General features: G+C 68.7%; 57 protein-coding genes and 1 pseudogene (2 of these 58 cut by a window edge). 35 read left to right on the top strand and 23 right to left on the bottom strand.

Translation table 11 applies throughout. The features are described 5' to 3' along the window. The 6 genes from AMYAL_RS0145295 to AMYAL_RS0145265 all read right to left on the bottom strand — a co-directional run. A protein-coding gene (locus AMYAL_RS0145295; RefSeq protein ID WP_020637942.1) for a formylglycine-generating enzyme family protein crosses the window boundary here: on the bottom strand, window positions 1-466 show its 5' portion. It extends 92 nt beyond the left edge of the window; only the first 466 of its 558 coding nucleotides appear in the window; it begins with the start codon at window positions 464-466; its stop codon lies beyond the left edge, outside the window. Window positions 467-469: 3 nt separating this feature from the next. Next, window positions 470-1,249 (bottom strand): reverse transcriptase domain-containing protein, encoded by a 780-nt coding sequence (locus tag AMYAL_RS0145290; protein ID WP_026467992.1) that lies wholly within the window; start codon window positions 1,247-1,249, stop codon window positions 470-472. 214 nt (window positions 1,250-1,463) lie between these two features. Then, window positions 1,464-2,171, bottom strand: coding sequence for a 7-cyano-7-deazaguanine synthase QueC (gene queC / locus AMYAL_RS0145285; RefSeq protein ID WP_020637940.1), 708 nt, complete (start codon window positions 2,169-2,171; stop codon window positions 1,464-1,466). Continuing rightward, window positions 2,171-2,653 carry a hypothetical protein gene (locus tag AMYAL_RS0145280; protein WP_020637939.1) on the bottom strand — a complete coding sequence of 161 codons (483 nt, stop codon included), beginning with the start codon at window positions 2,651-2,653 and terminating at the stop codon, window positions 2,171-2,173. The genes queC and AMYAL_RS0145280 overlap by 1 nt, the downstream gene beginning before the upstream one ends. Window positions 2,654-2,801: 148 nt before the next feature. Then, on the bottom strand, window positions 2,802-3,062 hold the full coding sequence (locus tag AMYAL_RS0145275) for a hypothetical protein (RefSeq protein ID WP_143267921.1): 261 nt from the start codon (window positions 3,060-3,062) through the stop codon (window positions 2,802-2,804). Window positions 3,063-4,062: 1,000 nt separating this feature from the next. Then, on the bottom strand, window positions 4,063-4,305 hold the full coding sequence (locus AMYAL_RS0145265) for a hypothetical protein (protein ID WP_020637936.1): 243 nt from the start codon (window positions 4,303-4,305) through the stop codon (window positions 4,063-4,065). A gap of 385 nt (window positions 4,306-4,690) precedes the next feature. Here AMYAL_RS0145265 and AMYAL_RS48175 point away from each other — a divergent pair, with 385 nt between their 5' ends. Next, a complete protein-coding gene (locus tag AMYAL_RS48175) occupies window positions 4,691-6,019 on the top strand; it encodes a helix-turn-helix domain-containing protein (RefSeq protein WP_167336204.1) in 1,329 nt (442 codons plus the stop codon). Beyond that, entirely contained in the window at window positions 6,016-6,570 is a 555-nt protein-coding gene (locus AMYAL_RS0145255; protein ID WP_051137625.1) for an NUDIX domain-containing protein, read from the top strand. The genes AMYAL_RS48175 and AMYAL_RS0145255 overlap by 4 nt, the downstream gene beginning before the upstream one ends. 46 nt (window positions 6,571-6,616) lie before the next feature. Here the strand turns inward: AMYAL_RS0145255 and AMYAL_RS0145250 are convergent, their stop codons facing one another. The 4 genes from AMYAL_RS0145250 to AMYAL_RS47645 form a co-directional block, all read right to left on the bottom strand. Further along, window positions 6,617-7,789 carry an FAD-dependent monooxygenase gene (locus AMYAL_RS0145250; RefSeq protein WP_020637933.1) on the bottom strand — a complete coding sequence of 391 codons (1,173 nt, stop codon included), beginning with the start codon at window positions 7,787-7,789 and terminating at the stop codon, window positions 6,617-6,619. Next, complete coding sequence (locus AMYAL_RS47650) at window positions 7,786-8,895, bottom strand: MAB_1171c family putative transporter (RefSeq protein ID WP_020637932.1); 1,110 nt, start codon at window positions 8,893-8,895, stop codon at window positions 7,786-7,788. Before AMYAL_RS47650 ends, AMYAL_RS0145250 begins: the two co-directional genes overlap by 4 nt. Then, window positions 8,892-9,437, bottom strand: coding sequence for a hypothetical protein (locus tag AMYAL_RS0145240; RefSeq protein ID WP_026467989.1), 546 nt, complete (start codon window positions 9,435-9,437; stop codon window positions 8,892-8,894). Before AMYAL_RS0145240 ends, AMYAL_RS47650 begins: the two co-directional genes overlap by 4 nt. A gap of 65 nt (window positions 9,438-9,502) precedes the next feature. Then, complete coding sequence (locus AMYAL_RS47645; RefSeq protein WP_020637930.1) at window positions 9,503-9,979, bottom strand: hypothetical protein; 477 nt, start codon at window positions 9,977-9,979, stop codon at window positions 9,503-9,505. A 300-nt stretch (window positions 9,980-10,279) separates the two neighbouring features. Between AMYAL_RS47645 and AMYAL_RS0145230 the strand changes: the two genes are divergently transcribed. Both AMYAL_RS0145230 and AMYAL_RS50745 read left to right on the top strand, forming a co-directional pair. Next, complete coding sequence (locus tag AMYAL_RS0145230; RefSeq protein ID WP_020637929.1) at window positions 10,280-12,580, top strand: helix-turn-helix domain-containing protein; 2,301 nt, start codon at window positions 10,280-10,282, stop codon at window positions 12,578-12,580. 394 nt (window positions 12,581-12,974) lie between these two features. Continuing rightward, on the top strand, window positions 12,975-13,334 hold the full coding sequence (locus AMYAL_RS50745; RefSeq protein ID WP_245193368.1) for a DUF6355 family natural product biosynthesis protein: 360 nt from the start codon (window positions 12,975-12,977) through the stop codon (window positions 13,332-13,334). A 359-nt stretch (window positions 13,335-13,693) separates the two neighbouring features. Here the strand turns inward: AMYAL_RS50745 and AMYAL_RS0145220 are convergent, their stop codons facing one another. Beyond that, complete coding sequence (locus AMYAL_RS0145220) at window positions 13,694-14,341, bottom strand: prepilin peptidase (RefSeq protein ID WP_020637927.1); 648 nt, start codon at window positions 14,339-14,341, stop codon at window positions 13,694-13,696. A 221-nt stretch (window positions 14,342-14,562) separates the two neighbouring features. Between AMYAL_RS0145220 and AMYAL_RS0145215 the strand changes: the two genes are divergently transcribed. Beyond that, complete coding sequence (locus AMYAL_RS0145215) at window positions 14,563-15,138, top strand: hypothetical protein (protein WP_051137624.1); 576 nt, start codon at window positions 14,563-14,565, stop codon at window positions 15,136-15,138. Window positions 15,139-15,646: 508 nt separating this feature from the next. Here AMYAL_RS0145215 and AMYAL_RS49765 read toward each other — a convergent pair. Then, window positions 15,647-15,922, bottom strand: coding sequence for a hypothetical protein (locus AMYAL_RS49765; RefSeq protein ID WP_020637925.1), 276 nt, complete (start codon window positions 15,920-15,922; stop codon window positions 15,647-15,649). Between the two features lie 353 nt (window positions 15,923-16,275). Between AMYAL_RS49765 and AMYAL_RS0145200 the strand changes: the two genes are divergently transcribed. From AMYAL_RS0145200 to AMYAL_RS0145155, 9 genes are read left to right on the top strand one after another with little or no spacing between them, the layout of a single operon-like run. Beyond that, window positions 16,276-16,983 (top strand): SAF domain-containing protein, encoded by a 708-nt coding sequence (locus AMYAL_RS0145200; protein ID WP_143267920.1) that lies wholly within the window; start codon window positions 16,276-16,278, stop codon window positions 16,981-16,983. Window positions 16,984-17,021: 38 nt separating this feature from the next. After that, window positions 17,022-17,906, top strand: a complete 885-nt coding sequence (locus AMYAL_RS0145195) for a CpaE/TadZ family protein (protein WP_245193367.1) — start codon at window positions 17,022-17,024, stop codon at window positions 17,904-17,906. Beyond that, complete coding sequence (locus AMYAL_RS0145190) at window positions 17,903-19,267, top strand: TadA family conjugal transfer-associated ATPase (RefSeq protein WP_020637921.1); 1,365 nt, start codon at window positions 17,903-17,905, stop codon at window positions 19,265-19,267. The genes AMYAL_RS0145195 and AMYAL_RS0145190 overlap by 4 nt, the downstream gene beginning before the upstream one ends. Further along, entirely contained in the window at window positions 19,264-20,193 is a 930-nt protein-coding gene (locus AMYAL_RS0145185) for a type II secretion system F family protein (protein WP_039796146.1), read from the top strand. Before AMYAL_RS0145190 ends, AMYAL_RS0145185 begins: the two co-directional genes overlap by 4 nt. Beyond that, the gene (locus AMYAL_RS0145180; RefSeq protein WP_020637919.1) at window positions 20,190-21,083 is read left to right on the top strand and encodes a type II secretion system F family protein; all 894 of its coding nucleotides are present in this window, start codon (window positions 20,190-20,192) and stop codon (window positions 21,081-21,083) included. Before AMYAL_RS0145185 ends, AMYAL_RS0145180 begins: the two co-directional genes overlap by 4 nt. A 53-nt stretch (window positions 21,084-21,136) precedes the next feature. Further along, complete coding sequence (locus AMYAL_RS0145175) at window positions 21,137-21,334, top strand: hypothetical protein (protein ID WP_020637918.1); 198 nt, start codon at window positions 21,137-21,139, stop codon at window positions 21,332-21,334. Window positions 21,335-21,336: 2 nt separating this feature from the next. After that, window positions 21,337-21,789 (top strand): TadE/TadG family type IV pilus assembly protein, encoded by a 453-nt coding sequence (locus tag AMYAL_RS47640; protein ID WP_020637917.1) that lies wholly within the window; start codon window positions 21,337-21,339, stop codon window positions 21,787-21,789. Between the two features lie 52 nt (window positions 21,790-21,841). Further along, window positions 21,842-22,774: a hypothetical protein gene (locus AMYAL_RS0145160; protein WP_020637916.1), complete on the top strand. Its 933-nt coding sequence runs from the start codon at window positions 21,842-21,844 to the stop codon at window positions 22,772-22,774. A 2-nt stretch (window positions 22,775-22,776) separates the two neighbouring features. Then, window positions 22,777-23,232 carry a TadE/TadG family type IV pilus assembly protein gene (locus tag AMYAL_RS0145155; RefSeq protein ID WP_039795087.1) on the top strand — a complete coding sequence of 152 codons (456 nt, stop codon included), beginning with the start codon at window positions 22,777-22,779 and terminating at the stop codon, window positions 23,230-23,232. Between the two features lie 8 nt (window positions 23,233-23,240). Here AMYAL_RS0145155 and AMYAL_RS0145150 read toward each other — a convergent pair. After that, window positions 23,241-23,699: pseudogene (locus AMYAL_RS0145150) on the bottom strand (hypothetical protein); the annotation flags it as partial. Between the two features lie 91 nt (window positions 23,700-23,790). On the opposite strand from AMYAL_RS0145150, the gene AMYAL_RS0145145 reads away from it, so the two are divergent. The 18 genes from AMYAL_RS0145145 (at window position 23,791) to AMYAL_RS47625 (ending at window position 39,289) form a co-directional block, all read left to right on the top strand. Next, window positions 23,791-24,237: a pilus assembly protein TadG-related protein gene (locus AMYAL_RS0145145; protein ID WP_020637913.1), complete on the top strand. Its 447-nt coding sequence runs from the start codon at window positions 23,791-23,793 to the stop codon at window positions 24,235-24,237. A 34-nt stretch (window positions 24,238-24,271) separates the two neighbouring features. Beyond that, window positions 24,272-24,697, top strand: coding sequence for a hypothetical protein (locus AMYAL_RS0145140; protein WP_020637912.1), 426 nt, complete (start codon window positions 24,272-24,274; stop codon window positions 24,695-24,697). Beyond that, on the top strand, window positions 24,697-27,546 hold the full coding sequence (locus AMYAL_RS0145135; RefSeq protein WP_039795085.1) for a BTAD domain-containing putative transcriptional regulator: 2,850 nt from the start codon (window positions 24,697-24,699) through the stop codon (window positions 27,544-27,546). Before AMYAL_RS0145140 ends, AMYAL_RS0145135 begins: the two co-directional genes overlap by 1 nt. 920 nt (window positions 27,547-28,466) lie before the next feature. After that, the gene (locus AMYAL_RS49760; RefSeq protein WP_157358239.1) at window positions 28,467-28,682 is read left to right on the top strand and encodes a hypothetical protein; all 216 of its coding nucleotides are present in this window, start codon (window positions 28,467-28,469) and stop codon (window positions 28,680-28,682) included. Then, window positions 28,679-28,972: a hypothetical protein gene (locus AMYAL_RS49755; protein WP_020637910.1), complete on the top strand. Its 294-nt coding sequence runs from the start codon at window positions 28,679-28,681 to the stop codon at window positions 28,970-28,972. The genes AMYAL_RS49760 and AMYAL_RS49755 overlap by 4 nt, the downstream gene beginning before the upstream one ends. Before the next feature lie 50 nt (window positions 28,973-29,022). Continuing rightward, window positions 29,023-29,349, top strand: coding sequence for a hypothetical protein (locus AMYAL_RS0145120; protein WP_143267911.1), 327 nt, complete (start codon window positions 29,023-29,025; stop codon window positions 29,347-29,349). Window positions 29,350-29,425: 76 nt separating this feature from the next. After that, entirely contained in the window at window positions 29,426-30,607 is a 1,182-nt protein-coding gene (locus AMYAL_RS0145115; RefSeq protein ID WP_020637908.1) for an AAA family ATPase, read from the top strand. A gap of 50 nt (window positions 30,608-30,657) precedes the next feature. Next, a complete protein-coding gene (locus AMYAL_RS0145110) occupies window positions 30,658-32,415 on the top strand; it encodes a hypothetical protein (protein ID WP_020637907.1) in 1,758 nt (585 codons plus the stop codon). An 88-nt stretch (window positions 32,416-32,503) separates the two neighbouring features. Then, entirely contained in the window at window positions 32,504-32,758 is a 255-nt protein-coding gene (locus AMYAL_RS0145105; protein ID WP_020637906.1) for a hypothetical protein, read from the top strand. Between the two features lie 549 nt (window positions 32,759-33,307). Further along, complete coding sequence (locus tag AMYAL_RS0145100) at window positions 33,308-33,949, top strand: hypothetical protein (RefSeq protein ID WP_020637905.1); 642 nt, start codon at window positions 33,308-33,310, stop codon at window positions 33,947-33,949. After that, a complete protein-coding gene (locus AMYAL_RS0145095) occupies window positions 33,946-34,863 on the top strand; it encodes a hypothetical protein (RefSeq protein WP_020637904.1) in 918 nt (305 codons plus the stop codon). Before AMYAL_RS0145100 ends, AMYAL_RS0145095 begins: the two co-directional genes overlap by 4 nt. 38 nt (window positions 34,864-34,901) lie before the next feature. Then, window positions 34,902-35,375 (top strand): hypothetical protein, encoded by a 474-nt coding sequence (locus AMYAL_RS0145090; protein WP_020637903.1) that lies wholly within the window; start codon window positions 34,902-34,904, stop codon window positions 35,373-35,375. A 296-nt stretch (window positions 35,376-35,671) separates the two neighbouring features. Continuing rightward, entirely contained in the window at window positions 35,672-36,160 is a 489-nt protein-coding gene (locus AMYAL_RS0145085) for a hypothetical protein (protein ID WP_020637902.1), read from the top strand. Further along, complete coding sequence (locus AMYAL_RS50740) at window positions 36,157-36,450, top strand: hypothetical protein (RefSeq protein WP_020637901.1); 294 nt, start codon at window positions 36,157-36,159, stop codon at window positions 36,448-36,450. Before AMYAL_RS0145085 ends, AMYAL_RS50740 begins: the two co-directional genes overlap by 4 nt. Further along, complete coding sequence (locus AMYAL_RS50735; protein WP_020637900.1) at window positions 36,410-36,937, top strand: hypothetical protein; 528 nt, start codon at window positions 36,410-36,412, stop codon at window positions 36,935-36,937. Before AMYAL_RS50740 ends, AMYAL_RS50735 begins: the two co-directional genes overlap by 41 nt. A gap of 72 nt (window positions 36,938-37,009) precedes the next feature. After that, the gene (locus tag AMYAL_RS0145070; protein ID WP_020637899.1) at window positions 37,010-37,357 is read left to right on the top strand and encodes a hypothetical protein; all 348 of its coding nucleotides are present in this window, start codon (window positions 37,010-37,012) and stop codon (window positions 37,355-37,357) included. Beyond that, window positions 37,354-37,710, top strand: a complete 357-nt coding sequence (locus tag AMYAL_RS47630) for a hypothetical protein (protein ID WP_051137622.1) — start codon at window positions 37,354-37,356, stop codon at window positions 37,708-37,710. The genes AMYAL_RS0145070 and AMYAL_RS47630 overlap by 4 nt, the downstream gene beginning before the upstream one ends. A 328-nt stretch (window positions 37,711-38,038) precedes the next feature. Further along, window positions 38,039-39,289, top strand: coding sequence for a DNA/RNA helicase domain-containing protein (locus AMYAL_RS47625; protein WP_020637898.1), 1,251 nt, complete (start codon window positions 38,039-38,041; stop codon window positions 39,287-39,289). 284 nt (window positions 39,290-39,573) lie between these two features. On the opposite strand, the gene AMYAL_RS0145060 is transcribed toward AMYAL_RS47625, so the two are convergent. Next, window positions 39,574-40,485: a hypothetical protein gene (locus AMYAL_RS0145060; RefSeq protein WP_020637897.1), complete on the bottom strand. Its 912-nt coding sequence runs from the start codon at window positions 40,483-40,485 to the stop codon at window positions 39,574-39,576. Window positions 40,486-41,289: 804 nt separating this feature from the next. Between AMYAL_RS0145060 and AMYAL_RS0145055 the strand changes: the two genes are divergently transcribed. From AMYAL_RS0145055 to AMYAL_RS51185, 3 genes are all read left to right on the top strand, one after another. Then, window positions 41,290-41,799 carry a hypothetical protein gene (locus AMYAL_RS0145055; protein ID WP_020637896.1) on the top strand — a complete coding sequence of 170 codons (510 nt, stop codon included), beginning with the start codon at window positions 41,290-41,292 and terminating at the stop codon, window positions 41,797-41,799. An 834-nt stretch (window positions 41,800-42,633) separates the two neighbouring features. Further along, entirely contained in the window at window positions 42,634-43,056 is a 423-nt protein-coding gene (locus AMYAL_RS0145050) for a beta/gamma crystallin family protein (RefSeq protein ID WP_025584751.1), read from the top strand. A gap of 317 nt (window positions 43,057-43,373) precedes the next feature. After that, a complete protein-coding gene (locus AMYAL_RS51185; protein WP_425332231.1) occupies window positions 43,374-43,697 on the top strand; it encodes a DUF6355 family natural product biosynthesis protein in 324 nt (107 codons plus the stop codon). Window positions 43,698-43,839: 142 nt separating this feature from the next. On the opposite strand, the gene AMYAL_RS0145045 is transcribed toward AMYAL_RS51185, so the two are convergent. From AMYAL_RS0145045 to AMYAL_RS0145000, 9 genes are all read right to left on the bottom strand, one after another. Continuing rightward, a complete protein-coding gene (locus AMYAL_RS0145045; protein WP_020637894.1) occupies window positions 43,840-44,328 on the bottom strand; it encodes a hypothetical protein in 489 nt (162 codons plus the stop codon). Window positions 44,329-44,534: 206 nt separating this feature from the next. Next, entirely contained in the window at window positions 44,535-45,590 is a 1,056-nt protein-coding gene (locus tag AMYAL_RS0145035) for a hypothetical protein (RefSeq protein ID WP_020637892.1), read from the bottom strand. Window positions 45,591-45,596: 6 nt separating this feature from the next. Continuing rightward, entirely contained in the window at window positions 45,597-46,196 is a 600-nt protein-coding gene (locus tag AMYAL_RS47620) for a hypothetical protein (RefSeq protein ID WP_143267912.1), read from the bottom strand. Between the two features lie 323 nt (window positions 46,197-46,519). Further along, window positions 46,520-47,494, bottom strand: coding sequence for a C40 family peptidase (locus AMYAL_RS0145025; protein ID WP_020637890.1), 975 nt, complete (start codon window positions 47,492-47,494; stop codon window positions 46,520-46,522). A 59-nt stretch (window positions 47,495-47,553) separates the two neighbouring features. After that, window positions 47,554-48,621 carry a replication-relaxation family protein gene (locus AMYAL_RS0145020; RefSeq protein ID WP_026467987.1) on the bottom strand — a complete coding sequence of 356 codons (1,068 nt, stop codon included), beginning with the start codon at window positions 48,619-48,621 and terminating at the stop codon, window positions 47,554-47,556. 130 nt (window positions 48,622-48,751) lie between these two features. Next, entirely contained in the window at window positions 48,752-51,313 is a 2,562-nt protein-coding gene (locus tag AMYAL_RS0145015) for a type IV secretory system conjugative DNA transfer family protein (protein WP_026467986.1), read from the bottom strand. 65 nt (window positions 51,314-51,378) lie between these two features. Beyond that, on the bottom strand, window positions 51,379-53,355 hold the full coding sequence (locus AMYAL_RS0145010) for a VirB4 family type IV secretion system protein (RefSeq protein WP_020637887.1): 1,977 nt from the start codon (window positions 53,353-53,355) through the stop codon (window positions 51,379-51,381). A gap of 7 nt (window positions 53,356-53,362) precedes the next feature. Next, on the bottom strand, window positions 53,363-54,652 hold the full coding sequence (locus tag AMYAL_RS0145005) for a PrgI family protein (RefSeq protein WP_026467985.1): 1,290 nt from the start codon (window positions 54,650-54,652) through the stop codon (window positions 53,363-53,365). A gap of 13 nt (window positions 54,653-54,665) precedes the next feature. Then, window positions 54,666-56,110, bottom strand: partial view of a TrbL/VirB6 family protein gene (locus tag AMYAL_RS0145000; RefSeq protein WP_245193365.1) — the 3' portion only. The gene runs 649 nt beyond the window's last position; only the last 1,445 of its 2,094 coding nucleotides appear in the window; its start codon lies beyond the right edge, outside the window; the stop codon is at window positions 54,666-54,668.

Below are 56,110 nucleotides of genomic sequence, written 5' to 3'. Positions count from 1 at the left end.
ACGAGGCGAAGGAGCCGCCTCGGATGACGACGCCGTCGCTCATCGCGGTGCTGGCGGTCCATTCCCAGACGTTGCCCGCGACGTCGAGAATGCCTTCGGGTGTGGCTCCGGCGGGATGAGTGTCGACCGGGGTGACCGTGTCGTGCAGGGAGTCCCGCAGGTTCGCGAACGCCGGTTGCCAGGGTGCGGCACCCCACGGCCAGCGTCGGCGCCCGGCTCCGGCAGCCATCCACTCCCACTCCACCGAGCACGGCAACCGGCCGCCCAGGCGACCGGCGATCTGGATCGCCTCGGCGTGACTGATCTCGGTGACGGGATACCGCCCCCCGAGACCAGCCTGGTCGCTCGGCAGGTGCCCGTAGGCGAGCGGGGTACGCGTCCACAACAGGGTCGGGACCTTGACCGGGCGCCCGGTGTCCCCGTATGCGCAGATCCCGCCGGTGACCTTGATCCATTCCAGATGCATGTCTCAGCCGCCGATCAGGAACAGGTCTTCGACATTGGCGTCATTCCTGATGCGGCTCTTGCGCTCGTTGGGACGTAACCGAAGCCGCAGGAGCGCGTCGCTAATGGTGTCGAAGGCCCCGTGCGCTTCCTCACAGGTCGGGGCAAAAGCGGCATAGTTGTCGGCGAAACGGACGACCCGAAGCTGCGGAAGTTGTGTGTCCACTTGGGACAAACGAAGGTTGATCAGCAGGGGCGCCAGACCTGAGCCCGCCGCGATCGGACTCGGCATCGCGGCGAGCGCCGTACGCAAGCGGGCCAGGAAAGTGCCGTCGTGGATGTGCTCGGCATGCCAGTCGATGACCTCGTCGATCGTCGCGCCCTCGGACACCGACGCGACATCGAGATCGGCGATCCAACGGAAGCCTGCCTGATGATGCACGGCGGCCTGCCGCAACGCGGTGATGCGATTTCGGCGTGGGCGGAATCCCGAGACCCAGTCGCGGAAGGCGCTCGCTTCCAGCACCGGCTCCAACGCGATGCGCAGCGCGCGGTGCACCAGACGGTCCCGTACAGTGGGGATGAAGGTGTGCATCTGTTTGCCGGTATAGGTGGGCAGCTGCACCTCCCGGACCGGTTCGGGCCGCCAGGTGCCCTCGGCGAGCTCGAGGGCCAGTTGCGGCAGCATCACGTGGGCCTCGCTGCGTAGTCGCCCCCAGGTCATGCCGTCGGCACCGGGGGTGGAGGCCCGCCTGCCGCACTGACGTAACGCGCGGCGCAGACGCGGCTCGGACAGCAGCGGCATCAGTGAGTGCGATTGCGGCCCGGCAGCCGGGGATGCTGGCGCGGTTGCGTCCGGGTGCGCTACCGTGCTGGGTGCTTGGGCGGCAGGAACGATCCCCTCGCCACGCTGTACCGGCTCGCTACCCGACACGCGCGAGCTGTGGCGCCGGGAACGACGGCCCCGCCCAGGCCCTGCCGGTGATCCGAACTCCGCGTCCGCCATCGTCGTCATCTCCTCACGCGCTGCCGTAGGTGGTGGGGTCCGGGATGCCGTTCTGCTGGAACGCCTCCTTGCGTTCGGTGCAGGTCCCGCACGTGCCGCAGTGCGTCGTTCCGCCCCGGTAGCACGACCACGTTTTCTCGAACGGCACGCGGAATGCCGCGCCGATCCGGACGATGTCGGTCTTGCTTTGGGTGATAAACGGGGCGAGAATCTCGAAATCGTCGTCCAGAAGTCCGTCGTTGGCGACGCGGGCAGACCAGGCGTACCGCTTGACGAACTCCGGGCGGCAGTCCGGGTAGACGGTGTGGTCACCGGCGTGTGCGCCGAACGCGACCACGTCGGCGTTGCGGACAACGGCCAGCGAGACCGCGATGTCGAGCATGATCGCGTTGCGGTTCGGGACGATCGTCGCCCGCATCGACTCGTCGGTGTAGTGGCCGTCAGGCACCTGCACGTCGGCGTCGGTCAGCGCGGAACCAGCCAGCAGCCGGCCAAGCATCGCCAGGTCAACGATCTCGTGTGGACAGTCAAGCAGTCGCGCGATCTCAGCCGCGTGCTCCAGTTCGACCCGGTGCCGTTGACCATAATCGAAGGACAAGAGCGTCAGCTCTGCTCCGCGCTGGGCTAGCCAGTACGCCAGCACAGTGGAGTCCAGGCCTCCGGAGGCGATCACAATGGCGTGCCGCGGGTGCCGGTGAGCAGGCGAGCCGATCGGCACCATCACCACGTCCCGCAAGGTGAGGACGCCCAGCGGGCAGCGTCGGCCACTGTGGTCCACGGCGGAAGGGTCATGTGTGGTTGTGGCCGCTCAAGCCACCGGACGCCCTCCTTCACGTTGTCCGACGCGGGAAGCAGAACAGTGTCACGGCGCCGTTTCCAGCCGATCTGCGTGCGCACCAGATCACCCCACGACGACATGCGCATGGTCGTGCGCGGCTGGGTAAGGAAAATCCAGTCATTGGGATCGCCTGGAACCACGATGATGGGCACACGCAACATGTGCCGCGCAAGGAAGTTGTTGACCTCCGCGCCGGACCCGGCGCGCATGATGAGCGCGTCGACCGTGGCACCGAGCTGGAGGTAGACGTCGCCGGAGACACTGTCGATCGTGGTTGGCCACGCGAATACGTCGCGGTAATTCCGCACCCGTTGGCCTGGTTGCTGCTCGGGCTGGGCGGGTGGGGCGTCGATGACGGCGGTCATGATTCGTTCCTCCTCGAAAGAGTTGGGCGTTGGGCGCGGCCGAACGGGAGGCGTCGAGTAACCACTCCCGCCCGGCCGCAGTCGGTGTCGCGGACGTGCTCAGCCGATAAGGCACCACGGGAAAGCCGACCTGGCCCGCGAGGTCTGGCTAGATGGCCCCCGCTCGGTGCGACGGTTGATCCGCGAGCAGGACATCGCGCAGTGCCGCACGGAGCTGCCCGGCCTCGACGTTGGTCAACCGGGCGAGTCGCCCGCCCGGCAGCTCGATCTCGACGTCCGCGGAAGTACGCCGCCGTAGGTGCAGCGCGGACCGATGGCCGTCGCCGTCGCGGCAGTCGACCCTGCGGTGCTGCCAACCCAGCCGACGAAGCAAGGCGGCGGCGGGCACGGTGTGACATGGCCGCCTCATGGGCCCTCGGCCTTCCTGATCAAGCCGAGGCCGTGGGTCCCGGCGGTCGCGATCGCGTACCGCAGGACTCGGTTGGGGGGCTGGCGCGGCGCGCGGCGATGCGAACCTGCATAGGCGGACTCGGCTTGCTGCCGTCGCCGCCACACCATACGCAGCATGCAACAGATGAACGTCAGCGCGGCGCTCGCCGTGATGCACAAGGGGATCATGCGCCCTCACCCCTGGAGGCGGGGATCGCGGCGGGACCAGATATCGGGGTCATGGTCCCGCCGCGACATGGCGACAGAGCAGAGCGGCCCCACGGCGGTTGGGGAAGCCCACCGAGGTTCTGCTCCGCCGTGCTCGCCGTGTCCGTGGTCGTGACAGCGCCAGATGTGGTCGACACGGGTGTGGCCGCTACCTCGGCAGCTTTCATAACGGCAGAGCGGAACTTCGCGGCGGCCCCGTAGTCGAGGATCAAGCTCTCTCCTGGGGGAGCCACGACCACGACTTCCGAGTCGCGCACGGCAACACACAGCGTCCCTTCACGGCCGGTCACGTCACGGCACGCGATGGACCAGGGTCCGGTGTTCGTCATGCGCCACCACCTCGCGCGGTGTCCCTACTCCATTCCCGTCGACACACCGGCTGCACGAACAAACACGGCACAGCGAGCTGAGTCTTTGGGTATCGTGACGCGCGTGGCGCCACGAATCGCTGGAAGAGCATAACTACTCCAATAGTCAGCGAGTCCCTATTTGGTTTGCTGCGTCGGATTGTCAGCCGCGCAGTTGGTCAAGCGTTCTCGTTAAGTCTCACGGTGTACAGCCGGTACGTACCGGTGTAGCAGCGGTCCGTAGGCGATAATTAGCTAAACGTCTGTAACAGGTCCCGGTCCAGAGCGGCTACGTGGCGTCAATGCGGCGTTCATAGATCGTTGCCCACGCTGACCTGCCCGAAGTCTGGAGCGCTGCCGTGCTTGGCGGACGGGAAAGCAGAACCGGCGTGCTTGCCGCCCAGTTCAATGCGCCCCCCGTAGGAGACGCGGTTTGTCAAAGCGCTGATAATAGATTTCGAGATAGAGACGTTCGTCGGACTCGATATACAACCGACCTTGTTGGTCGAGCTCAAGGCTCCATATCGCCACGTCGGCTTGGGCCGGCGCGGCGAACCACGCGGCAGCGGCGGTGAACACGTCGGCATAGTCGACGCCGCTGACAGTGTGAAGCTGAGCCGTAGTGACGGCATCGAGCGGGTGGGGCATGGGACGACTCCTCGGTAACGGCGGGCGGACGCCAGCGCTATACGCACGCCTGCGACTGACTCCGGGCGTCAGACGGGCCGCTGTGGGTGCACCCGCTGTGAGGCTGGAAAGCGATACCCCCACATCCTCAGACGCCGCGCGTCCATCCCGCGCGGCGCGCGGCCCGTCCGGATTGCAGGGAAGCTAGTGAACGCTCGGTGATCAAGCGGCAGCCAGAGCGGCAATGAAGCGGCAATGAGGCGGCTATGAGGCGCCACTAGGTCTGACCTGCGCAAACGACTCATTTCGGGTTTGTAGTCCGAACGGGTGCAGCTCATTGAGTGGGTGATCAGACTTGACGGATAGCTGGCTATTGTGACGGTGACCGACGGGTGAGGTGATGTTCATGGGGGAGCGGCGAGTTGCCTTCGCTGACCGGCGCGAGCAGATGGGCTACACCCAAGAGAGCTTCGGTAGAGCGGTGGGGGTGGAGTTCTCTACCGTCGGGCGTTGGGAACGGGGCGAGTTGACTCCGCAGCCGTACCGGCGGCCGCGCATTGCTCAGGTGCTCAAAGTGAGCCTGGCCGAGTTGGAGGTCTTGCTCTCGCCGTCCCGGCGGGCTCGGTCATTAGAGCTGACGACGTCGCCCCGCTACACCCCGTCGCTTGATGATGCGTTAAGTGCCTTGGAAGCAGTGGCTCTCGTTGACAACGGGGCGGACACGAAGCCCGGTATGCGTGTCTTTGAGGGGCGACTGCCCGCGCAGGCCGTCCGTGCTTGGCGTTTCGGTGTGGAGCATTTCGATATGCCGACGACCGGAGCCCCGACAAGTGTGCGCGACATCGACGAGATTAAAGCGACGACTACTGCGCTCGATCGCCTCGATCGCCAGTTTGGTGGAGACTACTGCCGCGGGCTAGCTGTGAAATATCTAACGAGCCGTGTATTGCCGACCCTCCGGAGGCCTGCATCTGATTCGGTGCGTCGTGAGCTATTCCAGGCTTCGGCAGTATTGGCCGAGGTTATCGGATACATGGCTTATGATTCTCAGTTTCACCGCCTGGCGCAGCACTATTTTGTCCACTCTCTCCGGCTTGCCAAAGAAGCGGGTAACCCTGCGTACGGATCGTTCGTTTTCGCCACCATGAGCCATCAGGCGTTGTACCTTGATCGACCTGACCAGGCGTTGGCGCTTGCTCGAGCTGCACAGGAGACTGCTTCGTCTAGCTCCGTCGCGGCAGTGAAGACCGAAGCAGCCATGCTCGAAGCAACTGCATCCGCGGCCCTTGGCGATCACAGGGGTAGCACTGAGGCCTTACGCCGAGGTGAGAAGTCGTACGACCATCACGGTTCGGCAGATGAGACGCCCTACTGGATTGCACACTGGGATGACGCGGTGTTCGCGAGCTTCGCCAGCTCGGCATGGCTCGATCTAGGAGATGTTCGCGCGGCGGAACCGTACCTGCAGCTCCTGGCGGACAGGGCCCAGGGGCAGGTGCGTCGCGAGGTTTTCGCGGCTGGGCAACGCGCCAAGGCTGCCCTGCTCGAACAGGATGTGGAGCGATGTGTTCACTATGGCACGATGGCGGCTAAAGCCGCTGCGGCCGCCAACTCGAAGCGCTCGCATCACATCGTCCGCGACCTGCTCAGCCAGCTTGAAGGGCACCGGCAGCTGCGGCCTGTACGCGAGTTGACAGAGACGGTGGTCACGCTCCTACCAAGTGAGGCACCTTGACGCATGAGCAGCCCAACCACTGCGGTGATCGCACAGTCTTCCAGCACGACTTGAAGGACGAGGGCGATCCAGAGCCCGAGTTCAACGTGGGAATCGCCGAGCGGCTGCCACGAAAGAACGTTGCAGCAGGTGTGCTCATCCGTGACGATTCGGGTCGGATCCTCTTCATATCACCGACCTACAAGCCGTTTCTGGACATACCGGGAGGCTTGACCGAGGACGAGGAATCGCCGCTAGCCGCTTGCTACCGCGAGGTTCGGGAGGAACTTGGGGTCGACTTGCAGATTGGCCGACTGTTACTCATTGACTGGATGCCAACTCACGGCGTGTGGCGTGACAGCGTCCAGTTCATCTTTGACGGTGGCGTACTCGGAGTCGAGCAGATCGAGGCGATTCGACCGGCGGCCAACGAGGTCAGTCGCCTTGAGTTCCTCCACGTTGACGCTGCCAAACAACACCTTCGCCCATCAATGGCTCGGCGAGTTAGCCTGGCGCATCGAGCACTTCTTGACGGTTCGACGTACTACGCCGAGTTCGGTCGAACCCCATAGGATTGCAGCAATAGAAGTAGAACAGGTAGTAGCGGCTGAAAGCTGCTTAGTCCCAAACGATTTGGTGCTCGTGTAACCACGCTGGTGGGTCCATGGCGCCGCTTTGAGCTGCTTGAGCAATTCTGCGATCGCGGCTTCGCTGTTCGATCCACCGCGGCGTGCCGCGTCGGTGTGTCGTGCGGCTGCGGCGGCTAGCCCCAGCTCGAATGACTCTTTCACGTCGTACGGCCTCGAAGGCTTCGAGTGCCGTCGCTGCCTCTTCGTTGCAGCGAAGTTGTTGGGCTAGAACAACTGCGTCTTCGAGGGCTAACGCGGCGCCTTGCTCTGTAGCTGGGGGGACGGCGTGGGCTGCGTCACCGATGAGGATGACTTGCTCCGTGCGCCATGTCGGCAGGGTGTCGAGGGTGCGTGTGTTGGAGGGCAGGATGACGGTCGCCGCTCGGATGATGTCCACGGCTGGCGTACGGTCGCGCCGAAAGAGCTTCACGAGGCGTTTACGCCAGGTTTCGGTGTCGCGGGGTTCCTGCGCAGATAGTGCCTCTGGCGAGGCGATGTTGGCATACCAGTAGATGTCGCCGCCGGCGGTCGTATAGCCGAACGTTGCCTTCCGCCCCCAGCAGATGTGAAAGGCGTCCGGCGACGGAGGAGCGGCGGTGCTCGCGGGGGCGTAGCCGTAGACGAGGTGGGTTCCGGCGTAGTGGGGTTCTGGTGCGGAGGGAAAGGTCAGCCGGCGGGTTGTGGAGTTGAGTCCGTCTGCGCCGATGAGCACGGTGCCTTCGGCTGTGGAGCCGTCGTCGAAGGTTGCTATTACGGTGCCGTAGCGGCTAGTTGCGGCTATCAGGCGCTTGTTCATGGTGACGGCCGCTCCGCGGTCGGCGGCCGTGGAGCGCAAGACGCGGGCGAGGCGAGCGCGGGGCATCGTGCGGGGGACGTCGTTGTGTCCGTTACCCGCGAAGGAGACCGTGCCGAGGTGGCGGCCGGTTCCTGAGCTGAGCTCGGTGTTGGCGACCGGGTAGGAGATGTCGGTGACGATGTCGTGTGCGTCGATGGCGCGCAGGGCGTTGAGACCGTTGCGTGGAAGGCGAAGTGCGGCTCCGCTGTAGTCGCCTCCGTCGTGCCGAGCTTCATAGACTTCGGCTGTGATCCCGGCTTTGCGCAGAGCTAGGGCAGCTGCGGATCCCGCGATGCCGCCGCCGACGATGATCGCGTGATGGGTCACGCGGCCCTCCCTGAGGTGGCTAAGTCTCTGGCAGCAAAGGCACGTGAGAGCGCTACGAGTTCGTCGACCTCGTCGCGCGTTGAGCTGGTCTCCGGGATTGCGAGAGGGACGGCCCGCTGATGCTTGCCGTGGTCGTCAGGGGAGCCCCGGAGCGCTTCGGCGATGAGGTTTGACAGCGGTGTGTCGGCTGGATGGTCTTCGCGGAGTTCTGCTACGCGTGGGCTGACTCGGACGAGTCCGTCTCGGCATTCGATCATCCGACGGTAGTAGCGCCGGTGCACGTCCCATACGCGTAGGGAGTCCCACGGGGTGGTGGAGGCGCGGAGAAATTCGTCTTCAGGGAACGCATGGTGTAGCGCCGTCCACAACGGCTCGAGTGCTTGGTAAGCGCGACGTTGACGCCACCAGATACGTATGGCGGTCAGCCGCATGCGGGCCGCCGGATAGAGGAGGCCAACGACGATCGCGACGATGCCGGTGAACGACAGCGTCCCGTTCATGCCGATGATGTCCATGAACAGGGTTCCGGTGAACCAGTACTCGACGTCGATCGCGGCGAATATCCCGCTGGTCACCGCGACCATGACGAAGCCGACGGCCGCTACGCGAAGTCCCATGCTTAGTCGCCGTTCGGCCTGGCGGGCGTAGCGCAGTGCCGAGACCGCGCATGCTGCGAGCGCGCAGCCCATGAAGAGGTTGGCGGCGAAGTAGATGACCGACATGTGCGGAACGGACCGCGGCGCCGGTGCCGAAGCCGCCGCACCGATCATGACGAGTTCGGCGGTGACGAGCACCATCAGGTTGCGGCGAGTGCGGCGTTTGGCTACCTGTCGAGACAGCGTCGCAGCATCGAAGAAGAACAGCAGAGAGAGAACGGCGGCCGACGTGGGAGCGTGCCATGCGACGGCAGACCACACCGGACCCCCGCGCACGAGCGACGCGTCGCCGACGACGTCACGCAGGATGCGCCCGATGAGCGCGAAGGCGAGGAAGCCGACGATGCCTTGCAGAGGGAGGTTCCAGGGTTGTCGGCTGAGCTGATAGCCCTTCCAGACCAGACCGCCGAGGAGACAGCAGATCAGGGCGGCGCTGATGAGCCAGCTCATAGCCAGCCGATCCGGGCGCCGAGAGCGGTGTCCATGCCGCGCGCGGCGCCGTCAGAGGGCCGAGGGGCCGCGATGTTCAGGATGGATGCCCATTCGAGGATGATCGTCGCGACTGCCTCAGCCTCCCGTTCGTGGTCGGTGTCGTAGGCAGTTCTCCGCAGCGCTCGTTTCACTGCGTCGTCGCCGATATCCGGGTACTGCTCGCTCAGCGATCGTGTTCCTGGCGTTGTGAGCCCGTCGGGAAGGACGTCGCTGTCGAGAGCCCACTGATGGCCGCCGAGGATGTGGCCGAGTTCGTGCAGGACGATGTGGTCCTGGTGCAGTTTGGACGTTTCCTGCTGGAAGAGGATGTAGTCCGCTTCTCGGGTGGAGATCCACATGCCGAAAGGGCCGGGGACGGGGATGGGGTAGGCGATCAGGCGGATGGGTTTGCCGCGGATCTCGCCCATCTGACGGCATAGCTCGGTCACGTCCAGGGGTGGGCGAATATCGAGCTTGCTCAGCATCTCACGGCATTGTCGGCGTATGCGCCGTTCAGACACCCGCACCCTCCCTTCGCAGCAGCGACTTCAGGCAGCATCGCAGAAATCGCTATGGCCAGTCCGTTCTAGACGCCTGGAAGCCCTCCATCGGGTGGCGGGGGCCTCTCGGCTTGCTCTTGCTGGTAGACGAGTTCGAGCATGTCTTTCACCAGCTTCAGGCGTTCGGGTGACAGCTGGCCGGCGCGCATCGCCAGCAGTTGAATCTCCTCGTCACCGGACAGGCTGGCCATCCTGGCGCGCTCCGCCTTCAGCGCTTCCAGTTGCTGGTCGACTTGCCGCACCAACTCGTCGTCATCGAAGAAGTACGCGACAGGGACCTCGAAGAAGGCGGCTAGCCCTTCCAGGTAGCTCTTCGTCGGATTGGTCTTCGTGCCGTTACGGAGTCCCCAGATGTAGCTCTGAGATGCCGTCCTGGCGTATCCGCCGGCGACAATGAATTCGGCGACCTGCTCGTTGCTGTACTCCTTGCCGTCCGGTCGCTTCTTCGTCGCGAAGAGGTCGTTCAGCTTCGCGGCGAGCGTTCGCGTCGCTTGCTCTGCCACCCCAGGCCTCCATGACAGCCGCCGTGTCTTCACTGATGAGACACCCAATCGGGTGATCACTTTCTTGTCAGTTGAAAAGAACTTTCTCCTGAGAATAGTCTCGACTCCACGAAGCCTCAACTGAGGAGAAGGTTCGCCACCCAGGTGGGCTAGCGGGCTTGGAGCCTCACGGTCGGAGGAAGTTGATGGTGACCGCAAAGGCGCCAGTGCAGGAGGCAGGTCCGGGCTCGCCCCGGCGTAGCGGGGCAAGAGCGGCTCGCGTCTAGCGCGGTCGATTGCTCTGCGGATGGGGAGACGCAGATGCGACAGATCAACAGCTTTGCTGAGGCGGTGCATCGGCTGCGCCGTGAGCGGGGAATGAGCCTGGGTGATGTGGCCGCGAAGGCTCGCTACAGCCCGAGCTACTTATCCAAGCTGCTCCATGGCCACCGGCGCCTGCTGCCGGAGGTCGTGCGCCAGATCGACAGGGTCCTCGACGCGAAGGGGCAGCTCGAACGCCTCGCCGAACAACAACGCTCCGAAGGCTCGGTAGGTGGGGGCAAGCCGATGCAGTTGCCCGCCGACGTCCCAGGCTTCGTCGGACGCGCAGACGTCCTGCGGATGATGGACGCCGCACTCGTGAGCCCGGCAGAGGGGGGTGCCCACGCGATCGTGATCGAAGGAGGCTTCTGGGTCGGGAAAACGGCGTTGGCCGTGCACTGGGTCACCCGAAACCTGGATCGGTTTCCCGGTGGCTGCCTCTTCGCCGATATGCGCGGGCTGGGCCCTGGGGCACCCAGGACGCCGGAGGATGTACTCGATGGCTTCTTGCAGGCATTGGGCGCCGGTCAGGCAGACCTGAATGGCGCACTTGAGGTCCGGGCGGCACGCTTCCGATCGATCCTCGCCGAACGCCCCGCCATGGTGGTCCTCGACAACATCACCGACTACAGCCAGGTGCGGCATCTGCTGCCCGGCGGCGGCAGCGTCGTCGTCGTTACCAGCCGCGAGCACCAAACCAGCCTGCTGTTGCGGACCGGCGGAGTGTCGATCGACTTGCCCGCCTTGCCGGCCGCCGACGCGCTGACCTTGCTCGCCCGCCGCGTCGGCCGTCATCGGCTAGCCACAGACCCCGTGGCCGCGGAAGCGGTCGTACGGCGCTGCGGCCGACTGCCCATGGCAGTCCTGATCGTCGCGGAACACCTCCAGCAGCGGCCCGACAGCACAATGGGCAAGATCGCAGCCAAGCTGGCGACTGACCATCACCGGCTGGACCTCTTCACCTCGCCGGACCCCTCGGTCAACATCCATGGCGTCATCGATCTGTCCTACCTCGCTCTGCCGCCGGCCGCGGCACGGCTGTTCCGCCTGCTGGGGATCAGCCCCGCGTACACCGTCAGCGCGGACTCCGCTGCCGTGCTTGCCGACATCGAGTCCGACCTAGCGGAGTCTCTTCTCGCCGTGCTTCGGCAGGTTCACCTGGTGACAGCCATGCCGGATGGTCGCTACTGCATCGACTACCTCCTGCGGGCATACGCATATCAGCGCGCGCTGGTCGAGGAGGACCTCCGGGAAGTGGAGAAGGCCCAAGACCGGGTTCTGAGGTGGTACACGGCACGAGCGCTTTCCGCCAACAACTCGCTAATCCCGAACTGGCGTGACTCGACGATCAACAGCCTGCTCGCGGACTTCGGCCAAGGCAGCCTTGGCTTCGACGAGGCGATGTCCTGGTGCCAGACCGAGGTCGCGACCGCCCTGCAAATCGCGAAGAACACCCGCAGTCACCTCGCAAAGGACCTCCTGTGGGTCCTGCCGACTGCGTTCCTCCCCTTCTTCGCCATCACCCGAAGCTGGACGGACTGGCTCATTGCCGCCAACGACGGGCTCGACGCCGCGACCGCGGCGGAAAGCACTCCGGGCACTGCTCGTAGCCTGCAAGTCCTCGGATGGGCCGAGCGTGACCTCGGCCGGACGGCCGAAGCCATCTCTCATCTCACGCAAGCCCTCAAGCTTTATGCCGAACTCGGAGACGAGCTGCCCGCGGCATGGACCGCATACGGCTTGGCGCTCGCTCTTACCGATAGCCAGCGGCACGGTGAAGCGATCGCCCACTTCCTGGCGGCGGATGATCGGTTCCAGGCACTTCACCACGACATCGGCGTCGTCATGAACCGGGCAGCACTCGCCCTTGCCTTCCACGAAGTCGGTGATCGCGAGCGTGCCGTCGACACTGCGCGCGAGGCACTGAGCCTCGCTCAAAGGCACGACTCTGACGGCATCCACAGCGCCGCGCACCACAGCCTCGGCCTCCTGCTGCAGCGCAGAGGCGAACATAGGGCGGCCCTTACACACTTCGATGCCGCAGCCTCACTTCGGCGGCGCTCGTGGCAACAATGGAACCTTGCTGACACACTCATCGCCCGAGCGGACTCCCTGTTAGCCCTGGGAGTACGTCCGCAGGCCACAGCCACCTACGAAAGAGCAGCCGACATACTGGAGAGCCTCCGCGATTCACGGGCGCATGAAATTCGCGCGCGCGCCGCGTTGGGCGGAAAACCTGACTGGGCGGCGAAGAACGAGCCCGCTGGTACCGTGCTGCGCTTTCCTTCGTGGGCACGGTAAAGTATTTCCAACCACGGTTTATGCGATGGCTCGGGCCCGCTGTTCGGCTAAGCTGGCACGCGCTCTAGTTCATGAATCTGGTATTCAGTATGAGCCCAGTCAGGCTAGATCTGGCTGGGCTTAACTGGTTTCGGTGCCGGGCGAACTGTTGCCTTCTGGTATCCAGAAGCTTTCGCTGTTAATGAAAATCGTTGCCGTCTTGACAGGGTCATGACAAGATCAACACAGAATCGGCACAGCATTGTGCTCGCCTAACGGGTTCCCATTCCTGTTGTGGCAGTGGATAGTGAATAGCAGAACAACGCAACCCGCCGCAGATCGATTTCATCGAAATTGTGGATATCAGTGGCTCGTCGTTCGGCTAGTCAATTCCATTACTCTTAAGGGTGAGGATATGATTGGAATTTCGCGGACTCGTGCGGTTCGATACGGTTTGGCTGGAGCGGTTGCAGCACTCGCTGTCGCGGGGTCGGGTGTGACGGCAAACGCTGTCACGACAAGGGAAACAGCGGCTGGCAGTCCTGCGACCGTCAGCGAAGGATGTGGCTATCTCGGCTGGGGAAAGTATCGGCATTGCGATGGCGGTACCGGGTCCACTGTGATGCTGGACGTCGAGGATTTCTTTGGAGGTCTTTTCCGCTACTGCGTCGGGCCCGGCACGACCAATCTCCAGCCGGTCATCAGATGGCGGGTGACCGGCGCCTGGTGGAACGGAGGCGTCCGCTGCATTCCGGGCTACTACGGCCCAGCGTGATAAAGACTCGCCAGAGCCGTCATCGCTGGCCTGGGACTTGCTGATCGGCGGTTGCTCTGGCGCTCCGGGGAGGTCAGCGCCCCGGACGCGGCGTGGCGGGAAACCAAGCTCTCCGCCCCAGCTTGGCCCGTCACGCCGCACCCAACTTGCCGCTCAGCGGCAAGCGCTCCGTCGGTGTCATCCGGGGATCGACGGAAGCCGCCGGGGTGGCGCCCCTCCCCTCAAGTGCCACCCCGGCAACCCCGCAAGCCCACAAGTCAGCAGGTAGGACAGTCCCGCTACGAGCGTTGTCAGGGAAGCAGGGAAGAACGATGACGAGCCAGGCACCCGTGGAGTCACATCACACGGCGACAGGCGTTCTAACCGTTCGCCAGCACCATAACCAGCGCGCCCGCCAGAAGACACGGTCCGAACGGCACCACCACGGCGCCGTCTTCATCACGGCGTCGGACGCCGGGCACAGCGACCATGACCAACGCGAGCAGAGAGGCCGTCAGCAGCGCCCCGACGACCTGGGCCCAGCCGATCCAACCGGTCACCAGCCCGACCACGGCGGCGGCGCTGACGTCGCCAGCACCGATACCCCCGCCGGTGGCCACGGCGAGAATGAGGAACAGTCCACCCGCCGCGGCGAGTGCGGCAAGCGCTCGTACACCCGGCGCGGGGTCGCGACGGACCAAACACAGCACCGCGAAACCCGCCATGGCACCGGCAAGCAGAGGCCATATCCAGGCCCGGGGAAGCCGGTGTTCGCACCAGTCGATTACCGCCAAGGGAACCGCCAGGACGGTGACCAACCCGTAGACGGCGAGTTCGCCGCGTGCTTCCACACGCCAGCCCAGCAACCCCATGGCGGCGGCCGTGAGTACCGCGCCGAACCACCACGCTGCGGCCAGCCTCCGCTCCTGTCGCAGGAACCGGCGCGTGAGCCCACTCACCGCCGCACCGAGCACCAGGCCGGCGGCAGCACCGCCACCCCACCACCAGCTGCTCGCCGTCAGCTGCACAAGTCCTCCACCCCTCGTCTGATCACCTTGTACGCCATCCTGCCCGTCCGATCTTCCGGCCGACCGGCTCTCAAACCAACGGGTGAATTTCACGCGAGAGCTGCTGCCCAGAGCACCATCACCACGAAAGTCGGCCTTGAGGCGAACCCGCTGAAGTGGAGCGTCACGGCGGTGCGGCTCGCCCACACTGATTTACGATCGTCGATGAAACGGGGACCGCAATGACCCACTACCGCAGCACCCGCCTCGCCCTGGCCGGCCTTGCCGCTGCGGCCGGACTTGGCTTGAGCGCCTGCAGCTCGGACGACAGTGCAACCCCGGCATCCGCGACGTCAGCACCGCCAATCGCACCCAGCACCACAGCCGCCTCGCCCGCCGATATCGCCAAGCAGAAGGCCACTACCGCCTACCTAGGCATGTGGAGCGACATGGCCGAAGCCGCGACAACCTCGGACTGGCAAACACCAAAACTGGCTCAGAACGCGACAGGCGAAGCGCTGCAGACCATTTCCCGAAGTTTGTACGCCGATCACTACAACGGCCTGATCACCAAAGGGCAGCCCGTCAATCACCCGAAGCCGGTTTCCGTAGAGCCACTGGACAACCCGACTTCGGTCACACTCACCGATTGCGGCGACTCAACGAACTGGCTCAAGTACCGGGCTGACAATGGTCAACCCGCCAACGACGGGCCAAGCGGACGCCGACAGATCGAGGCCTTGGTGAAGAAAGCCATCGACGGCTCTTGGAAAGTGACGACCTTCGCGGTGCACGAGGTCGGGTCATGCACAGGGTAAACAGGACCGCGCTGACAGCGGGCGCGGCGATCGTCTTTTCTCTCGCTGCGGCAAGCCCGGCTTTGGCCGATGGTTGGGGCAACGTCAAGTGCGGTGAAGCCGGAAACCCGTCCTGCGATCTCGGCGCTGGTAGCGGCGGCCACTCCGCTCCCATCCCAGGCCCAGTGCCCGGCCCGAAACCCGGTGGCCCGAAATCGCCGGTAGGCGAACAGGGCAAAGCCGCTCCGTCGCCCGGCGACCGGGTTGTCGACGGAGACAACAACCAAGCCGATTGCTCGTACGTGCGCAGTAATTACCAGCCGCCGGCGAACGGTGTGCTGACGATCCGCTTCCACCGACATCGCTGGGACTCTGGCGGGGTGCAGTTCGTGTCGCTGGCCCGTCCGCGGCCCCAAGATGTGGTGCCGGCGCAGGCACCGGGTCCGGGCGGTGCGTGGTACGTCTATCAGTGTTCCGGTCAGGGGCAGCGGGACGCGCTCTACCGGGCGCCGGTGTGGATTCCCGATGGTCAGGCGCCGGGTGCCGCGCCGCTGCCCTCGCCAGAAGAGTTGGCCGAGCAGGCGCGGTCGCAGTTGCGGTTGCCGAGTCCGGTGATCGCGTCGAGCCCGGCCGGAACGCAGCTGGTGCAGCTGCCGACGTGGTTGTGGTTGGACCGGGCGATGTGGCGGCCGCAGTCGGCGACGGCTTCGGTTCCTGGAGTGTCGGTCACCGCGACCGCGACCCCGACCTCGGTGTCCTGGGCGATGGGTGATGGCAGCACCGTGTCCTGCGCTGGACCGGGCACACCGTTCCCCGCCCATGGGGATCCGCAGGCGGCGTCCCCTGATTGCGGCCACACCTACCAGCGTTCCTCGGCCGGTGCGCCGGGCGAGCGGTTTCCTGCCGTGGCGTCGGTGTCGTGGCGGATCACGTGGTCGGGTGCCGGGGCGGCGGGCACGTTCCCGGACATGACCACCAGCGCGGCGGCGTCCTTCCGGGTCGCCGAAGCTCAAGCCTTGGGCACTGGATAACCCGGACGACGTTCCCAACTGATCGGCAGTTTTCTTTTCTTTCCTTTTCCTGACCGTGTATTCGCGGCGGCATTTGCTGGCCGGGTGAATACGTGGTGCGGGTGAGCTATGTCTGGAGGGGTTTCTCGTGACCAGTACTGACAGTCCGGCGCGCGGCGACAGCGCGACCGGTGAAGCCCGGCCGGGGTCGTGGCTGGATTCCTCGGGTTCGCCGTCGAGGTCGGCTGTGCGCCGGGGGCGGCGGCGCCGGTTGCCGTATCTGGTGGCGGGGGTGCTGCTGGTGGTGCTGTGTGTCGGTGGCGCGGTGTGGTGGACGACCAGCACCCAGGACCGGGTTTCGGTGCTGGCGCTGGCGAAGCCGGTCCCGCTCGGACATGTGCTGACGTCCGCGGACCTGCGCAGCATCGACGTGTCCGCCACGCCGGGCATGGCGCTGATTCCGGCGGATCGGGCGGCGAGCGTGCTGGGGCGGCCGATGGCGACCAGCCTCGGCGCGGGAACGTTGCTGACGCCGGACGCGGTGAGCGCTGCCGCGATCCCCGCGGCGGGTCGGGCGGTGGTCGCGGTCGTGGTGAAGCCGGGGCAGGCCCCGCCTGAGCTGGCCGCCGGTACCCCGGTGACTGTCGTGGTAACCGCCGCTGCGGCAGAAAGCTCGATGTTCGGACACGCGTCGGGAACGTCCTGGCGTGCCACGGTCGTCGGGGTGACTCCTGCGGGTACGGACCAGACCACGGTGGTGTCGCTGGAAATCGACACCACCGGGGCGTCACAACTGGCACAGGTCCCGGCCGGGCAGCTGGCACTGGTGATGCAACCGGCGGGTGGTGAGCGGTGATGCTGATCGTCTTGTGCTCGGTGAAAGGTTCGCCGGGCGTGACGACCCTGGCTGTCGCTCTGGCCATGGCGTGGCCGCACGTCGAGAGCACGCGCCGGCTGGTCGCCGAGGTCGACCCGTCCGGAGGCGATCTGGCGATGCGGTTCGGCCTGCCGGCCACCCCAGGGCTCGTGAGCCTCGCCGCCGCGGCACGCCGTACTCGTGATCCCGCGATGGTGTGGGACCACACCCAGACCCTGCCCGGCGGCGTCCGCGCGCTGGTGGCCCCACCGGGTGGCACGCACGCGCGCGCCGCACTGTCGACCCTGGCCACGGCTCCGGACGAGCCGCTGCTGCCCATCGTGGCCCGCGACACGAGTGTGGTGGTGCTCGCCGATTGCGGACGGGTGGATCCCGCATCACCGGCCGAGGCGATCGCGCGCTGCGCCGATGCTCTGGTGTTGGTGACTGGTACTCAGGGCGACGACCTCGCGCATGCCGCGGCGCGGCTGGGGGAACTGGCGCGCTGGACGCCACGTCCCGGCTTGCTGCTGACCGGGGATGGTTATCCGACCGTGGATGTCGAGCGTGAGCTGGGGATACCCGCGATCGGACGTCTCCCGCACGACCCGGTCACTGCCGCCACACTGACCGGGCACCGGCAGCCACCGGCTCGCCGCCGCGGCACCAACGGTGGTCTTGCCCGCCACGCCGCCGCTCTCGCCCGCACTCTCGCTGTACCCGTCAGTCCCATGGCCCCGCTTCCGGGGTCCGTACCGGCCGGTGTCCCAGGGGTACCTGCCCAGCAGGTGCGCCGACCCGGTGGCGTTCCCATCACCCCGCCCGCCTTCGGGCTACGCACGGCGTCCGCGCCGCATCGAGTGGGCGATCCGCGGCACAACGGCCATCAGCCCAGCACTTCCGGGAAGGAGCCACGCTCATGACGCAGACCGACCTCGCCGCCGCGGGCGATACGGGGGATGCCGAGCAGCGGTTGCACACTCGGCTCCGACAGGCGCTGACCACGGATCTGCCTGGCCGGGTCGAGATCGCTTCCCGTATGGGCGGCGGTGTGTTGAGCGTGGCGCGGCGTCGCGAGATCGGCCGCCAGGTCCTCGACATCGCGGTGGCCGCACATAGCGAGGCCGAACTTCTCGCCGGACGTGCCCTCGTGGACTCCGTAGTCGAGCAGCGAGTCGTCGACCAGGTTCTGGATGAGGTGTTCGGGTTGGGCGGACTGCAGCCGCTGCTGGCGGATCGCTCGGTGGAGACGATCGCGGTCAACCGCTTCGACCGGGTGTTCGTGCAGTACAACGACGGCCGCCGTGCCCAAGTAGCGCCGGTGGCTTCGTCGGACGCGGAACTCACCGACCTGATCCGCACCCTCGCCGCTCGGGCGTCGTCAGAGGAGCGCAGATTCGACCGCGGCAGTCCGGCACTGAACCTCCAGCTGCCCGGCGGTGAACGGCTCTTCGCCGTCCTCGGCCTGACAGCGGGTGGCGTGACGGCGTGCACGATCCGCCGGCACGGCTACCTCACCGCCACCCTTCCGCAGTTACGTCGCCGCGGCACCCTCGACATCGGCCTGGAACGGTTCTTGCGCGCGATGGTGCGGACGCGGAAGAACGTGCTGATCACCGGCGGCACCGGAGCCGGGAAAACCACGCTGCTGCGGGGCCTGGCCGCGGAGATTGACCCACTGGAGCGGATCGTCACTGTCGAGGACGCCTTCGAACTCGGCCTGGACCGAGACCCGGAGCGGCACGCCGATGTCACCGCCCTGCAGGCCCGCGAACCCAACGTCGAGGGCGAGGGCGCCATCGACCAGGCAGAGCTGGTCCGCTGGGGCCTGCGCATGTCCCCGGACCGGGTCATCGTCGGTGAGATCCGCGGGCCTGAGGTCATTCCGATGTGCAACGCGATGTCGCAGGGCAACGACGGCTCCATGGCCACCCTCCACGCGTCCAGCTCGAAGATCGCGTTCACCCGCCTCGCCTCCTACGCCGCCCAAGGTCCGGAACGGCTCCCGCTGGAGGCCACCGCGCTGCTCGTGGCGAGCGCGGTGCACTTCGTGGTGCACCTCGACCGGGCCGTCGACCGGACGACGCGGGTGATCGCCTCGATCCGGGAGGTGATCGACGCCGAGGCCGGGGTGGTGATCTCCAACGAGGTCTATCGCCGCGGCCCGGACCGTCGTGCCGTCCCGGTAGCGGGGGCGCTGCGCGCCGACACCCTCGACGACCTCGCCGCCGCCGGATTCGACCCGGACCTGCTGTCCCGTCCGGAGGGGCGGTGGACGCCATGACCATCGACACCACCACCATGATCGACGCCGCACTCGGCTTGGGCGCCGCCGTCGGCCTGCTGCTGATCGCGGCCGCCTGGCGCCGGCCCGCGGCGGTGCCGTCGTCCTCGCGCTCTCATCCGCTGCTGCGCTCCGCACGCGACCAGGCCGGAGACCGGCGGGTTCTGCTACGCCTAGCTGTGGTGGTTGGTATGGGCGTGCTGACCGGGGCTGCGACCGGGTGGGTGGTCGGCGCGGTGCTGGCCGCCGCTGGAGCGTGGTTCCTGCCCCGGCTGGTCGGCCCGGACCGCGCCCACGCCCGCCGGGTCGCGCGGATCGAGGCCATCGCGTCGTGGACGGAGATGCTGCGCGACGTCCTGTCCGCCGCGGCGGGACTCGAGCAAGCCATCCTCGTCACCGTCGGCCTCGCGCCTGCGGCCATCCGCAGCGAGGTCGCCACCCTCACCGCGAGGCTGCAAAGCGGGCAGCGACTGGCACCGGCCCTGCGGGCTCTCGCACGCGAGCTGGACGACCCGACCGCGGACCTCGTCCTCGCCGCCCTCGTCCTCGCGGCCGAGCACCAGGCCCGCCAGCTCGGCGACCTGCTCGGCTCACTGGCCACCACCGCCCGCGAACAGGCCGCGATGCGGATGCGCGTGGAGACCGGACGGGCACGGACCCGGACCTCGGTGCGGGTCATCGTCGCCACCACCCTCGGCTTCGCTATCGGGGTCGTGGTGCTCAACCGTGCCTACCTCGACGTCTACAACACCGCCACCGGCCAGCTCGTCCTGCTGCTCATCGGATCCCTGTTCGCGGCCGGGTTCGCCTGGCTCGCCCGGATCGCGGCCGGCGGACGGCAACCGCAGGTGCTCGCCCTGGACACTCCGGACGCCACCGGCGCGCGAGACGGCGCAGCGACCTCAGGTGGAGGCGAGCGCTCATGATCCCCGCTCTCGTCTTCGGCACGGGCGCTGGTGCCGGGCTGTGGCTGCTGCTGGCCTGGGCCGTGCCACCTCGCCCGGCGCTGAGCGACCGGCTAGCCCAGGTCAGCGCCGGGCGGCCGGCTATGCCGATCGTCCTCACCGGTGACGCCGCGTGGGTGCGCGCCTGGGGCCGCGTGTTCGTGTCCGGCCTGCGGATGTTCGGGCTTCCCGGCGCGAAGATCGAAGCCGATTTGCGGGTCACCGGCCGCGGCGTCGACACCCACCTGGCGTCCAAAGCCGTGCTCGCCGTTGCAGGGCTGCTGGCGCCGTGGCTGCTGCAGGCGTTGCTGGCCCTGGGCGGGCTGTCGCTGGGTGCCGAGGTGCCTTTGCTGGCCGGTCTCGTGCTCGCTGCGGTCGGCTTCCTGGCCCCCGACCTCGAGGTCCGTGCCAAGGCCACCCGGTCGCGGCGCGAGTTCCGCGACGCGCTTTCGGCCTTCCTCGACCTCGTCTGGATCACGCTCGCCGGGGGAGCCGGGGTCGAGGCCGCCCTTGGCGATGCCGCGGCTGTGGGGACCGGGCCGGCGTTCGACAAGATCCGCCGCGCCCTTCACGCCGCCCAGCTGACCCGCACCACCCCCTGGGCCACGCTGCGCCGGCTCGGCGAGGAACTCGGCATCACCGAACTCGCCGAACTCGCCGCGTCGATCTCCCTGGCCGGCACCGAAGGCGCCCGCGTCCGCGCGTCCCTGGCCGCGAAAGCCCAGGCGCTGCGTACCCACCAGGTCACCGACGCAGAGACCGATGCCCAGGCCGCCACCGAGCGCATGGCCCTGCCAGTCACCTTGCTCTTCCTCGGATTCCTGGGATTCATCGCCTACCCCGCGGTCATCCAGGTCCTCAACGGCCTCTAGCCAGCCCGCACCTAGCGTGAAGAAAGCCTTTCGCGGAAAAGAAAGAAGGAGCCATGAAGCAATACGTCCGTACGATATGGACGGTGGTGTCGGCGAGGATCGCCGTGCTGCGGGCCGAACCCGAGCGCGGTGAGATCACCACCACCGTCATCGTCACCGCCCTGATGGCCATCGCCGCGATCGCGATCATCGCGATCATCGTCGCGAAACTGACCGAGAAGGCCAGTTCCATCAACCTCGGGATCGGCTGACCATGACGGCCCGACACCGCTCATCGCGGCGGCCTTCCGGTTCACTGTCCCGCCGTGTCCGGCACGCGTTGTCCGGGGACCGGGGTGAGGTCACCGTCGAGCTGGTCATCGCGACACCGTTGCTGCTGCTGGCGTTGCTGGCGATCATCCAGTTCGCCGTGTGGTCCCACGCGACCCACGTCGCCCAGGCCGCCGCCTCACAAGCGCTTGCCGCGGCCCGCGTCCAGCACGGTACCGCCGACGCCGGGCATGCTGCGGGGCAGCGGCTGCTCGACGACCTCGCCGCCGGCCCGCTACGCGAGCCCCGGCTCACCGTGCTCCGGGACGCGGCCTCGGTGTCGGTGAGTGTCCGTGGCGAGGCCGCCATGGTCCTGCCCGGTGTGCAGCTGCACGTGCACGCCGAAACCGCTGGCGAGGTCGAGCGTTTCGTGCCCGACAGGGGCACCACACCCTGACTTTTTCTTATCCAGAAACAGCTTCTGGTACGAGACCGACAGGAGTCACCTGATGGGCGACCTCAGACATTCACCGGTGCTCAACGGCGTGTTCCCGGACGGGCCGGATCTCGTGTTGCTCCATCCCGCCGTCAGCGCACGCCACTGGCGGCGCCGCGAGATCCTCGCCGCGCTGCGACCGGAGACTGTCCTGAAAGGACTGGCCGGTGTGTCCGTCGTGGGATTCGCACTGCTGGCGGGAAACGGATTCGCAGGGAAGTTCATCCTCACTGCTGTGGCGCTGATCGTCGTGCTCGCCGGCTGGCGGGCACGGTGCGCGGTGCGCGAGTACCGGGGGTTGCGCGATGACGTGCCCCGGACCCGGTTGCGACGCGGAGAGGGGTGGCGCAGCAGGGATTTCGCCGACCTCGGGCCTGATGTCGCGAGGATGGTGCGCGAATTACTGGCGGGTGTCGACGAGCTGCACCGCACACCGGCCCGCGCCTGGATCGAACCCGCACTCCCAGGAGAGGCGCACCGGGTGGTGTGGGAGGCCCTGTGCTGCCTGGACCGCGGCCGCGACGCGCACGCGCTCGCCGAGGAACTCGCCACCGACCCCGACGCCGGCGAAGACCTGGTGGCCGCGGCACGCCAGGCGGTCACCACGATCGACCACGACCTGGACGAAGTCGCCCGGCATCTGCGCGGCTGCCTGGTGCTGACCCGCGCGTGGGAAACGAAACTACGGCGCACCGACCTGACTCACCGCGCCGACCGTGTCCTGGCCGCACTGCCCGGCCGCACCGAGCTGCGCGGCCTGACCAGCGCTGCGGAAATGCTGCCGCGGAACGTCTTCGCTCACGTCACCGCCGCCCGCGACCTCACCCAGGCCGGGGAATTCCCCTGGGAACGGCCACCCTCACAGTGGCCCCGCCTCACGCTGCTCCCACCGCACCGCGCGACCCCACCAGGACCCGGCGACCCGGCAGGGGAGGAGCAGCCGTGAGGATGCAAGGAATCCGGCTGGCCGCACGGGCCTGGTGGCGCGCCGAGCGCGGTTCGGTGACCGCCGAAGCCGTCCTGCTGACGCCGGTGCTGGTCATGCTGCTGGTGCTGTTGGCGGTGGTGGTGCACCGCGGCGTCGACGCGCGGCTGCGGCTCGACGACGCCGCGCACCAGGGCGCCCGCGCCGCCACGCTGCACCGCAGCACCACGGCCGCGACCGCCGCCGCCCGCGACACCGCCGGCTCCGCGCTCAACCACGCGGGGGTGGTGTGCCGCGACGTGACGACCACGATGTCCGGCACCCTGGCCCCGGCCAGCGCGGTGACCGTGCAGGTCCGCTGCACCGTCGACTTCGGCCAGGCCGTCCTGCTCGGCGTCCCCGGCGGGAAGACCCTGGTCTCCTCCGCCAGCGAAGTCGTCGACACCTACCGGTCCCAGGCCCAGCGGGGTGGTGGCTGATGGCGTTGTCAGCGCGCGAGGGCGGGAACGCAGGCGCGGAGCTGGGCGCCGGTCAGCGTCCGGTGCTCGAGCAACGCTCCGGCGATACGGCCGATGTCCGCCCAATGCCGGTCGACGAGGTCCTGCGCGATCCCGGCCCACGGATCGGGTTGCCGGCCGGAGAACCCGTAGGCCTGGCGGGCCTGGGTGATCAGGGCGAGGTCGTCGTGCCCGCCGCACAGGTAGGAGCCGAGGCGGATGTCCTCGTCGGTCACGTCGTCGTCGAGGCGGTCGGCCAGGCTGGTCGCCTCGAGGACGTAGCGTGCCTGGGCGAGCGGACCGGCATGGGCGACGACCGCTACCGACGACACATCGACACGGCGGGGCCGGACCGCGGTGAAACCCGCGCGCCCGGCGCCTCGGGGCCGGAGCGTGACGTAGCGCAGCGATCGGCCTTGCAACAGGTAGACGATCGCGTGGCCGGCCTCGTGCCACGCGGTCCTCGGTCAGCTCAGGCGATGCCAGCGTCGCGGTCACACCACTCATTCTCGCCGCCCCAGTGTCTCGTCGTGTACCGGCGTGCCCAGCGCGTCCGTGTACCGGCTGCGCCGGTGGTGGCGTGCCGAGGAAGGCCGGGTGACCGCGTTCGTGCTCGCTCTCCTGCTCGGGCTGCTCGCCCTGACCGGGCTGAGCCTGGACGGCGGCCTCGCCCTGGCGAGCAAGGTCCGCGCCGGCGGGCAGGCCGAGTCCGCCGCCCGCGCCGGCGCCCAGGCGCTCGACCTCGCCGCCTATCGCGCCACCGGCGCGGTTCGCGTCGATCCGGCGCGGGCGCGTGACCTCGCGCAGCGCTACCTCGACAGTGTCGGCGCGACCGGCACGGTGACAGTCGCCGGGGAGACGGTGACGGTCACGGTCACCGCCGTCTACCGGACCCAGCTGCTGTCGCTGGCCGGGATCGACGACATCCACACCCACGGACGAGGCGCGGCACATCCGCAGCGCGGGGTCGCCGGCATCGAGCCCTGACCCACCCTCTGCCAACGGAAGGGAGAACACCGGAATGGTCACCACAGACGAAGAGATCGCTCGCCGCCTGGAAGAAACCGATTCCGCGCGCAGCGCCCGCCGTCAGCGAGCGGCGGCCACCGTCGGACAGCTGGCGCGCCGGCACACCGACTTGGCCGGGCAGCTCGCCGACCTCGAACGCGAGCTCGGCGAGGTCCTCACCGCGGCCGCCGACGTCATCGACGTGCCTGAGCTCGCCGCGGTCACCGACGTTCCCGCCGCCGACCTCACCCACTGGCGCGACCAGACGACCAAATCCAGCCGCGCCGGCAAACGCAAACGTCCCGACATCGCGAAGAAGAGCAGCTCTCCCGGTAAGAACACCCCGGAGGCCACCCCGGCGCGCGCCACCCAGCCCACCGGGCCCGCACCGGAAGCCGGCGGCAACGGCGGGATAGCCCTCGCCGCGGCGAGTACCTGATGCCTGGCCGCGTGCCGTTCACGCGCACCGCGCGGCTGCTGGGCCGGGTGACGCGGGGACTGTTCGCCGCCGTCGTGCTGACAGGGCTGGTGGCGGGCCTGCCGTGGGCGCTGATCCACGGCGTCGGCTGGCCGCTGCCGGATCACCTGCCAGGCCTGGACGAGATCGGCTCGCGGCTGATGACGTCCATGTCCACACGGTTCCTGCTCAACACCCTCGCCTGCCTGGCCTGGCTGCTGTGGCTGGTGTTCGTCCTCGACCTCGCCGCGTGCGCGGCCGACGTCGCCCGCGGAGCACGGCTACCGGACCTGAGACTGCAGACAGGCCCGGTGCGGCGCGTCGCGGCTGTGCTCGTCGGCTCCCTGCTTGTGGCCGTGCTGGACCGTACCGCCACCGCCGCGCCCCTCACCCCCGCCGACGCCGCACAACCCGCCGGTCACGCCCAGGTGGCTGTCACCACGCCCAGCGCCACGGCACCGGATATCCAGGAACAGACCCGAGTTCGGGCCGCGCCCAGGACCGAGCGGGTCCGCCCGCCGGAGAACGGCGTGCACGACTCGCTGTGGAGAATTGCGCAACGCTGCCTGGGCGAGGGCGATCGCTGGCCGGAAATCTGGGCCCTCAACCACGGCAGCGCCCAGCCCGGCGGACGGACCCTGACCAACCCGAACCGGATCCACCCCGGCGACACCCTCCACCTCCCCACCACCAGCCCGCCGCCTGACCCACCTGGGCCGCCCCTGGCGGGATCGACGCCCGCGCCCCCGGTACCCGCGCCCGAACCGGCACCACCGGCACCGAGCACGACCACACCACCGTCCTCGGAGACCGCTCCGGCCGCGACGCCTACCGCCGCTCCCGCTACGGACAGACCTGCCGGCGGAGTGGTGAGCTGGGGCAGCGGCGAGGTGTTCGTCAGCCTGGGCCTGGCCGCGGCGGTCAGCGCCCTGCTCGTGCTCACGCGCCGGCGGCGCCACGCCCGCTACTGGCCGGGCAGCGGACGGCGCGACGACGACCCGCCCGCCGCCCCGGTGGTGTATCAGCTGCGCCTGGCTCATCTGCGCGCCCAGCACCACGACGAAGACTGTGAACTGGACGCCGAGACCGCACCGGAAGGAACGGGCGACGAGGCCCGCCCGACGGTGTTCCTACCTCGTGTCCGCCGTGTGATCGGCGCCGCCACACCCGCTGGTGGCGTCGCCGGACCGGCGACGCTGCCATCCGTGGTCGACATCGCGCTCGACACCACGCCCTCGCACGCCGACGGTGAGGCCGCTACAGCCGGTGAGGGTATCCAGATCGCCCTCGATCTGGCCCATGTCCACGGCCTCGGCCTGGTCGGGCCCGGCGGCTACGCCGCGGCCCGCGCCCTGCTGCTCACTCTTCTGACCACCGCGTCCGAGAACGCGTCCACGCGCAGGGTCTACGTGCCCAGCGCCGACGTGGCCCGCCTGCTCGGTGTGCCAGGTGCTACCACCGACCTGCCGGAGTCGATCACCGTGGTGGCTGACCTGGACACCGCCCTGGCCTCCATCGAGGCCCCGGTGCCGCCGCGGCCCGCCGTCCTGATCGCATCCCCACCCGGTGATCCTGGCCGGCAGGCGCGGGTGCAGCACCTGCTCGACAACCACGGCCAGGACGGGCTCACCGCGCTGCTGCTGGGCCAATGGCGGGCCGGGGTGACCGCCTACGTCACCGGCGGCGGCATCATTTCGGCCACCGATCCCGGCCTCGGCGAACCCCTGCGCGGGACCCGCGCCTTCACCCTGCCCGAGACCGCGACCCGCGACCTCCTGGCCTTCCTCCGCACCACCGCACCCCGCGACAGCGGCACCACCGACGCCGACCCGCCCCGCGACGGCCCCGAACCCCGGCAGGCAGCGACACCACCGGACACGGCTTTCCCGGCCTCGCCGGGGAACGCCGCAGGCGATCCCCGGCGACTGGAGATCACCGCGGGACCGCCCGCGCCGGAACTGTCCCCGGCCGGCACCTCTGGCGAAACACCCCGCCCGCACGCGGTCGGCACGGAGCCGAGGCCACCCGCGCCGCTGGCGCTGACGGTCTTCGGCGCCCCGGCCCTGCATTGGCGACTCGACCCCGGCCCGGTGGGGGAGACGCGCGACCTCACCGGTGAGCTGAGCAGCCGCCCGCTCGAACTACTGGTTTTCCTCGCGGTGCATCCCGGCGGAGTGTCGCGGGACGTGGTCGTCGACGCCCTGTGGCCGAACGCGCCGCCCCGCAATCCCGCCAGCGTGCTGCGCACCGTCCTGTCGCGTATCCGGCGCGCCCTCGACACCGCTACCCGCGGCACCGTCGGCGAGCTGGTCCTGGCCGAGCACGGTCAGTACCGGCTCGACCCGGCTGTGGTGGAGGCGGACTACTGGAACTTCGCCGACGCGGTGACCCGCCGCCGGACCGCCGGCACCGCCGAGCGGCGCGCTGAGGGCTACGAGGCGATCGTGGCGCACTACGGCGGTGCCCTGGCCGAAGGCCTGGACGCCGACTGGCTCACCGCCGCCCGGGAAGCGACACGGCGCGACGCGCTCGACGCCGTGGCCGCGCTCGCCCGCACCCAGGTCGGGACCGACCCCGACTACACCTTGGATCTGCTGGAAACCGCGCGGGCGTTCGATCCACACAACGAGCTGATTTACCGCGACATCATGCGCCTGCAGCACACCCTCGGCCGGCACGACGCCATCTCCCGCACCCTTCACCTCCTGCGAACCCGCCTCGCCGAAATCGACACCACGCCCACCGCGGACACCGTCAGCCTCGCCCAGCGCTTGCGCGCCCGCGCCACCGGGATACCGGCCGAGGAATTCTCTCCATCCACGGCGCCATGAATGACCACGCCACAGGTTCGCGAACACGTCCCACCCCTTCGGGAATCAAGGCGTGCTTCCCGCGCGGTAAAGGTATTTGCGCGGAACAGCGAAATACCTCGATTTCCCGCCGCGATTCCGCCCGCGCCGATGCTAGCGTCGACCGTGGCAGCACAACCATCGAGGCCAGAGAAAAAGAACTTCGTGGGCGCACAAACGCATTCCCCGGCACGTCTGACATCGGCTCTCACCGAGTGTTATCGGCGACTCTCGCGCGCCGCAAAGACACTCCACCGCCGTGGCGATCCGCATATCCGGCGCGCGGACACCGCCTCGCATGCCGGACCCGCACCGTCGGCGCGGTCACTCAGTGCCGTCCCCGCCGCCTCCGGCGGCGCGGAGCGCGACTGCCAACCGTGGGGCCGCCGACCCGGCCTATCAGCCTCGTCCTCCGGTATCCGCCTAAAGTGGATCCCCCCGTGTCAGACGTTCTCGCAGGCCACACCCCCTCCAGGGGGATCCACCGGTATCCCAGACTCGCTTGACGCCAAGCAGGTGAACACATCAGGCCCGGCGGCGATGTCACGCGGCTCCGTCATCTGCTCACCAATACTCACCCCGGTACCTCGCTCGCCTTCCCTCTTTCCTTCATTGCCGTACTATTTATTGAAAAGGACTACATTCATCCGCGGTTTCACCCGTGGTCAGCCGTCTCTTTCCATTGCAATGCGCAACCTCCTGACCTGCGCAAACAGGTCCATGAAAGCATACGCATTCACGCGAAAAGATAGGCAAAATTCCCTGGAATTAACCCGGAAAACTATTGCGCGGGCACCGGGGGCCGAGTTATGTTTGTTGTGTCACCGGGAAACCGGAAATCACAACAAACCACCGCGCCGGGCGCGAATGGCCCCGGAAAGCGGAAACCGGAAAATTCGCGATTGGGGATTTCTATGTGCTACGCCGGCACCACCGACAACCCCGACGGCACCGCCGCCGCGCACTGCTATTGCGGTTGGTCCAACACCTACCCCGACCACGACACCGCCGACGCCGCCGCCGAAACCACGCACGGGAAGCCGAAGCGGCGGAAGCCGAATTCGCCGCCACCCACTGACCGCGCCAACATCCATACGCGAACGGGGCGAACACCATGAACCGCGACGCCGCCACGCCACACCCGGACGTGCCGACCATGCACGCCGCCGCCGTCACCGCAATCACCGCCCACGACTGCGAACGCTGGGTGTGCACATGCGGGAACACGCCGCACAGTAGCGGTTTTTGCATGATCGACAGGAATGGCGACGACACCGCCCACGCCCCCGAACGGTGGGTCGAACCCTTGTACAAGTGCGACGGATGCGGGCACGTGATCGACGCCGCGACCTACGACGACACCGCCCACACCGTCGCCGTCGTAGGCGGTCTTCCCCGCTTCGGCTAGTGAACACCCCCGCCGCGAAAACCGCGACACCACAACGAAAGGGCAACACCGTGAACGACAACGACGACTCACCGGAACGCGTGGTGTACGTGGTCGACCCGACCATGGGCCGTGACGTGCAACCCGAACTGGTGACCCGCACCAACACCGAAAACGAGTGCGCCGTCACGGGTGTGGTGATCGACCCCGCCGACCGTCAACAACTGTTGTACGGCACCGTAACCGGTCCCGACGGCCGTTTCGTCGGTAGCTACTTTCCCGCCGACATCGTGCGGCAATCGGAGTGGCGGGTGGTGACCGCCGACGGCGCGGAATACCCCGCCCCCAGCGAAGGCCACGCCGTGCTCGCGCTCACCACCACGTTGCGCCGCGCGTAGCAATCCGCACCCAACCGCACCGGTCCCCACGTCGCCAACACGTCGAAACCCATTGCTGTGAAGGGAAACCAGCACGATGACCACGAACGCCACGACTCCGGCCACGGGCACCGCGCCCGCCGCCCCGGGCGCGGCCAACCGGTTGCGCGGCGGCGAACTCCGCCGCATGGTGGCCGAACTGCTCACTCAGCAACCCGGCAACGCCGGACTGACGGCGGGTGCCGCCGCCCGACTCCTGAGCCGGTCATCCGGCGCGGTGGGCAACGCCTTGGAAACCCTGGCATCGCGCGGGGAAGCGGACTACATGGGACAGCCGTCCCGTGCTTACCGTGCGAACGCCAACACCGCCGCCGCCGCGACCGCCGTGATCAGCACGCGCACCACCGAACCCGCCACTGCAACCGCCGCCACGCCGCCCGTCACGCCGAAACGCGCCCCCTGGCCGAAAGCGCCCGCGCTGGTGACCACACCCGTACGGCGCCCGAACGGGCAGCTCTACCACCCGCGCAAACTGGCGGGAAGTTCGGACGTGACAGTGTTGCGGCGGTTGCGGCAGAACAAAATTCCCTCGCTGCTGTACGGGCCCCCCGGCACGGGTAAGACGTCGCTGGTCGAGGCGGCGTTCGGTGATGCGGTGACCCTTCCGGGCGACAGTGACACCACGGTGGACGACATCGTGGGCGGGTACGTGCCCGCCCTGGGCGGAACCTACGAGTTCGCGCACGGGCCGCTGGTGACCGCGATGCGTGAGGGGCGCGCGTTCTTCATCGACGACTTCACCCTGATTCCCGCGCCCGTGCTCGCGGTCGTGTACCCGGTCATGGACGGGCGCGGGCACATCACCATCAAGACCAACAACTGGGAACGGGTCGACGCCGCACCCGGTTTCTACGTGGTGGGTGGGCACAACCCTGGGGTACACGGCGCGGTATTGAGTCCCGCGCTGGCATCGAGGTTCCGGGTCAAGATCGAGGTGACCACCGACTACGACCTCGCCGCCCGGATCGGGGTCGACCCGAAAGCGGTGCGGGTCGCGAAGAACCTCGCCGCACGGCACCGGAAGGGCGAGATCGGGTGGGCGCCCCAGATGCGGGAACTCCTCGCGTTCAAAGACGCCACCGCCGCGCTGGACACCATCACCGCCGCCGGGAACCTGATCGCCGCCGCGCCGGAAGAAGACCAGGACATCGTCGCCGACGTGGTCCGCAACATCTTCGGCGCCCACGTCACCCCGCTCGCCGTCGGCGAACAGTTCTAGCCCCCGCCCCACCGGTTCCGCCGACCGCGACCGTCCGGAAAGGACCTACGATGACCGCGGATATCGCCGCACCCGCCGCCGCACCGACCGCCGTGTTCCCCGCCAAACCGGGATGGCTGACCCTCTCCGCCCGGTTCGGGGACGAGGTTCCCGCCATAGCCGACCGCGACGACCTCGTGGTCACCGTCGCCCCCGGAGCGGGCCACGACGCCCCCGCGTGTTTCTTCCCCGACCTCGCGGCCATCGAAGTCGACGGAACTTATCTCCCCAGCGGGGTCGACCCCGCCACCGTCGAACCGCACCGGGTCGGGGATCGTAAGCGCTACCGCACATTGTGGGGGCTGCTGACCCACGAATCCGCCCACGCGCGGCATTCGGTATGGCGTAAGCCTCCTGGGGCGCCACCGGGCGCGGCGGCGGCCGCGATCCTGCTGGAAGAGTCCAGGATCGAAGCCGCGCACTTGCGACGCCGCCCGCAGGACCGGTACTGGCTGCGGGGGAGCGCCACGAACCTCATTCTCGCCGACACCCGCGCCAACGACCCTGCCGCCGCACCGACCATGACGAAACAGGATGCCGCGCAGACTGCCGCGCTGTTGCTGGCACGCGTGGACGGCGGTGTCCTCAACCGTCGCGAAGTCGCTCAGGTCGAACGGGTCGTGCGCGGCATTCTCGGCGACGACACCCTCGCCGACCTGCGCGCCATCTGGCGCACGGCGCACCGTGTCGCCGACGACAACGCCACCGCCATGATCGAACTCGGGCACCGCTGGTGCGAGGTCCTCGGCGACGACCCCGACCAGCCGCCGCCCGAACGCGACGGAAGCGCCCAGCCCGGTAGCGGGAACGGGAAGCCGTCACCGTTGGCGCAAGCGATCACCGCCACTGCCGCCGCCATCACCAGCGCGGCCGCCGACGACCCCGCGCCCACTGATCCCGTCACCATGGCCATGGAGGCACGGGCCGCCGAGGACGCCGCCCGCGCCCGCGCGGTTCGCGTGGCGAACAAGACCTTCGGCAGCGGGACCAGCCCGCACGCCACCCACATCACGGGCACCCGCCCGCCCACCACAGACGAACGCACCGCCGCGCGGCACTTGGCCCGCGCGCTGACCACCGCCGGAGTCCGTGACCGCACCACCACCACGACCACCTCGGTCATACCGCCCGGACGGCTACGGGTGCGCGGCGCCATGACCGCCGCCGCGCAACGCGCGGCGGGCGCCATCCCCACCGCCGAACCCTTCACCCGCACCACCCGCACCACCCGCACAACCGTGCCCGCACCGCCACTACGGCTCGGTATCGCCTGCGACGTCACCGATTCCATGACGGACTACACGGCACCGGTCGCCTCGGCCGCGTGGATTCTCGCCCACGCCGCACATCACACCGATGTGCCCGCCACCACCGCGACCGTGACCTTCGGCTCGGGCCTGGTCACCCCGATCACCCGCCCCGGAGCCACCCCCGCCCGGATCACCGAATTCGGCACAGGCCTCGCCGGACACGTCATCGACGACGCCATCGAAGCCCTCGACGGCGCCCTCGACCTCTCCCGTCCGAACGCCGCCCGCCTCCTGGTGGTCATCTCCGATGGTGACTTCGAGGACGAGACCCGCGAACCGGGCCAGCGACTCCTCGATCGCCTACGCGCCACAGGATGCGCGGTCCTGTGGCTGCTTCCCGGCGGTAGCCCGTGGAATCGGCCGATGGACGGCGTCACGAATCACACGCTCACCGACCCCGCCGCCACCGCCCGCGCCATCGGACAAGCCGCCACCGCCGCGCTGCGCGCCACACGCTAACCACCCCCAGACCCCAGGCGGGGTGGGCACCCTCCCCCTCATGTCCGCCCCGCCTGGGCCCACACCGAGACCAGGAGATGACTTACCGATGACCGATACCACCATCGCCACCGTGGGCGAGCTGATCGCCGCCCTCGACCGCTACGACCCGGCAACCCCGTTGCGGCTCGCGACACAACCCGACTACCCACTGGAACACCTTCTCGCGCGGGTCGCGTGCACCCCGGACCATGCCGACGGCGACAGGCCCGCCGACACCGACCAGCCCGTGGTGTGGCTCGGCGCGGGCGAACAGGTCGGATATGCGCCCGCGCCCGCCACAGACGCGCTGGGGTGGTCGTAATGGCCACCAACGAAACACACGGCGCCACACGAAGTCTCGCTGGCAGACCGCGCGATCACCGTCGCCCGCCGACACCGCGCCATCGACCCGCGCGCCTTCGCCGACCGCGACACGATCCCGTCCTCGTGGAATCGCCGCGCGATCACCACCACCCATCTTGCGGTCGCGCTCGGCGTCGGTGTCGAGTCCGTGATCGTGCGGGACGACCCCGACCGACGATACGGAATCGGCGCCAGTACCAGCCTGGGCGACCTCATCGAGGTCACCAGCGACGGCCGCGCCTGGTACTTCATTCCCGACATGACCAGGTTCGTGATGTGGTCCTGGCTGTTACTCGGCCCGTGCCCGGACTGCGAGGCACCGCGGGTCCCGGTTCACGCGAGTCGCTGGCCTCGCCGACCTCGGTGCTCACCTCGACCCCGAGTCCGAGCACCACGGTCTCGACACCGCGCCGATCGAATTCCACGGCGACCCTGGCCACCACCCGCACTGCCTCTACTCCGCGAACGTGTCGGAACTCCGCGCGGGACGCCGAAAGGAGCCCCTGTCATGACAACGACCACAGTCGCGGCGGCTGACAAACCCGCCCGCATCAGCAAAGACGACCGAGTGGCCCTCGCCGCGATCGACGTCGCGACCGCGCTACCGGGCAAGTGGACGGTCGGCCGTGGCCGAGACCGAGACCAGGTCGCCGACGTCGTGTGCTTGGCCACCGGGGACCGTGTCGGCTTCGAGCCGGTACCAGGACCGGGCGCGTGGCGCTACCGGCTCGTTCCGGGGGACCTGCCGCGAGAACTTGACGACGTTTTCCTCTGGCACCGAGACCCGTTTCCTGCTGCCACGTTCGCCGTCGGCGCTCCGGCCGCCGAGGTCGCGACCGACATCCACCAGCGGCTGATCCCGGCCTTCCGCCAGTGGCTCGACCGCGCCCAGACCGCCCGACGCGAACGCGCCAAAACCCAAGCGCGCCTGTACAAAGCTCAGCGCGAGATCGCCGACCAACTGGAAAAGGCGTTTCCGCAGGCACCTCAACCTGCTCGCATCTACTTCATCAGCGACGACCTCGTGAGCATCACGCTGACCATGGCGGCCGACGACGCACTCGCCCGCATTCCCGTGCTCGCACAGGCACTCCGTGACGACACCACCACCGCACCGTCCACATCGACGGAAACCCAGGAGACGACATGACCACGATCAACGCCACCCTCACACGCCCGCGCCCCCGCGATCCTCGCAAGGCCTCCCGCGTTGAGGTCTTCCTCGGCACAGGCCCTGGAACCCAGTACGTCGGCTACCTGGAATCCGCATACCCGGACGGGACACCCGACCCCGCGACCGTCGCCTTACTGCCCGTCGGACGGCGATTCCTGACCGCTACCACCGAGACCGGCTTCCGCTCCGCGCTGGACATCTTGGCTGAGGCATGGTCGATGTGCGGGTTCGGGCCAGCGGTGTCCGACTGCAACCACGACATCGCGACGTGGAAGGCGTGGCGGCGCAGAGACCTCGATGTGGGCGGCGCATACACCTTTGACGGCGGGCGAGTGCTGTACCTGCCCGAAGGTGTCTTCGCTATCGACAACGCCGAGAACGACTGGCACACCGTCACTCTTGGCCACGTGCAGCTTCCGGCTCGGGGAGATATCACGCTCGCTGGGCGAGCACGTATGGCCTTCGACCGGGCGCGACGGCAAGACCCCGGTCCCGACCTCGGCCGCGACCCCGCCTACCTCAAGCGCGCCGCCCTCCGCCGTGCCCTGGGACGTGACGTGGCCGAGGAGTTCGGCGTGGCGAGAACGGCGGTGATGGTCACCGACGACCCCGACCGTCAGCACGGCGGGTGGAACTGGTTCCGGGTGACCATCACCGACGGCGGCACCGAGTACCGGCTGACCTGTTTCAACGGCACGGTGGACGACCTGCGTGTACTCGGGCCGTGCCCGGAATGCGACGGCGACGTACCGTTGATCTCGGCCAACGACCCCGCCGCGCTGGGACGCTACCTCGACGCTCGGGCCACGGGCACACCCGTGCCGTGCCCGCCTGGACTGACCTCCGGAGTCGGCCACACACCCGCCTGCCCGGTCCGCGAGGACCTCTGACCAGGCCACCCCGCGCACCCCAAGGAGAGGACTTCGTGATGGTCACGCGTACCGACTTCTACCTCGGCACCGGGCCGACGGCGCAGTGGCTGGGTTCGCTGCAGTTCGCCTGTCACCCCGACAACCTCCTCAAAGACCCCTACGGCCGCGCCGCGCTGACCGCGCGACAACCCTCGGCCTACCAGACGGCGGTGGGAGACCTGCTGCTGATGTGGGCAGTCGGAGGACTCGGCGCGGCACACGAGCCCCGCAACGGGTGGCCCTGGGACTGGGACACCAGCCACAGCAATGACTGGATCATCACCCACTACGACGGCGCCGCGCACATGACGGCGGGCGGCGGCGACCGCTGGCACCGCCTCGACCCCGACGACCCGCGCCCGCCGTTGCGGTGCGGCCCGCCGGACTTGGCGAGATGGCTGTGCGACCCGGGCGCGCCCCCCGCGCTCCGGCTCCCGGCCTTCCGCGCTCCCGGCGTGACCGACCCCGTGACCAGCTGGCAGCAGCCCTGAGTGCCAAGCCCCGTGGAAGACAGCCCCATTTCCGTGCCACCCAAAGCGAATCGGAGGAGAACTAGTGCAGGACAGGAAGAAGCGTCTCTTGTGGACAGTGCTGGCCGTGGTCCTACCCGGACCGTGGACCCCGGTGGTCGTGCTCGCCTACGTCCTCGACCGCCTCGCTGACCGTGACCGGGAGACGCCGTGCCACGACGGGGCCCCGCCGTATCCGCCGCCCGATCCGTACGCCTGTGTCCCGGCTCCAGGGAGCCGAACCCGCATTGCGCCGTCACGGTAAGGAGGACCTGGCGATGTCGAGCAGCACCGACTTCTACCTCGGACGCGGCGAGGCCGCCGAGTGGATCGGCTCCCTGCACGGGGAGTGCTACCCCGAGAACTTCCACGCCGTCCCACCCTTGAGGCTGGCGGTGACCGCGACCGACGAGGCGACGTTCCGCGCGGCCGTGGCCGACATTCTCGATATCTGGGAGGAGGAACCGCTCGGTCACGCGTACCGGCGCGAGCTCGGCTGGCCATGGCCGTGGTACTCCAGCCACAACAGCAGCTGGATCATCACCTTCGACCCCGGCGACAGCGCGGTGTTCGTCACGGTCGGCGGCGGTATTCGCTGGCACTGCATCGACCCGCACAACCCCAGGTTCCCCGAAGGCGACGACCCGCTCGGCCCACCGGACCTCTACGCGTGGCTGCGTGATCCGGCCGCGCCACCCTCGGTGCCGATGCCGTTGATGCGAGAGAAACCCTCCGACATGCCGATCATCGGCGGTGATACCCGATGAGTAGCACGACGCACGACTTCTACCTCGGGCGCGGCGAAGACGCCGCTTGGCTCGGCTCGGTTCGTCTCGGCACCACCCCGGATGGCCGCTGGTTCGACGAGATCACCCGGACCCGGTCCGCGGCCGAGTTCCTCACCCTCGTCGCCCTCTTCCTGCGCACCGCCGAGATCCACGAGGCCGGCGAGGTGACCCTCGGCAACCAGGCGTGGCCGTGGCCTTGGCCCACCAGCCACGGCACGGACTATGTCCATGCGTTCGACACCGGCGCTGTGGACCGCGAGACGGGGTGACCGGTGGTCGCTGCGCGCCGACGAGTACATCCCGCCCGGACTGGACGAGACACTGCTGGTGTTCCCGGCCATGCGCGAGTACTGCGACTACACCGGGATCGACGCCGCCGACACCACCACCCGCCGCTACGGGCCGCTGCTGGGCGACAGCTACCTCCACGACCTGCCCCAGCTCGGGCTGCGGATCCTGGCCGACCTCACCGGGCCACCGGTACCCGGCGCACCCAGCGCCCTCACCGAGCTCCGGGCACAGCTACCACCGCACCTGCGCTACGCCGTCACGGCCGACGAGACGGCGGTGGAGCTGGGATTCGAGGTCTTCGGCTACCGCGACGGCGACCCCGCCGCCAAGACCACCGCCCAGGCCTTGTGGACGCTGCCCGCCCTTTACGGATGGGCCGATCCCCTCGGCGGGCCTCCCCGCTTCGGCGTACGCGTGCTCATCGCCGACGACGGCCGCCACACCCACGCACCCGGTGCTGGGTGATCCGCGCGCCCGCGCGGTGCTCACCGCTTTCTGATCGCGTTCCAGTCACAACTCCCGAAGGAGACGACACCGATGTCACCGAACACCTCACCTGCCGACCCTGCCACTACGACAGAGGCGCGCAGTGCCGCCGAGCACTGCGCCGCCGCCGAGGCCCTGTTTACCCGCGCCCGCGAGATCTACCCGACACTCAGCAGCCGCGCGCACGACCAAGATGAATACCGGCGCTGCCTCGACTGGGCGCGCATGCACCTGCGCCTCGCCGAGACCATTACCGCCGGAGCCAGTCTGGTCCTCGCCCACCGACAACTGCGCGCGAACCCCGACGTGCCCCTGTACGACACCTACATCAATGCCGAGACCCGGCCGTGGAACGAGTACATCAAGAACCAGCACGACCCGGCAGAGAGGTCGGCATGAGCACTCCGCGTTGGTTGCGTCGTCGTGGGTGGAGGCAGCGGTCCTGCCCGCGCTGCCACGCCAAGATCGGCCGCGTCCACCACGAGCGGTGCCCCGTGGCTCGCTGCCTGGCCACCGCGCTGCAGCGCACAGGCCACGATGAAACCTGCCCGTGTCCGGAAGACACCTGGTCTGGGCGATGGCCCGGCGCGGCCGAGTGCTTCGAGTACGGCTGGACCTACGGGGACGGTCTCCCCGACTTCAACCGCCTGATGTCCACTGCCGCCTGGGATCCGGTCGCGCATCGCTGGATACGCCCCGTCCACCAGACCTCGACCGACCACGGCACGACTGCCGAAGAAGCGCCTCGATGACCGACACTCACCAATCGGCCGGTTTCACGCGCGGGGCAGCGATCTCGCCGAGGGCTACCTTTCAGATCGCCTCGGAGAAATCCGAGGGTGACGTATACCCGGTCGCGACGTCGGCGAGTGCTGCGGGGCTCCGCACGAGCGTTGGTGCCAGGCCTCTGCGTCCTCGGATGCGTAGCGACACCGCCCTAGAGGCGGCGTTGCACGTGCACCGACCGCTCATCATGCCCGGCAGGCCCACCCGGCCGACGGCCATCTCCAGGCGGTCCAGCCCGAGTCCTGCGATCCTGGCACACACCTTCAACGCCGCACAGGGAAGGACGTACTCGCCATGCCGACCGCCGGATCACCCGCGCGCTCCGCGGCGCCCACCCTGTTCGACCTCGCGTCTCTCTCGCTCACCCACGCCGACGTGTTCGCACTGTCTGGCGATCAGCGGGCTGTCCTCGACCGCGTGCGGCGGTGCCTCGCCGACGAGGACGGCCCGAGGGCCGTGGTCGTGGTTGCCGGGGCCGCGGGCACGGGCAAGAGCGCTCTCGCGCTGACTCTGCTCGGCGAGGTCCTGCGCGCCGGCTACCGGGCCCGGCATGCCACAGGCTCGCAGGCGTTCACCACCGCGCTGCGCAAGACCGCCGGACACGGCTCCCGCGCCACCCAGAGGCTCTTCCAGTACTTCGGCACCGCCACCGACACCGACCCGGACAGCCTGGATCTGCTCGTTTGCGATGACGCGCACCAGCTGAGGGCCACCTCGAACACCCGCTACACGCCCGCCTCGCGCCGCAGCGACCGTACCCAGGCCGCGCAGTTGCTCGAGGCCGCCCGCGTCGTGGTGTTCCTCCTCGACGAGGACCAGGTGATCCGCCCTGGGCAGCTCGGTAACCGCGACTACCTCGCCGCCGCCGCCCGGATCTGCGGCGCGGCCGTGCACACCGCCGAGCTGACGAGCCAGCACCGCCACCGCAGTGTCCGCTACGACAGCTGGGTCCGTCGGCTCCTCGGCCTCGACGACCCATCGTGCCCGCCGACCCGATGGAACGCGGATAAAGAACCCGCCTCCCGGTTCGAGCTACGGGTTGCCGACAGTCCCGGCGAGCTGGAGCAGCTTCTGCGCACGAAGACCGACCTCGGCGCGAGCACCCGGATCACGGCCGGGTTGTGCTGGCCGTGGAACGAGGCGAGGCCAGGAAATCCGCTGTTCGAGGACATCGTGATCGGCGATTGGCGCCGCCCGTGGAATGTGAAGGGCCAGCGCGCGGTCAACGGGCTGCCGCCCTCGCCGTTGTGGGCGATCGATCCCGCGGGCGCCGGCCAGGTCGGCAACGTCTACAGCGCGCAAGGCTTCGAGTACGACTACGGCGGCCTCATCCTCGGCCCCGACCTCCTCTGGCGCGACGACCAGTGGGTCACCGATCCCGCCACCACCTACGACGACGCCCTCAACGGCGCGATAGCAGCCGACGTCGACCTGTGGGTGCGCCGCACCTACCGCGTGCTGCTCACCCGCGTCAGGGCGGGCACCGTGCTCTACTCCACCGATGCCGAAACCCGCGCCCTGCTGCACGACCTGATCGACACGTAGCCGACAGGCCCCGCCGCTGCCACCAGTCCCATGGGATATACGGCCCATCGACGTTATAGAGCAACGAAAAGAACAGTCGCCCCCGCGTGCGGGGCCGGGCGCGATGCGGCCTACGGCGGCGTGCGTAGATGGCACCGCCACCTAACACCCGGTGTCGCAGGCGATCCACGACGCTACCGGGGTCTCGACCTACGCGCCGGGGGCATGAAAGATCCGCGCGCAGGACCGGGTTGCCCCTGGGGCGGGGTGGTGGTCCTGCGCGCGGATCCAGGCGGGGTGAGCCGTCAGGCTTTCAGCGCGGGCTCGGCGGCGTCGGTGTTCGTGTTCGGGACGTCGGTCTTGTCCGGGTTGATGGCGAACCGCTTCGGCGCCTCGCATGTCTTGATCGCGTACCCGTCGGCGACCAGCTTCTCCAGGGCGTTGTTGACCGCGCCCCCCGAACGGCCGAGGTCCTTGCCGATTTTGGCGGGCCCGAAGTCCTCGCCCTGGTGTTCGGTCAGGTACTCCTCCACCATGGCTCGCAGCCCGCCCTTGGGCAGTCGGTCCTTGTCCGGGCGGTTGGTGTCAGCGATCGCAGGCGGTTCCGCCGCAGACGGCTCGGTTCCGGTCGTGCTGTCAGCCGGATCCCCCGGTGCGGTGTCGGGTGCCGGGTTGGTGTCGTTCTCGACGTCGGCGGCAATGACCGGACCGGCCTTGTCGTCGGTGGTGTCCGTGGCGTGGGGCTCCGCGTCGTGATCGGCGTCCGACCCGGTGGTGTCCTGCGCTGCCGTGGTGTCGGCGATGGTTGCGCCGTCGGTGTTGGAGGTGGTCTCCGCTGCCGCCTCGGTGCCGTCGGCGGTGTCGCTCGCTGTGGTGTCCGGTCGCGTGTCCTCGATGCCGGGTGTGGCATCACGGTCCGACGGGGCGAGCGCCCACGTGTCGGGATTGCGCGGGCCGTCTCCGGCGGTCCGGATCGCGGTGCCGTTGCGCCCCCAGCGGGCCAGGATCTTCGCGGCGGTCGAACGGCCGACTCCGGCGGTCATCGCCAGTGCGGCGGTCGTGGAGGCGGGATTGGCGGTCAGCGCCGCCCGCACTTTGTCTTCCGTGGTGGGCGTGTTCTGCGTGCCGGGCGCATCGGACACGGCATGCAGGTGGCGGCCGCCGTCGGTGGCGTCGGCGATCGGGGCGGTGCTGGTGGTGCGGTTCTTGCGGGACATGACGGTCTCCATGCGTTAGGTATGGAATGGGGATGGTCATGCCCCGGCCGGGGCGTTTGGCCCGCCGGTGCGCATCCGGTTGTTCGGGCTACACGTCTATGGACGCTTCGTCACCGCGCCATTGTCAAGCGATCCGTCAAACATGATAGGTGTCTCATGTGGACAGCGCTGCTTGTTTGACTAACTGGTGACGTGGTTCGTGGCAAGCGGCAACCAGGCAGAGACGCCGTCACCAGTTGTGATCGCGACGCCACACGAGGTCTTTCCCGGCGGCGGACAAGACGGCGTCTGAGACGTCCTCCGCCCTTGCCGTTGTGGGCGCGGCCGTATCCGCGCTTGAACCCGTAGGCCCGGTAGTGACCGTCATCGAAATGGTCACTGTCCACCTTGCGGACGCCACGGTGACGGCGACACGCGCTCATACCCGGCATTGTCTTCCCCTTTCTCGGTTGAGCCGACACTTTCCCTGCGCGACGCTTTCGCCCAGAGGTCTGCGGTGCGCAGGGTAGGGATCGGAGTTGTCACCATTGATGCTTCCGTCAAGGCGCGAAGTCAAGTCCGTCAATGACGATCTGTGGCCAGCGCCAGCTATCGCTGGCAATGACGCTCAGCGGTCGAAACCGTCCGCGTGCGAAGGGATCGTCGCGGTAAACCCACTACGGGGCATGGGCACTGCCCGCCGTCGGTGCCGAGCCGCACCGCGTGAGCTTTCCCGCTGTGATCGACCCCGCCCGTCATCACGGGCCGTGGGTACGGCCCCGGTTGCGTCCGGAGGCCGCCGAGGCGCTGTGCGAGTGACTCATCGTGGTGTATCCGATCGCCCCGGGCTGGTATCCGCTGGCCGTATCGAGGACGATCTGCCTGGTGGTATTCACCGGGGAGGCCGCCTGCCAGCGTCACGACGTTGCTCTCGGTGAGAACGGCCGTTACCCGCTCGGCGAGCTGGGCCGCTGGTTCCTGTCCGGCCCGACCCGCACCCGCGAACGCTTCCACCGCCAGCTCGATGTGCTGCGCGACGCCAAGCGGCACTACCCGCGACCGGGCGAGATCGTGGTCACCTGCGATCCTGACAACCTGCCCGTGAGCGGGTTTCCCGCCCGGATCGACACCTCGCCCGGCGCGCGGGCTCTAGTGTTCCGGCCGGAGATCGCCGAGGCCGTGGCGGTGTGGTGCGCGACGAGCCACGACCTGGCTCCCGGCGACCACCCGCTGGTGTACTTCGATGGCGACACCCTCGTCGATGTCCACCAGCACCGGCGCATCGACGACGGCTATCTGCCGTTGCGGATCGCCCCCGATCAGGACGGTAACTAGCGGATCGACAGCCAGGAATGGACTTTCCAGGCCGTCTCGGAGAAATCCGAGGGTCAATCAGCATCCGGCCGCGACATCGCGGCAGAGCCAGGCGGCCGAGACACCAACCTCTAGGGGCGGCCACGGTCGAGTCTTGAGACTCCGGGCACACGTTCGCCCCTAGCACTGAGGAGAGGTCCGTACTCATTCATGCCGACCACCTCATCACCCCCGCGCTCCCGCGGCACCTGCCTCGGTTCGGACCTCGCAGCGAAAGGCCGAGTTCGGCGCGAGCACCTGGATGACGGCCGGGTTGTGCTGGCCGTGGAAGCGACGCGGGACCGGGAAATCTGTTGGTCGAGCACGTCGTGATCGGTGGCGCGGACAGCAGAAGTAGTGAGGTCACTTCAGTCGACCATCCGGTGGGCCAGTTCTGCGGCAAGTGACCCCCTTGTTCGCGCAGATCAGAGTGACCTGTCGTCGGACGGCGGCTGTCTGCCTGGCCAGTGCTGTGGGCCGCTCGTGGCTTATAGAAAGAGGGCCGCTGTCCGATCCGTGCTGACTCGCAATGTGACGACACCCAGCAACCCAGTAGCCGGTCAAGGTCAAATGACGCAGACAGGCCCTGCCTCGCAGACAACACTTCACAGCGTTACGTCCTGGGGCTCAGGAAGGGGGCCAGCCGGGGTTGGGGTGCCCCGGCCTTGCGATTCAACGCGGAACAGCCGAACACTCGGACGTTGATCTTCGGCTCCCCAGATTAGCGAGTTGGCAACGTCCGTCATCGCCCCTGAAAAGCGCCGCATCTGCACGACCGCGCGGTGCGGCAGCAACAATCGGCACGGAGGAGTCACAATGAAGAAACTGAAGTCCGGACTCGCGCTAGCGGCATGTCTTGCCGGAGTTCTCAGCGTGGTGGTCCCAGGAACAGCCACGGCCACGGTCACCGCCCTGCCCGGTCTTTCCAACCGCATCACCTTCTGGGACGACACCGGCTACAAGGACACGTACAAGGACTTCGAACCCGGCAACGGCAGTGAGAACCTTGACGATGTCGGTTTCGGAGACAAAGCGAGCAGCTTCGTGAACAAGACGAGTACCTACTGGCTCATCTACGAACACAAAAACCGCGGGGGCAAGGCGCTCTGCGTTCGGCCCAATTCCCACCTGAGCAACATGGACAGTGTCTCGTTCGGGGACAAGATGTCCTCCATAGTCCAAGCACGTGGCGCGATCTCCAGCTGCAACGGCGCGACGGCCATCGGCTCGCCAAACTAAGTACACACGCCAGAGAAAAACCGATACCGCCTCGCGTAGCCCGAAGCGTCGGCATACGGACGAAACCGCTAACCGCAGCAAGCCGGGTTCCACGACGAGTCGGGTGACGAGGGCCTGGCCTCGTTGCGTAGCCAACGAGGCCAGGCCCTCGACATGCCACCCCCTTGGTAACCCCAGTTCCGTCGGCAGGTCCCATCCTTCCGGGTTCAGGAGGTGCGAACCCCTGGCGATCCCGTCAGCCGGAGCCAGCTATCGACTGCCTGGGCGACTGAAACTGGGCGAGAAGAATCTTTCGTTGATGCCTTAGGAGTCAATTCATGCAACGTATGAAGAGCGGGCGTGCCCGGCGCGCGGCGAGAGCAACGGTCGTACTCGGCGCGGCCACCGTCAGCCTTTGCGGTATTGCGAGCACAGCATCGGCGTCACCGACCATGGCAGTGGCAGCCTCCAAGCCATGCGGCTACTCGGAATCCGAGGGGCATGCCTGGTACAAACACTGCACGTCCGACGGTTCCCGGATTGTGATCCGCTTGGATGTTCCTCTCGGTCGCGACGAGGACAGGTGCGTCGGACCCGGCGAAACAGATCTTGGCCTGGCTTCCAGGTACCGTGGCGCCAAGTACACCGGCAGACTGTGTTAGCCGCGGCAGCTTGCCGTTCCCGTGAGTGCGCGTAGTCCGAGTCGAGCCGAACTGGACTTGCTTCGGTCCAGCGGGTGGTCCAACCACCCACCTCGTGACTGCCGCGCCCCGTAGTGGGCTTGTTGTCGGCCTCGGGCACCTGTTACCTGGTGTCGGAGGGCGCTTCCGCGGGTTCGGGCTGGGGCAGTGTTCCCCAGAGCCCGATGGCGCCGACGCCTTTGGCGTACACGGTGCCGCTGTCGTGGACGGCGTGGATGACCACGAGGTACCGCAGCTGATAGGGGCTGCTGGTGAACCGGTTGTAGTGCCCAGCCAGTGCGAACGCCGCCCGGAACACGTCCTGGGTGATATCCATGGTCGGTGCGTCGGCGGTGCCGTGATCGCTGTGGGGCAGGCCCGAGATCGTGATGCGGATCTGGTTCTGCGGGCCGGATTCGTCCGCCACGACAGCGAACTCGGCATCGGCGTGGATCATGTCGTCGTCCTGGACGGCGACGAGGTCTTCGCGGATGCGGGCGGCGATGTCCCGAAGCGGCAGCTCGGCGGTCTCGTCGTAGAGTTCGCCGATGATCGCCACGGGGGCGGGTGCTGGTTCGGTCGCCGGGGCGCTGGTTCCCTCTGTGGTGGTCATGTTCTGGTTCCCTTCGTTGTTTTCCGGTCACCTGCGGGTGCAGGTCGTCTGTTGTGGACAGTCGTGACCAGCTCGCGCCACGTGGGTGTGGTCAGCAGGCGGGGGCTGTCCGGGGTTAGCGGCGCAGGACGTTGACGCGTTCGCCGCCGATGAGGGGTTTGTCTTCCGGTCCGGCGAAGTGATCGGCGATCCAGACGGGGCAGTGATCACCTCGGCTCGGGTAGTACTGCTTGCGCCAGTGGCCGCGCACGACCCAGCTGTGGTGGTATTCGCGGGTGCCCGCGCCGACGTCGCCCTGGGATCGGTCGGCGGGCGTGGTGCGGGCGCGCCGGAGGTCGACGAGGCGGACGGCTGTGCCGAGGGCGGGGTCGTAGCGTTCGATACGGCGGCGGGCGGCGGGCGGCGCGAGGCGCTCGGGTGTGCTCGGAGCGCACGAGGGTCTGGCCCAGCAGCAGCCAGGTGGTGAGGATGGTGCGCTGGAGGGCGATCTGCGCGTCGATGTCGACGGCGGAGGTACCTTCGGCCAGCGAGCTGGGCCAGCCCTTCATGTCGGTGAACAGCATGGGGGTCACGCCGCACCACTCGTAGCCGTGCGGCGGGGCGAACGACGGCGGAATCGGTGCGCGTTCGGCGTTGCGCAGGAACGTGGCCAGGATGTGTTTGGCACCGTGGTCGACGGTGTCGTCGTGGCTGGCGGGCTTGTTGCCCGGCGTGGGTAGCGGCAGGTTCAGCGCGGCGGCTTTCCGCATCTGGGACAGCGCGTAGTCGCGGGACAGGCGGGCGAGTCCGCGCCCCACCTCGACCGCCGGTGGCTCCGGATCGGGAACGGCGCCCCAGGCCTGTACCCACAAGCCGCCGCGTCCCAGGCCCCACGAGACAACAGAGACCGCGTCGTGCCGGGCGCTCGCGGTCCCGGCGACGGGCGGGTGCTCGTAGACCAGGAAGCCTACGGGGGCGGGCAGGTCTTCGGGGTGGAGGCGATAGTCGGCCAGAGTGGTCGCTGCGTGGCTCGCGAGATCGGTCAGGTCGGCGGAGACGTAGAACAGCTCGGCGGCTGGCAGCTGGGCACGGAGCGTGTCCGTGATCGTGGCGCCGACGTCGTCCAGCGGCGGGAACGCGGGCTCTCCCGCCGAATCGTCGGGCCGGGGGCCGACGAAGAACCGGAACCAGTTGCCCGCACCGTCCGTTCCAGGGTCCCGGGCCCATTCGGTCATCCGTGCCCGGATCTCGGGGACGTCGTACGCGGTGAGCGCCGAAGCCATCGGAGGTCACCGCCCCGGTTCGACGGCGAGTGTCGCCAGCAGGGTCTCTATGTTCCGCCACAGGCTCGACGGGGCGCCGGGATGATCGGTCAAGTACGCCAGCATGTGCGAAACCGGAGCAGGGTCGGCGTCGAGTGTCAGCGAAGCCAGGGCGTCGGGATGCCGTTGATGTAGTTCGCCGATCGCCGTCGGTGCCATGGGGTACCAGAGATCGCGGATCTCGTAACGGCCGTCATCTCCGGGACGGACCACGCCCGAAGGGGAATCGTCGTCCCCTCCTCCCAGAGCGTCGTGGATTTCCAGGGCGTCCCCGGACCAGGTGAAGTGGTACTGGGCGGCGCCGTAGAACGACTCCAGATAGATCCCGATCCAGCGCGCGACGGTAGGACGGCATCGCAAGCCGATTTCGGCGTCGCACTTCAGGTCGTGCAGGGTGGGGAAGCGGGCCCGATCGCCAATGACGCCAGGTGGCGTCTCGTCGGCGGGGATGATGCCGGGGAATGCTGGTTTATATGGCATCGCGACCCACACTTCTTTGTCCGGCACCGCCGGGCCCGCTGTGCTGCTGCCATGAACGGCAGCGTGGTTTAACACCATGGATGACACATCCCCTTTGGTAGCCCTGCGCTTAATTCGCGCTATGACATGTCCAGGGACGCTCCATACATGTCGATATGTCAAGCGTTGTATAGGTTTTGCCTCGACAACCCCCGAGATATGGCGATGCGTTCTGAAATGCTCGACCGGCAACGAGCTGTACATCGTCACCACTAAGCAGGCTGCAATCTAGAGAAAATCTCGGCGGCGCCTGTCGTCCGGTGCGTGACTGGACGACAGGCGCACCCTAGCCGTTGCGAGAGGGTAGTGTTGCCGACGTTCGCGTACTCGCGGCGTGGGCGGCACATTCCATGGCGCGGTAACTTTTTCCTTCATGGTGCGGGTCGTGTGGCACCCGCGTAGTCGTCGTGGGGATGGCGGTATTCGTCGATTTGAACAGGCTGGCCGAATGTGGGGGCGTTCATCATCTTTCCCTGCCCGATATAGATCCCTACGTGCCGGATTTTCGAGGGCGGGCCGTAGAAGACGAGATCGCCTGGGAGGAGTTGCCCGTCGGGGACTCGTGGTCCGGCGTGGTATTGGGTGTGTGCGGTGCGGGGGAGTGAGATCCCGGCCGCGTTATAGGCGGCTTTGGTCAGGCCTGAGCAGTCGAATCCGCTGTCTCCGTTCAAGGGGCCGTTGCCGCCCCACACGTACGGCAGCCCTCGTTGCCCGCACGCGTAGTTGATCGCGGTCATCGCGGCGGCGTTCGGCGCCTGGATGTTGTTGCAGTCACCAGTTCCGGTCCTCGCGGGCGCGGGCTGGCAGCGGACCCCGGAGACCGCAGCGACGACCGTGCGCGCCGTGTCCTCGTGCTGGGCGTAGGCGTTGGGGAATCCTGAGCCCTGCACGGTCTGTGCGGCGTCGTTGACGCTCATGGTCTGCCAGTCCGGTGTGGCGGTGAGGCGCTCGAAGAACTTGGTCGCCGCGTAGGTCGGGGTGGTGATCTGCTGTGGGCTGCCCCAGCCCATAGAGGGGCGTTGCTGGAAAAGTCCGAGGGAGTCACGGTCGCCGTAGCGCAGGTTGCGGAGCTTGGATTCCTGCATGGCGGCGGCGAGCGCGACCACCCAGCCTGGTTCGGGCACGTTCATCTGTGTGCCGACCGCGACGATGATGGCGGCGTTGCCCAGCTGCTCGGCGGTCAGGCCCGGCACCACGCCGGTCGGTGTCCCGTCGGGCGGGCAGATCAGCGAACTCGTGCCGTTGCCGCCGGACAACGTGCTGACGATGCCGGCTATTCCGGCGCCGATGAGCAACGGGATGGCGAGGACCACGGCGGCGACGGCGGTCCCGAGTTTGGTTCCCATGGCTGGATCGCGCTCCTTTCACAGCGACAGGACTTGTGCGGGCGAGTCGGCGCTCCGGGTCACTGCTCGCCGCGCGCGATCCGGTTCGGCGTTGCCCGCGGCGGGATCGGACTCGGTGGTGGCAGCCGGTACGGCGAGGCAGCCGCGGCGTCGCCGCTCTCGCCGTCATCGGGGCCGGGGTCGGCCGGTGGCGCCAGGCCGGGCCAGGCGTCGGCGAGGTCGGCGAGGTTGTAGCGCGGGCCGGCGCGATTCGCGCGTGCGGAGGTCAGCGGCAGCCAGACCGCCTCGGCGGGGCTCGGATGCGGTGCGGCGGGGTCGAGCAGGTCGGCCGCGGCGGTGGCCACCGGCACCGCGCGAGGGTCGTCGAGTCCGGCGTGCACCCGGGCCAGAGCGGTGCGGGCACCGGCTTCACGTCGGGTGGTCGGCAGCCACACCAGCACCGGTGTCGCGATCCCGGTCGACTCGGCCAGCCGCGCGTATCCGGCCAGCTTCCGCCCGACCTTGATCAGGGACTCGGATCCGGTGTCGAATTCGAGAAACCACTCCACCTCACGGTGGCGGGTGCGCCAGCTGCCGTAGCCGTCGGGGATGACGAGATCGCCGAAGTGGCGGGAGCAGCGGGATTCCGACCACCACGCCACCAACGCCCCGGCAGGTCCTCCCTTGCGGGTGCGGGCGATCAGCGAGGTGAAGAAGTCGTTGACGCCGACGGTGTGGGCGAGGCGCTGATTGTGGGCGATGCCCATGGCGCGGTCGTGCCGGTACCCGATTTCCTTGACCTCGAGGCCGTGCTCGGCGGCGAGCACGGCGGCACCGGCCGGACCGAGGACGTAGTGCATGGGGGCGGACCCGAGTTGCTGGAACGGCTGGAACCGCGATACCGCACGCCAGAGGTAGAGATTCCGCACCCGCTGGCGTGCCGACCGGCCAGACGGGAAGGCTGCGTCCTGGATCTGCAAACTCGTCAGGACCCGGTGTTCGTGCAGCAAGGCCAGGAGCCACTTGTCGCGGGCGGTAAGGCGGGAGGCGAGCATGGCCTGGTGCTCAACGGAACTGGCGGCTCGGGCGGTGTGACGTCCGGGCAGGTGATCCCGCAAGGTGTGCTGGCGGGTGGTGGTCGTGATCAACGGGCACTCCCTTGATTGTCAACAAGCTGTGGACAAGTGCTGTGGACAGAGCGGTGCAGGCCCCGGCCGAGGACTGGGCGCGAGTGGCTGTTCCCTTGTGAGGCGGGGGAAATTCGCGTTATGTGGGTGTCTAGGGCCGGGTGCGGCGTGGGTCGGTCCTGGGTGGGCGGGGCGGCGGAAGCCGGTGTCCGGGCTGTGTCGCGGTGGCGGCCGCTGGGGTTGTGGCGCAAGGTGTCGTGCCGCTGTCGCCGGTCGTGTGTGCGCGGCGCTGGGCGCGAAGCGCGGCCCGGATCTCGCGTGCTCGCCTGGGGATGGGTTCGGGCAGTGGCTGGGTGGTCATGGTGAAGGGCTCGGTTTCCTCGCCGTGCACGACAAGTCGTGCGGCGGCGTGGTAGACGCCGAGGTGTGACAGGTCGTGTTCGGAGAGGCGGGGTGTGGTGTGGCGGGCGAGTTCGCGGGCGTCTTCGGGGGAGACGGAGTAGATGATTTTGTTGCGGGCGTTGGTGGAGAGGCCTTCTTTGAGTTCTCTCGATAGCTGTCCGAGGTGCTGGTGGGCCAGGATGAATCCGTTCCGGAACGCGCGGGATTCGGCCAGCATGTCTTCCATGGGGTAGGGGAGATTCAGGAAGTTGTGGCATTCGTCGATGATGGTGTGGGCGTCGGGGCGCAGGCGTTGCGGGACGCGGGCGCGGGCGGTGGTGGCCTGCCAGGTTCGTGCCACGACCAGCGACCCGACCAGCCGCGTGGTCTCTTCCCCGAGTGACCCTTTGGGGATGCGTACGAGGCAGATACCGCCTTCGTCGAGAACCTGGGTCATGTCCACTGTGGAGCGTCCTCCGGCGATGGCTTCTTTCACGAAGGGCCGCAGCAGGAACGCGCGGAGTTTGTTCATCAGCGGCGAGATCACCTGGGAACGGCTGGAGTCGGTGAGTTCGTCGTACCACTCCCAGAATCCGCGCAGCACCGGGTCGGTCAGGCCGGTGGTGATGCGGGAGCGGAATGCTTCGCTGGTGAGTAGTTTCGGCAGGTCGGCCAGCGTCGGCACGGCCTCTTGGGCCCGCAGGGTCAGACAGGCCGCGCGCATGAGGTCGTCGGTGCGAGGCCCCCAGAACGCGCTGTACACCCGGCGGAAGACGGAGACGAGGTTGTCGACCTCGCGATCGGTTTCCCCGCCCTCCAGAGGGTTGAGGATGGGTGGGCGGTGCCGGGAGTCGGCGTCGAACAGCACCACACGCTCGGCCGCGCTGCGGGGGAGGCGGTTGAGGATGTCGGTGACCAGGTCGCCTTTCGGGTCGATCAGGACGACACCGCGGCCGTTGTCGACGTCGTCGAGGATGATCTGGCCGAGCAGGGTGGACTTCCCGGAGCCGGTCGGCCCGATCAGGTGCAGGTGGTAGCGGGCGTCGGCGAGCCGCAGGCCGACCGGCCGGGCGTGGCCGGTGTCGGAGTGCCCGAGTGGCATGACGCCCGGTGCTGGGGTGGGGATGCCGGGTGGTGGGGCGACGGCTTTGGCTCCGGCGCGTTCGACGCCGGGGATCTCGGCGTCGGTGGGCAGGTGCGCAAGTGCCGCGAGTTCCGGCACGGAGAGCAGGTCGCCGCGGGCGAGGCGCCGCTCGGCGAGGGCGCGGGCGGGCCGGTGGAGGCGGGTGCGGGTGTAGTGGTTGTGGTCGGTGTAGGCGGCGAACGCGGCGGCCAGGGCGTGCGCCCGTCCGCGGGCGGTCTCGCGGGCTTGGCGGATCAGGTCGTCGGTCGCGTCGTGGAGGAGGTCGGTGGCAACGGCGTAGCGGATCACTGTCTCGTACTGCGAGCCGCGCTGTTTACTCACGATCGCTTTGTTCTGTGTCGAATATTCGAGCGACAGCTGCGGATCCTGGCTGATGCGCCGCGAGTCTGAGGTCCGGCGAGTACGGGTGGCGCTGACCCCTGGGGTGATCACGTCGAGGATCCGGCCCCCGAGTCGCCCGGAGGAGCCGTGGTGGACCCGGCGGGCGGCGCGGCGGGCCTGGGCGACGCGGCGGCCGGTGACCGGGCGGGCGAGGATCTGCACGCACGCCCGCTCGTCGCGGCCGAGCCCGACCGGCGCGCCGAGCAGGCCGCGGATCGGGTCGGCGTCGAACCCGGTACGGATCGGGAGGGCCTCGGAGCGGGCGAGGCGCAGCTGCCCGCCCACGGTGATCCGCCGGCGCCCGGTCTCTAGCGCTGGGATGGGCGAGGTGGCCGGTGCGGTGCGGGTGTGGGATCCGGGCCAGGCGGCCTCGATGGCGCGTTCCACCAGTGATGGGGGGATGGCTCCGGGGACCCAGAACTGGACGGTGACGCCGTGCTCGCCGAACACGTACTCCGTCGCCAGGTGTGGTTGCCCGGCCCAGAGCCGCCGCCAGGCGGGGCGGAGGAGTCCGACGAGGTTGGACCAGACCGCGGCCCCGCCGGCGGGATCGACGGTGGGCGGGGCGAGCACGGTGATCCGGCGAGCATCGGCCAGCAGCGCGGTGTGGCGACGAGCGCGCCACCAGCGGCGTGCCACGATCGTGCCCATCACGGCGATGGCCAGGGCTGGGACGGCGATGGGTCCCCAGGCCAGTGCCCAGTCGCCTGCGGCGGCGAGCAGGCGGCCGGCGACGCCGCCGGGGTCACGGAGGTAGTCACTCACCCCGTTCTGCGTCACCGGGGATGCTGCTGTGGGTACGACCATGATGGAACTCCCTTCCGGGAACGCTTGTGAGACAGGCAAAACCGGGACGCGGTACGAGGTCTGGATCACGCGGTGTCGAGGTCGATCTGTCCCGCGTCGCCGAACTCGTCGCCGCCGGATTCGGCATCGGTGACTGGTTCGGCGGCGCTCCCGTTGGTGCCGGCCGGGCCGAGGTCGATGTAGGCGTCGGCGAGGCCGCTGTCGGTGGCGTCCGGATCCTGTTCGGCGAACCGGGCCAGCTCAGCGGGGTCGGTGGTGATCAGGAAGTTCTCCGTGGGCGAGGCCAGCGACTGGAACGCCACTCGCTGCGTGCCCGAGGACAACAGGCCCTGGCCGCGGTCGGCCGAGAGCAGGAACCGCCGCTCTCCGGCGGAGAGGTCGAAGGCCTCGACGATCTCGTCGATGGCTTGCGGTGCCGTGCGCAGCAACGCCTGGGTGGCGGCGTTGCTGACGATGGCTTTGCCCAGATCACTGCCGAGCAGGTCAGCGGCGTCCTGGGTGGCCACGGTGAGCCCGCACCAGTGTTTGCGGGCGGCTTTGGCCAGGCGCAGCAAGAACAGCGCGGCGACGGGGTGGCGCATGAGGAGCCCGGCTTCGTCGACCACGACCAGCCGGGGCCGGCGGTCGGCTGGGTTCGAGACGCGTCGCCAGACAGTGTCGAGTACGAGCAGGGTGCCGATGGTGCGCAGTTCGTCGGGTAGGTCGCGCAGGGAGAACACGGCGAGGTGTCCCTCCGGGGCGGCGCTGGTGGGTCCGTCGAAGAGGTCGCCGAAACTGCCGTCGACGAAGGGGTGCAGCCGGGCGGCGAGGTCGGCGGCCATCGCGTCACCACCGTCGCCGGTGGCGGAGAGGACGTCGCGCAGGTCGCGCAGCAGCGGCGCCGGGCGGGTCCAGGTGCGGGCGTCACCGGTGATCCCGGCACGGCGGTAGGTGGCGGTGATCGCGGTGTCGAGCATGGCGCGTTCGGCGGCTGTGATCTCCGTGCCGAACAGTACGGCCAGGACGGTGTGCAGGAACAGGCTGCGCCGTTTGAGGGCGTCCTGTGGCGCGGTGCGACGTCCGTTCGCGCCGACGTGCACGGGCAGGTCGAACGGGTTCAGCCGCACCCCGCCCGCGCCGAGGTGGACGTAGGTGCCGCCGACCTGGGAGGCCAGCCGCGCGTACTCGTCTTCGGGGTCGATGACGAACGCCTGCACCCCGTGCATTGCCCACCCGTTCTCGTGGTCGCCGAGCTGTCGGTAGAGGCTGCGCAGGGTTTCGAGCTTGACGAAGTAGCTCTTGCCGGCGCCGGAGCGACCGAGGACGGCCATGTTGTAGTTGTCGCAGGTGAACCGGTCCCAATGGACCAGCCCGGAGGAGCCGACGTTGTAGCCGTAGAGGACCCCGGAGGGAGCGGAGGTGGTCGGGTCGGTCGGCGGGAGGTCCGGCGAGGTGAAGGGGTAGGCGGCGCTGACCGCGGCGGTGTCGAACGTCCTTGTCAGACCGAGCTGGTCGAGCCCGAGCGGCAGGGTGCTCACCCAGCCCTGCAGCGCCCGGTAGGTGGCGGGTTTCGCGTCCAAAAGCAACGACGCGCACAGTGACCGCAGCGCGGAGACTTCCTCGGCGAGAGCGGTTTCGTCCGGTGCGTGCACGGTGAGATACAGGCCGAAGCGGAACAGGCGGCCGTCGCCGCGGGCGATGCTGTGTGAGAGGTCGGCGGCGTCCTCGGCGGCGGCGTCGAGGTCCGGGTCGTCGAGCCGGTCATGCCGCGCGTTGTGCCGGCGGGACGCTTCGAGTTTCGCGCGTTGTTTGCGTAGTCCGCTGGCGGCGGTCGCCGGGTCGACGGGCTGGACGTGGACTGAGACGTCCAGGCGCGCGGGGTAGGTCAGCAGCGGGGCGAGCCAGCCTGGGTAGACCTCCTGCGGATAGCCGGTGACGCCGAAGGAGGCGACGAATTCGTTGCCGACTTCGAGGTGGCGGGCGGACACCGACAGCGCGTCGGGGGTGAACGCCTCCGCCGACCCGGACCGGGTCGCCGTGGCGTGGTTTTTGGTGCGTGCCATGGGATGCCTACCTGCTTTCGATCTCGTCGTCGTAGTCCCAGTCCTCGTCCATCGGCAGCCACGGACCGGCGGCCTGCGGGCGGGCGGAGCGCGACGGCTCGGGGTCTGGTGCCGCCGGAGCGCGGCGCGAGGATGACGGTGCGGCGGTGGGTGCGCGCGAGGGGCGGGCCGGTCGTGCTGCCGTCGCGAAGTCAGCCTCGTCGGCACGGTCGCCGTCGGTGCCGTAGAGGTCGGTGAAGGTGGTGGTGGCGGTGACGACCTCGTCGGCTCCGGCCAGCCCCGCGGAGGGCGGCAGGAACGTGTCGGGGTTGCACGCCGCCGCCAGCACCCCGGTCGCGGCGGCGGCATCGAGCGGGGTGGCCACGATCCCGGCCGGGGTCAGCAGTTCGCTGGCCTCACCAAGACGCCGCACCAGCCGTTGCTCGGCCGCCTGCCGCATCCTGTCCTCCACCGGCTGCTCGTCGCCGTGGCGCTGTCGCCACGGCACGCTCGGAGCGGCCGGGGCCGGGCCGGTGCGCAGCGGTTCGCGCAGCACGAGCAGCACCTGGCGGCGCAGCAGATCCGCGTGCGCGGTGAGCTCGGCGAGATAGTCCGCGTGGTCCCGCGCGGCGGTTTCCAAGGCGGGGTGCGGCAGCCCGCCGGCCCGCGCCCGCAGCTCGGCGATCTGCGGGGCGAGGTCGAGGCGTTCGGCGCGCACCAGGATCTGCACCGGCGCGGTCAAGCTGTGCAGGTAGCGCGCGAACGACGTGATGAGCGCTTCCTGCTCCCCAGGCGTGCGCAGCGAGAAGTTGACCGTCGAGCAGACCGCGATGACCGCGAGCCCGTCGGTGCCGAGGTCGACGATCCCGGCCTGCGCGCCGCTGTCGGTCACGCCACTGGCCGGGAGTTCCAGCGGTGCCGGGGACACCGCCTGGGCCCCCGCCGCCGGGTGGCGTCCCCGGCGGCCTCGGGTGCGGGTGTCGGCTTGGCGGTCGGTGAGCCAGGCCGGGGCCGCGCGGACGCCTTCGGGCGCGGCGACCCGGTGCCGCGGCGACAGGTGCTGGCGGATCGCGGCGAGGGCGAGGCGGTCCAGAGGCAGCCCGTCACGCTGCCCGAGGGCCAGCACGGTGGCCGTGATCCCGACCGGGACGGCGACGATGAGGAACACCGGCAACGGCACGAACGAGCTGGTCGCCGAGTACAGGCCGTAGAGCAGGAGACCGGCGACGCCGAGGATCGCGAGCTGCCGGGCAGTCAAGGGGCCGAGTACCCGGTCCGGGCGGTCGACGTCGGCGGGCACACGCACGGGAGAAGTCATGGCGAGTCGGTCCTCACTTCTTCTTCGAGGCCCGCCGGGCGGGCAGGTCCAGGGGTAGGGGCAGTTGCGTTCCCGCTCGCCGCTTGGGCGGCGGAGCGGCCGCGTCCGTGGCCGGTGGCGGCGGTGTGGGCTGGCGCCGGACGCCGAGCGGCAGCGGGTACTGGCCCGAGGCCAGCGGCCGGTTGCCCGTGTAGGCATCCTGTGCTGGGCGGCGCGGGGCGCGTGCGGCGCGATTGATCTGGCCGGACGGGGTGATCAGTCCCGGGCCGGTCTGCCGCGGCGGGCTCGCCGGTGCCGGGTTGGCGAGGTCATCGGCGAGCGACCGCCGAGACGTCCCCGGCGGCGCGGGGCGCAGGTGGATCGGCAGCATCCCGGCGTTCGGCGCGATCAGCGCGCGCGGCAGGTGCGCGGGCGGACGGGCGTTGCGGTTGACCCGCCCATCCGAGGTGAGCAGCCCAGGCTGTGGCACCGGTGGCGGCATCCCGCCGCGTCGTTCGGCGAGGTCGTCGGCCAGTGACCGGCGCCCCACCCGGTCGGGGGCCCGGCGGGTGGTGATCGGCAACCCGAGTTGATCACGCGGCAGCGCGCCGGGCAGATCCTCCTGCGGCAGCGCGCGCGGGTTCGCCGACACCGCCCGCTCGACCCCGGAACCGCTCGTGGTGAACAGCGACATCTGCCCAGGACCCGGCCGGCGATCCACGCGAGGGCCGGTGTCCGGCATCTCGCCCAGGCGCGGTGACCTGCCCGACCCAGGCCGGGTGCGGCGGACCCGCATCGGCAGCATGAACTGGCCCGTGCGCGTGGACGGCGGGTCCGCCGGAGGACCTCCGCCACCCCGCACGCGCGGGCCGCCGCCCTTGCGACCTGTGCCGCCGAACAGGGAGCTGGCACCGCCGAGCAGGCCCATGGTCTTGTAGGCGATCGCGCCGCGCACCAGCGATCCGAGCAGCGACCGGCCGCCACCGCCGCGCAGTGGTTGGAGGCACCAGAACGGGATCTTGACCAGCACCCACATCAGCGCGACGCAGAACAGGAGGTTGGTCAGCCCGTTCAGCGTCGGGCCGAAGACGGTGAATCCGCCGGGGGTGAAGAACACCCGCAAAGCCACGGTCACCGCTGCGGCCTGGCCGATCGGGATGACCAGCAGCAGCCCGTAGGCCTTCCACCAGAAAATGGCTACGCCCTCGGTGTGGGGGAGGGCGTGCCACATCAACAGGATCGGCGCGGCCGCGATCAGCAGGATCGTCGCGACGACCCGCACGATGAAGGTGAGCAGCAAGACCACGAGCATCACCGCGAGCGCGAGCCCGATGAACAGAAGCCAGCCCGCGCCGCCGTTGAGCGAGCCCAGGATCATGTCGGTCATCGCCTTGGCGGCGGTGTCCGGGTTGACCGCGCCGGTCATCAGCGCCGCGCTCACGGCGTTGGAGATCTCGATGCCCTGGGTCGCCAGGAACA

Origin of the sequence: Amycolatopsis alba DSM 44262 (assembly GCF_000384215.1) — a bacterium.
GTDB classification, from domain to species: domain Bacteria; phylum Actinomycetota; class Actinomycetes; order Mycobacteriales; family Pseudonocardiaceae; genus Amycolatopsis; species Amycolatopsis alba.
Note: the sequence above shows the minus strand (reverse complement) of the source record. Positions and strands in the feature narration are given on the sequence as shown.

Bases quoted from the DNA above. Each gene is read 5' to 3' on its own strand.
- AMYAL_RS49755 (WP_020637910.1), top strand. From the start codon at position 28,679: ATGAACCGCGACGCCGCCACGCCACACCCGGACGTGCCGACCATGCAC.
- AMYAL_RS51185 (WP_425332231.1), top strand. From the start codon at position 43,374: ATGCAACGTATGAAGAGCGGGCGTGCCCGGCGCGCGGCGAGAGCAACG.
- AMYAL_RS0145135 (WP_039795085.1), top strand. From the start codon at position 24,697: ATGCCTGGCCGCGTGCCGTTCACGCGCACCGCGCGGCTGCTGGGCCGG.
- AMYAL_RS0145185 (WP_039796146.1), top strand. From the start codon at position 19,264: ATGACCATCGACACCACCACCATGATCGACGCCGCACTCGGCTTGGGC.
- AMYAL_RS0145015 (WP_026467986.1), bottom strand. From the start codon at position 51,313: ATGGTCGTACCCACAGCAGCATCCCCGGTGACGCAGAACGGGGTGAGT.
- AMYAL_RS0145110 (WP_020637907.1), top strand. From the start codon at position 30,658: ATGACCGCGGATATCGCCGCACCCGCCGCCGCACCGACCGCCGTGTTC.
- AMYAL_RS0145230 (WP_020637929.1), top strand. From the start codon at position 10,280: ATGCGACAGATCAACAGCTTTGCTGAGGCGGTGCATCGGCTGCGCCGT.
- AMYAL_RS0145280 (WP_020637939.1), bottom strand. From the start codon at position 2,653: ATGACCGCCGTCATCGACGCCCCACCCGCCCAGCCCGAGCAGCAACCA.
- AMYAL_RS0145275 (WP_143267921.1), bottom strand. From the start codon at position 3,062: ATGAGGCGGCCATGTCACACCGTGCCCGCCGCCGCCTTGCTTCGTCGG.
- AMYAL_RS0145160 (WP_020637916.1), top strand. From the start codon at position 21,842: ATGGGCGACCTCAGACATTCACCGGTGCTCAACGGCGTGTTCCCGGAC.
- AMYAL_RS0145085 (WP_020637902.1), top strand. From the start codon at position 35,672: ATGTCGAGCAGCACCGACTTCTACCTCGGACGCGGCGAGGCCGCCGAG.
- AMYAL_RS0145190 (WP_020637921.1), top strand. From the start codon at position 17,903: ATGACGCAGACCGACCTCGCCGCCGCGGGCGATACGGGGGATGCCGAG.
- AMYAL_RS0145100 (WP_020637905.1), top strand. From the start codon at position 33,308: ATGACAACGACCACAGTCGCGGCGGCTGACAAACCCGCCCGCATCAGC.
- AMYAL_RS0145095 (WP_020637904.1), top strand. From the start codon at position 33,946: ATGACCACGATCAACGCCACCCTCACACGCCCGCGCCCCCGCGATCCT.
- AMYAL_RS0145155 (WP_039795087.1), top strand. From the start codon at position 22,777: ATGCAAGGAATCCGGCTGGCCGCACGGGCCTGGTGGCGCGCCGAGCGC.
- AMYAL_RS50745 (WP_245193368.1), top strand. From the start codon at position 12,975: ATGATTGGAATTTCGCGGACTCGTGCGGTTCGATACGGTTTGGCTGGA.
- AMYAL_RS0145090 (WP_020637903.1), top strand. From the start codon at position 34,902: ATGGTCACGCGTACCGACTTCTACCTCGGCACCGGGCCGACGGCGCAG.
- AMYAL_RS0145035 (WP_020637892.1), bottom strand. From the start codon at position 45,590: ATGGCTTCGGCGCTCACCGCGTACGACGTCCCCGAGATCCGGGCACGG.
- AMYAL_RS0145060 (WP_020637897.1), bottom strand. From the start codon at position 40,485: ATGTCCCGCAAGAACCGCACCACCAGCACCGCCCCGATCGCCGACGCC.
- AMYAL_RS48175 (WP_167336204.1), top strand. From the start codon at position 4,691: ATGGGGGAGCGGCGAGTTGCCTTCGCTGACCGGCGCGAGCAGATGGGC.
- AMYAL_RS0145215 (WP_051137624.1), top strand. From the start codon at position 14,563: ATGACCCACTACCGCAGCACCCGCCTCGCCCTGGCCGGCCTTGCCGCT.
- AMYAL_RS47630 (WP_051137622.1), top strand. From the start codon at position 37,354: ATGAGCACTCCGCGTTGGTTGCGTCGTCGTGGGTGGAGGCAGCGGTCC.
- AMYAL_RS0145005 (WP_026467985.1), bottom strand. From the start codon at position 54,652: ATGACTTCTCCCGTGCGTGTGCCCGCCGACGTCGACCGCCCGGACCGG.
- AMYAL_RS50735 (WP_020637900.1), top strand. From the start codon at position 36,410: ATGCGTTCGACACCGGCGCTGTGGACCGCGAGACGGGGTGACCGGTGG.
- AMYAL_RS0145175 (WP_020637918.1), top strand. From the start codon at position 21,137: ATGAAGCAATACGTCCGTACGATATGGACGGTGGTGTCGGCGAGGATC.
- AMYAL_RS0145045 (WP_020637894.1), bottom strand. From the start codon at position 44,328: ATGACCACCACAGAGGGAACCAGCGCCCCGGCGACCGAACCAGCACCC.
- AMYAL_RS0145140 (WP_020637912.1), top strand. From the start codon at position 24,272: ATGGTCACCACAGACGAAGAGATCGCTCGCCGCCTGGAAGAAACCGAT.
- AMYAL_RS0145105 (WP_020637906.1), top strand. From the start codon at position 32,504: ATGACCGATACCACCATCGCCACCGTGGGCGAGCTGATCGCCGCCCTC.
- AMYAL_RS0145115 (WP_020637908.1), top strand. From the start codon at position 29,426: ATGACCACGAACGCCACGACTCCGGCCACGGGCACCGCGCCCGCCGCC.
- AMYAL_RS0145265 (WP_020637936.1), bottom strand. From the start codon at position 4,305: ATGCCCCACCCGCTCGATGCCGTCACTACGGCTCAGCTTCACACTGTC.
- AMYAL_RS50740 (WP_020637901.1), top strand. From the start codon at position 36,157: ATGAGTAGCACGACGCACGACTTCTACCTCGGGCGCGGCGAAGACGCC.
- AMYAL_RS0145025 (WP_020637890.1), bottom strand. From the start codon at position 47,494: ATGGGAACCAAACTCGGGACCGCCGTCGCCGCCGTGGTCCTCGCCATC.
- AMYAL_RS0145050 (WP_025584751.1), top strand. From the start codon at position 42,634: ATGAAGAAACTGAAGTCCGGACTCGCGCTAGCGGCATGTCTTGCCGGA.
- AMYAL_RS47640 (WP_020637917.1), top strand. From the start codon at position 21,337: ATGACGGCCCGACACCGCTCATCGCGGCGGCCTTCCGGTTCACTGTCC.
- AMYAL_RS0145070 (WP_020637899.1), top strand. From the start codon at position 37,010: ATGTCACCGAACACCTCACCTGCCGACCCTGCCACTACGACAGAGGCG.
- AMYAL_RS47625 (WP_020637898.1), top strand. From the start codon at position 38,039: ATGCCGACCGCCGGATCACCCGCGCGCTCCGCGGCGCCCACCCTGTTC.
- queC (WP_020637940.1), bottom strand. From the start codon at position 2,171: ATGGTGCCGATCGGCTCGCCTGCTCACCGGCACCCGCGGCACGCCATT.
- AMYAL_RS47650 (WP_020637932.1), bottom strand. From the start codon at position 8,895: ATGAGCTGGCTCATCAGCGCCGCCCTGATCTGCTGTCTCCTCGGCGGT.
- AMYAL_RS0145290 (WP_026467992.1), bottom strand. From the start codon at position 1,249: ATGCCGCTGCTGTCCGAGCCGCGTCTGCGCCGCGCGTTACGTCAGTGC.
- AMYAL_RS0145180 (WP_020637919.1), top strand. From the start codon at position 20,190: ATGATCCCCGCTCTCGTCTTCGGCACGGGCGCTGGTGCCGGGCTGTGG.
- AMYAL_RS0145010 (WP_020637887.1), bottom strand. From the start codon at position 53,355: ATGGCACGCACCAAAAACCACGCCACGGCGACCCGGTCCGGGTCGGCG.